53 protein-coding genes, 1 other RNA gene and 1 pseudogene (2 of these 55 running past the window's edge) are annotated in these 56967 nt (G+C 62.1%); 25 read left to right on the forward strand and 30 right to left on the reverse strand.

Going from position 1 to position 56967, the window contains the following annotated elements; genetic code table 11:
* Positions 1–1198: the 3' portion of an MFS transporter gene (locus GR197_RS17115; protein WP_164011549.1), read on the forward strand. 11 nt of this gene lie to the left of the window's left edge; 1198 of the gene's 1209 nt are visible here — the last part of the coding sequence; its start codon lies off the left edge, out of view; its stop codon occupies positions 1196–1198.
* Between the two features lie 6 nt (positions 1199–1204).
* On the opposite strand, the gene GR197_RS17120 is transcribed toward GR197_RS17115, so the two are convergent.
* Positions 1205–1621 (reverse strand): winged helix-turn-helix transcriptional regulator, encoded by a 417-nt coding sequence (locus tag GR197_RS17120; RefSeq protein WP_164011551.1) that lies wholly within the window; start codon positions 1619–1621, stop codon positions 1205–1207.
* A 123-nt stretch (positions 1622–1744) separates the two neighbouring features.
* Between GR197_RS17120 and GR197_RS17125 the strand changes: the two genes are divergently transcribed.
* Complete coding sequence (locus GR197_RS17125) at positions 1745–2650, forward strand: SDR family oxidoreductase (RefSeq protein ID WP_164011553.1); 906 nt, start codon at positions 1745–1747, stop codon at positions 2648–2650.
* 228 nt (positions 2651–2878) lie between these two features.
* Here GR197_RS17125 and GR197_RS17130 read toward each other — a convergent pair whose 3' ends face one another.
* Positions 2879–3631 carry a pyridoxine 5'-phosphate synthase gene (locus GR197_RS17130; protein ID WP_164011555.1) on the reverse strand — a complete coding sequence of 251 codons (753 nt, stop codon included), beginning with the start codon at positions 3629–3631 and terminating at the stop codon, positions 2879–2881.
* Positions 3632–4074: 443 nt separating this feature from the next.
* Between GR197_RS17130 and GR197_RS17135 the strand changes: the two genes are divergently transcribed.
* Positions 4075–4767 (forward strand): MerR family transcriptional regulator, encoded by a 693-nt coding sequence (locus GR197_RS17135; RefSeq protein WP_164011558.1) that lies wholly within the window; start codon positions 4075–4077, stop codon positions 4765–4767.
* 124 nt (positions 4768–4891) lie between these two features.
* Here GR197_RS17135 and GR197_RS17140 read toward each other — a convergent pair whose 3' ends face one another.
* Positions 4892–6019 carry an ATP-dependent DNA helicase gene (locus GR197_RS17140; protein WP_164011560.1) on the reverse strand — a complete coding sequence of 376 codons (1128 nt, stop codon included), beginning with the start codon at positions 6017–6019 and terminating at the stop codon, positions 4892–4894.
* A 70-nt stretch (positions 6020–6089) separates the two neighbouring features.
* Positions 6090–7016: a LysR family transcriptional regulator gene (locus GR197_RS17145; protein WP_164011562.1), complete on the reverse strand. Its 927-nt coding sequence runs from the start codon at positions 7014–7016 to the stop codon at positions 6090–6092.
* A gap of 131 nt (positions 7017–7147) precedes the next feature.
* Here GR197_RS17145 and GR197_RS17150 point away from each other — a divergent pair, with 131 nt between their 5' ends.
* The 4 genes from GR197_RS17150 (at position 7148) to GR197_RS17165 (ending at position 10621) form a co-directional block, all read left to right on the forward strand.
* Positions 7148–7627, forward strand: a complete 480-nt coding sequence (locus GR197_RS17150; protein WP_003593481.1) for a carboxymuconolactone decarboxylase family protein — start codon at positions 7148–7150, stop codon at positions 7625–7627.
* A gap of 68 nt (positions 7628–7695) precedes the next feature.
* Positions 7696–8451: an SDR family oxidoreductase gene (locus tag GR197_RS17155; protein ID WP_164011564.1), complete on the forward strand. Its 756-nt coding sequence runs from the start codon at positions 7696–7698 to the stop codon at positions 8449–8451.
* Positions 8452–8512: 61 nt separating this feature from the next.
* Positions 8513–8932, forward strand: a complete 420-nt coding sequence (locus GR197_RS17160) for a cupin domain-containing protein (RefSeq protein WP_164011566.1) — start codon at positions 8513–8515, stop codon at positions 8930–8932.
* A gap of 207 nt (positions 8933–9139) precedes the next feature.
* Entirely contained in the window at positions 9140–10621 is a 1482-nt protein-coding gene (locus GR197_RS17165; RefSeq protein WP_164011569.1) for a mechanosensitive ion channel family protein, read from the forward strand.
* Positions 10622–10727: 106 nt separating this feature from the next.
* Here GR197_RS17165 and GR197_RS17170 read toward each other — a convergent pair whose 3' ends face one another.
* Complete coding sequence (locus GR197_RS17170; protein ID WP_164011571.1) at positions 10728–11216, reverse strand: RrF2 family transcriptional regulator; 489 nt, start codon at positions 11214–11216, stop codon at positions 10728–10730.
* Positions 11217–11330: 114 nt separating this feature from the next.
* Positions 11331–11909: a MarR family winged helix-turn-helix transcriptional regulator gene (locus GR197_RS17175; RefSeq protein ID WP_164011573.1), complete on the reverse strand. Its 579-nt coding sequence runs from the start codon at positions 11907–11909 to the stop codon at positions 11331–11333.
* A 136-nt stretch (positions 11910–12045) separates the two neighbouring features.
* On the opposite strand from GR197_RS17175, the gene GR197_RS17180 reads away from it, so the two are divergent.
* From GR197_RS17180 to GR197_RS17200, 5 genes are all read left to right on the forward strand, one after another.
* Positions 12046–12381, forward strand: a complete 336-nt coding sequence (locus tag GR197_RS17180; protein ID WP_164011575.1) for a cupin domain-containing protein — start codon at positions 12046–12048, stop codon at positions 12379–12381.
* A 48-nt stretch (positions 12382–12429) separates the two neighbouring features.
* The gene (locus GR197_RS17185; RefSeq protein ID WP_164011577.1) at positions 12430–12846 is read left to right on the forward strand and encodes a VOC family protein; all 417 of its coding nucleotides are present in this window, start codon (positions 12430–12432) and stop codon (positions 12844–12846) included.
* A gap of 156 nt (positions 12847–13002) precedes the next feature.
* Positions 13003–13383 carry a COG4315 family predicted lipoprotein gene (locus GR197_RS17190; protein ID WP_164011579.1) on the forward strand — a complete coding sequence of 127 codons (381 nt, stop codon included), beginning with the start codon at positions 13003–13005 and terminating at the stop codon, positions 13381–13383.
* Between the two features lie 19 nt (positions 13384–13402).
* Positions 13403–13918, forward strand: coding sequence for a sigma-70 family RNA polymerase sigma factor (locus GR197_RS17195; protein WP_164011581.1), 516 nt, complete (start codon positions 13403–13405; stop codon positions 13916–13918).
* Positions 13915–14697: an anti-sigma factor family protein gene (locus GR197_RS17200; RefSeq protein WP_164011583.1), complete on the forward strand. Its 783-nt coding sequence runs from the start codon at positions 13915–13917 to the stop codon at positions 14695–14697. Before GR197_RS17195 ends, GR197_RS17200 begins: the two co-directional genes overlap by 4 nt.
* A gap of 3 nt (positions 14698–14700) precedes the next feature.
* Here the strand turns inward: GR197_RS17200 and GR197_RS17205 are convergent, their stop codons facing one another.
* Genes GR197_RS17205 through nthA form a run of 3 tightly spaced genes read right to left on the reverse strand, consistent with a single transcriptional unit; the run spans position 14701 to position 16413 of the window.
* The gene (locus GR197_RS17205; protein ID WP_164011585.1) at positions 14701–15072 is read right to left on the reverse strand and encodes a nitrile hydratase accessory protein; all 372 of its coding nucleotides are present in this window, start codon (positions 15070–15072) and stop codon (positions 14701–14703) included.
* Positions 15059–15718, reverse strand: a complete 660-nt coding sequence (gene nthB, locus GR197_RS17210) for a nitrile hydratase subunit beta (protein WP_164011588.1) — start codon at positions 15716–15718, stop codon at positions 15059–15061. The genes GR197_RS17205 and nthB overlap by 14 nt, the downstream gene beginning before the upstream one ends.
* Entirely contained in the window at positions 15715–16413 is a 699-nt protein-coding gene (gene nthA, locus GR197_RS17215; RefSeq protein WP_164011590.1) for a nitrile hydratase subunit alpha, read from the reverse strand. Before nthA ends, nthB begins: the two co-directional genes overlap by 4 nt.
* Before the next feature lie 349 nt (positions 16414–16762).
* Between nthA and GR197_RS17220 the strand changes: the two genes are divergently transcribed.
* Complete coding sequence (locus tag GR197_RS17220) at positions 16763–18037, forward strand: SDR family oxidoreductase (RefSeq protein WP_164011592.1); 1275 nt, start codon at positions 16763–16765, stop codon at positions 18035–18037.
* Positions 18037–18513: a DUF2269 family protein gene (locus GR197_RS17225; RefSeq protein WP_164011594.1), complete on the forward strand. Its 477-nt coding sequence runs from the start codon at positions 18037–18039 to the stop codon at positions 18511–18513. The genes GR197_RS17220 and GR197_RS17225 overlap by 1 nt, the downstream gene beginning before the upstream one ends.
* Here GR197_RS17225 and GR197_RS17230 read toward each other — a convergent pair.
* Positions 18505–19098 carry a LysE family translocator gene (locus GR197_RS17230; protein WP_164011596.1) on the reverse strand — a complete coding sequence of 198 codons (594 nt, stop codon included), beginning with the start codon at positions 19096–19098 and terminating at the stop codon, positions 18505–18507. The two genes, GR197_RS17225 and GR197_RS17230, sit on opposite strands and share 9 nt — an antisense overlap.
* A gap of 147 nt (positions 19099–19245) precedes the next feature.
* Between GR197_RS17230 and GR197_RS17235 the strand changes: the two genes are divergently transcribed.
* A complete protein-coding gene (locus GR197_RS17235) occupies positions 19246–20094 on the forward strand; it encodes an aldo/keto reductase (protein ID WP_164011598.1) in 849 nt (282 codons plus the stop codon).
* A 35-nt stretch (positions 20095–20129) separates the two neighbouring features.
* On the opposite strand, the gene ilvN is transcribed toward GR197_RS17235, so the two are convergent.
* Together ilvN and GR197_RS17245 are read right to left on the reverse strand one after the other, a co-directional pair.
* Positions 20130–20702 carry an acetolactate synthase small subunit gene (ilvN, locus tag GR197_RS17240; RefSeq protein ID WP_164011607.1) on the reverse strand — a complete coding sequence of 191 codons (573 nt, stop codon included), beginning with the start codon at positions 20700–20702 and terminating at the stop codon, positions 20130–20132.
* 69 nt (positions 20703–20771) lie between these two features.
* Entirely contained in the window at positions 20772–22562 is a 1791-nt protein-coding gene (locus GR197_RS17245; protein WP_164011609.1) for an acetolactate synthase 3 large subunit, read from the reverse strand.
* 323 nt (positions 22563–22885) lie between these two features.
* Here GR197_RS17245 and GR197_RS17250 point away from each other — a divergent pair, with 323 nt between their 5' ends.
* Positions 22886–24910: an ATP-binding protein gene (locus GR197_RS17250; RefSeq protein WP_164011611.1), complete on the forward strand. Its 2025-nt coding sequence runs from the start codon at positions 22886–22888 to the stop codon at positions 24908–24910.
* On the opposite strand, the gene GR197_RS17255 is transcribed toward GR197_RS17250, so the two are convergent.
* Entirely contained in the window at positions 24895–25821 is a 927-nt protein-coding gene (locus GR197_RS17255; RefSeq protein ID WP_164011856.1) for a dihydrodipicolinate synthase family protein, read from the reverse strand. The two genes, GR197_RS17250 and GR197_RS17255, sit on opposite strands and share 16 nt — an antisense overlap.
* 227 nt (positions 25822–26048) lie before the next feature.
* Here GR197_RS17255 and GR197_RS17260 point away from each other — a divergent pair, with 227 nt between their 5' ends.
* A complete protein-coding gene (locus GR197_RS17260) occupies positions 26049–26744 on the forward strand; it encodes a hypothetical protein (RefSeq protein WP_164011613.1) in 696 nt (231 codons plus the stop codon).
* Positions 26745–26758: 14 nt separating this feature from the next.
* Here GR197_RS17260 and miaA read toward each other — a convergent pair whose 3' ends face one another.
* Complete coding sequence (miaA, locus tag GR197_RS17265; RefSeq protein WP_164011858.1) at positions 26759–27655, reverse strand: tRNA (adenosine(37)-N6)-dimethylallyltransferase MiaA; 897 nt, start codon at positions 27653–27655, stop codon at positions 26759–26761.
* On the opposite strand from miaA, the gene serB reads away from it, so the two are divergent.
* Positions 27654–28544: a phosphoserine phosphatase SerB gene (gene serB, locus GR197_RS17270; RefSeq protein ID WP_164011615.1), complete on the forward strand. Its 891-nt coding sequence runs from the start codon at positions 27654–27656 to the stop codon at positions 28542–28544. The genes miaA and serB overlap by 2 nt on opposite strands.
* 274 nt (positions 28545–28818) lie before the next feature.
* On the opposite strand, the gene GR197_RS17275 is transcribed toward serB, so the two are convergent.
* From GR197_RS17275 to GR197_RS17295, 5 genes are all read right to left on the reverse strand, one after another.
* On the reverse strand, positions 28819–30579 hold the full coding sequence (locus tag GR197_RS17275; RefSeq protein ID WP_164011617.1) for a Do family serine endopeptidase: 1761 nt from the start codon (positions 30577–30579) through the stop codon (positions 28819–28821).
* A 207-nt stretch (positions 30580–30786) separates the two neighbouring features.
* On the reverse strand, positions 30787–31746 hold the full coding sequence (gene hflC / locus GR197_RS17280; RefSeq protein WP_164011619.1) for a protease modulator HflC: 960 nt from the start codon (positions 31744–31746) through the stop codon (positions 30787–30789).
* A gap of 3 nt (positions 31747–31749) precedes the next feature.
* Positions 31750–32838, reverse strand: a complete 1089-nt coding sequence (hflK, locus tag GR197_RS17285) for an FtsH protease activity modulator HflK (RefSeq protein WP_164011621.1) — start codon at positions 32836–32838, stop codon at positions 31750–31752.
* Between the two features lie 149 nt (positions 32839–32987).
* Positions 32988–33506 (reverse strand): dihydrofolate reductase, encoded by a 519-nt coding sequence (locus GR197_RS17290; protein WP_164011623.1) that lies wholly within the window; start codon positions 33504–33506, stop codon positions 32988–32990.
* Positions 33507–33520: 14 nt separating this feature from the next.
* Positions 33521–34315, reverse strand: a complete 795-nt coding sequence (locus tag GR197_RS17295; protein WP_164011625.1) for a thymidylate synthase — start codon at positions 34313–34315, stop codon at positions 33521–33523.
* Between the two features lie 111 nt (positions 34316–34426).
* Between GR197_RS17295 and ssrA the strand changes: the two genes are divergently transcribed.
* The 4 genes from ssrA to GR197_RS17315 all read left to right on the forward strand — a co-directional run bounded on the left by ssrA (position 34427) and on the right by GR197_RS17315 (position 36065).
* Positions 34427–34789, forward strand: a transfer-messenger RNA (tmRNA) gene (gene ssrA, locus GR197_RS17300).
* 128 nt (positions 34790–34917) lie between these two features.
* Positions 34918–35433, forward strand: a complete 516-nt coding sequence (locus GR197_RS17305; protein ID WP_164011627.1) for an SspB family protein — start codon at positions 34918–34920, stop codon at positions 35431–35433.
* A gap of 49 nt (positions 35434–35482) precedes the next feature.
* Positions 35483–35677, forward strand: coding sequence for a DUF4169 family protein (locus tag GR197_RS17310; protein WP_164011629.1), 195 nt, complete (start codon positions 35483–35485; stop codon positions 35675–35677).
* A gap of 169 nt (positions 35678–35846) precedes the next feature.
* Complete coding sequence (locus tag GR197_RS17315) at positions 35847–36065, forward strand: ribbon-helix-helix domain-containing protein (protein WP_164011631.1); 219 nt, start codon at positions 35847–35849, stop codon at positions 36063–36065.
* 45 nt (positions 36066–36110) lie between these two features.
* Here the strand turns inward: GR197_RS17315 and GR197_RS17320 are convergent, their stop codons facing one another.
* The 3 genes from GR197_RS17320 to GR197_RS17330 form a co-directional block, all read right to left on the reverse strand.
* Positions 36111–39818 (reverse strand): AsmA family protein, encoded by a 3708-nt coding sequence (locus GR197_RS17320; protein WP_164011860.1) that lies wholly within the window; start codon positions 39816–39818, stop codon positions 36111–36113.
* Positions 39819–40028: 210 nt separating this feature from the next.
* Positions 40029–41441: an FAD-binding oxidoreductase gene (locus GR197_RS17325; protein WP_164011633.1), complete on the reverse strand. Its 1413-nt coding sequence runs from the start codon at positions 41439–41441 to the stop codon at positions 40029–40031.
* A 267-nt stretch (positions 41442–41708) separates the two neighbouring features.
* Positions 41709–42743, reverse strand: a complete 1035-nt coding sequence (locus GR197_RS17330; protein ID WP_164011635.1) for an aldo/keto reductase — start codon at positions 42741–42743, stop codon at positions 41709–41711.
* A gap of 92 nt (positions 42744–42835) precedes the next feature.
* Between GR197_RS17330 and GR197_RS17335 the strand changes: the two genes are divergently transcribed.
* A complete protein-coding gene (locus tag GR197_RS17335; protein ID WP_164011637.1) occupies positions 42836–43738 on the forward strand; it encodes a LysR substrate-binding domain-containing protein in 903 nt (300 codons plus the stop codon).
* 254 nt (positions 43739–43992) lie between these two features.
* A pseudogene (locus tag GR197_RS17340) lies at positions 43993–45086 on the forward strand (AbrB family transcriptional regulator).
* On the opposite strand, the gene GR197_RS17345 reads toward GR197_RS17340, so the two are convergent.
* Positions 45046–45957 carry an AraC family transcriptional regulator gene (locus GR197_RS17345; protein ID WP_164011639.1) on the reverse strand — a complete coding sequence of 304 codons (912 nt, stop codon included), beginning with the start codon at positions 45955–45957 and terminating at the stop codon, positions 45046–45048. The pseudogene GR197_RS17340 and the gene GR197_RS17345 sit on opposite strands and share 41 nt — an antisense overlap.
* 40 nt (positions 45958–45997) lie before the next feature.
* Between GR197_RS17345 and GR197_RS17350 the strand changes: the two genes are divergently transcribed.
* Positions 45998–46405, forward strand: coding sequence for a DUF2000 family protein (locus tag GR197_RS17350; protein ID WP_164011641.1), 408 nt, complete (start codon positions 45998–46000; stop codon positions 46403–46405).
* Positions 46406–46456: 51 nt separating this feature from the next.
* Here the strand turns inward: GR197_RS17350 and GR197_RS17355 are convergent, their stop codons facing one another.
* The 7 genes from GR197_RS17355 to GR197_RS17385 form a co-directional block, all read right to left on the reverse strand.
* Positions 46457–47122, reverse strand: a complete 666-nt coding sequence (locus tag GR197_RS17355) for an OmpA family protein (RefSeq protein ID WP_003564977.1) — start codon at positions 47120–47122, stop codon at positions 46457–46459.
* Between the two features lie 253 nt (positions 47123–47375).
* Positions 47376–48374 (reverse strand): flagellin, encoded by a 999-nt coding sequence (locus GR197_RS17360; protein ID WP_164011643.1) that lies wholly within the window; start codon positions 48372–48374, stop codon positions 47376–47378.
* A gap of 270 nt (positions 48375–48644) precedes the next feature.
* Complete coding sequence (locus GR197_RS17365) at positions 48645–51800, reverse strand: efflux RND transporter permease subunit (protein WP_164011645.1); 3156 nt, start codon at positions 51798–51800, stop codon at positions 48645–48647.
* Positions 51797–52996, reverse strand: coding sequence for an efflux RND transporter periplasmic adaptor subunit (locus tag GR197_RS17370; protein ID WP_164011647.1), 1200 nt, complete (start codon positions 52994–52996; stop codon positions 51797–51799). The genes GR197_RS17365 and GR197_RS17370 overlap by 4 nt, the downstream gene beginning before the upstream one ends.
* Positions 52997–53291: 295 nt before the next feature.
* The gene (locus tag GR197_RS17375) at positions 53292–54200 is read right to left on the reverse strand and encodes an adenylate/guanylate cyclase domain-containing protein (protein WP_164011650.1); all 909 of its coding nucleotides are present in this window, start codon (positions 54198–54200) and stop codon (positions 53292–53294) included.
* A 163-nt stretch (positions 54201–54363) separates the two neighbouring features.
* Positions 54364–55914 (reverse strand): SpoVR family protein, encoded by a 1551-nt coding sequence (locus tag GR197_RS17380; RefSeq protein WP_164011652.1) that lies wholly within the window; start codon positions 55912–55914, stop codon positions 54364–54366.
* Positions 55911–56967 carry the 3' portion of a YeaH/YhbH family protein gene (locus GR197_RS17385; RefSeq protein WP_164011654.1) on the reverse strand. The gene runs 218 nt beyond the window's last position, so only the last 1057 of its 1275 coding nucleotides appear in the window; the start codon falls outside the window, past its right edge — the gene reads right to left on this strand; its stop codon occupies positions 55911–55913. The genes GR197_RS17380 and GR197_RS17385 overlap by 4 nt, the downstream gene beginning before the upstream one ends.

Below are 56967 nucleotides of genomic sequence, written 5' to 3' on the forward strand. Positions count from 1 at the left end.
AGCCACCGCGCCTGATAAGGCCATTCCACGGACGCTGTCCCCTTGGCTCACCTTCCTTTTCGCCGCCGCCTGCGGGCTGGTGGCCGCCAATCTCTATTACGGCCAGCCTCTCGCCGGCCCGATCAGCGCCGAACTCGGCTTCACCCCGGCCGCCACCGGCCTGATCGTCACGCTGACGCAGATCGGCTACGGCCTCGGCCTGCTGTTGATCGTGCCGCTCGGCGACCTCACCGAAAACCGCCGGCTGGTGCTGCTGCTGGTTGCCGTCTCCGCTGTTGCGCTGGTCGGCGCGGCGCTGTCTTCGACGCCCACGACTTTCCTCGCCGCCTCGCTCTGCATCGGCCTGTCATCGGTCGCAGTTCAGGTTCTGGTTCCCTTCGCCGCCAACATGGCACCCGATGCGACGCGCGGACAGGTCGTCGGCAATGTCATGAGCGGCCTGCTCTGCGGCATCATGCTGGCCCGCCCCTTCGCAAGCTTCGTCGCCGAAGCCTCTTCCTGGCACGTGGTCTATTACGTCACCGCAGCCCTGATGCTCGTGCTTGCCATCGTGCTGCGCGCCAACCTGCCGGTCCGCCGGCCGAAGACGAAGCTGCGCTATGGCGAGTTGCTCGCTTCCATGGGGCAGCTGGCGCTGACTTCGCGCGTGCTGCAGCGCCGGGCGCTTTATCAGGCCGGTATGTTCGGCGCTTTCAGCCTGTTCTGGACGACGACACCGCTGCTGCTCGCAAGCCCGGCCTTCGGCCTGACGCAAAACGGCATCGCTCTCTTCGCCCTCGCCGGCGCCGCCGGCGCCATCGCCTCGCCGATCGCCGGCCGGCTTGCCGATCGCGGCATGACGAAGATCGCCTCGACGCTTGCCATGCTCCTCGGCATGGCTTCCTTCCTGATCAGCCATTTCGCCGCGGACGGCTCGCTTACCGCGCTGATCCTGCTGACGACGGCGGCGATCATGCTCGATTTCGGCGTCACCACCAATCTCGTCTGCGGCCAGCGCGCCATCTATGGCTTGAACCCGGAACATCGCAGCCGGCTCAACGGCCTGTTCATGGCGACATTCTTTGCCGGCGGGGCCCTCGGCTCGGCGGTCGGCGGCTGGGCCTATGCGACCGGCGGCTGGACGATGACCGCCTGGATCGGTTTTGCCTTCCCGGCGCTCGCCTTCCTGCTGTTTCTGACGGAGGGGCGTGGCAAGTAAGACACTCTAGCGATCGGGAGAATCGAAACGCGAACGGGCGGCGCGGACGGCATGATGGTTGGCTTCCGCCCAGTTCAACAGTTGCGACAGCGGCAGGTAGAGCGATCGGCCGAGTTCGGTCATCGAATATTCGACACTCGGAGGCTTGGTCGGGAAGACCTCGCGAGCGATATAACCGTCTCTTTGCAGATCACGCAGCGTCTGTGTCAGCATGCGCTGTGAAATATCGGGGATCATCCGCCGCAGTTCGCCGAACCGACGGGGCTCCGCCGCCAGCACTTCGAGTAGCAGCGTCGACCATTTTCCGCCGATCTGCTGCATCATGTCCCTGACCGGGCAATTGCCAAAATCGAGGCCGGCAAGATCGATCTCGCGCCGTGCCCCCGGCATCCTGTTTTTCAGACTGACGACCGCACCGCTCACACGCTGGTTCCCTTTTGGTAACGTAGGGCCGAAAAACTGCCTCCTTTACATCGCCAAGTCAATTCCTATTCTAGTGTAACTCTCTTTTCGAGACCATCACTGCAACGCAGAAGGAAACGACCTATGAGCGAAACCATCCTGGTCACCGGCGCTGCCGGTCAGCTCGGCCAGCGTGTCATCCATCACCTGATCGAGACCCACAAGGTCGCCCCCGGCAGCATCGTCGCGGCAACCCGCAGCCCCGAAAAGCTCGCCGAACTCGCAAACAAGGGCGTCGTCACCCGCAAGGCCGATTTCGATCACGCCGCCGGCCTGGAGAAGGCTTTCGCCGGGGTCGACCGCCTGCTGATTATCAGCACCGATGCGCTGGATACTCCCGGCAAGCGTCTCGCCCAGCACAAGGCTGCCGTCGCTGCGGCCGTCAAGGCTGGTGTCAAGCACATCGCCTATACTTCGATGCCGGCACCGGACGATTCGCTCGTCACCTTCGCGCCGGATCATCTCGGCAGCGAAAACGCCATCAAGGCAAGCGGCATCGCCCATACGATCATCCGCGACGCCTGGTATCACGACAATTATCTGCACGGCATGCCGCACAGCCTGCAGGGCGGCAAATGGTACAGCGCTACCGGCGACGGCAAGGTCTCCACCATCTCGCGTGACGACTGCGCCCTGGCGATCGCCGCAGCCCTTGCTTCCGGCACGTCAGAAAGCGCCACCTATACGCTGACGGGCGCGGCATCGCTGAACAACAAGCAGATCGCCGCCATCGTCTCCGAAGTCGCCGGCAAGCCGCTCGACGTGGTCGACGTCAATGATGAGCAGCTCGGCCAGGGCATGCGCGGCGCCGGCCTTCCCGGTTTCGTCGCCGACATGCTGGTGTCGGCCGACGCCAACATCCGCGCCGGCAAGTTCGACATCCTCACCGAAGACTTCAACAAGCTGACCGGAAAACAGCCGCAGTCGCTGAAGGATTTCTTCGTCGAGCATAAGGCTGCTTTGACGGCGGCTGGAGGTGGCGCGCACTGACACCTTCGCGGGCATCGGCATGCGTCACCCCCCTCTGCCCTGCCGGGCATCTCCCCCACAAGGGGGAGATTGGATGGGAGCGACGGCTTCTCCCACACAACTAACGCACGTCTACTCCGATACGGTGGAGAGAGAGCGATGATCCAGCCTCCTGCCGATCTCCCTCCTTGTGGGGGATATGCCCGGCAGGGCCGAGGGGGGTGGCCACCCTGAGGGCAAATTGCTTCCTTAAACCGCCTGCCCACACGCCCGACAGAACCGTCGCACCGTCTCGGCCATGCCATATTCCAGCGCATCGGCAGTCAGACCGTGGCCGATCGAGACCTCGGCAAGCTGGGGAATGCGCTTCACAAGCGCCGGCAGGTTTTCGACGGTCAGGTCGTGGCCGGCATTGACGGCAAGGCCGATCGCCAGCGCCGCATCCGCCGTCCGTCCGAGTGCTTCGAGGATCGGGGCCGCTCGCTCCGGCGCGTCGTAACAGCCGCCATAAGGGCCGGTATAAAGTTCGATCCGGTCGGCGCCGACGGCCTTGGCGATCTCGACGGCTTCGGCATCCCCGTCTCCGTCGGCAAACAGCGAGACCCGGCATCCCATCGTCTTCAGCCGCGCGACGGCATCGGTCAGAAATGTCCGATGCTTGCGGAAATCCCAGCCGTGATCCGAGGTCGCCTGGGCGGGATCGTCGGGCACCAGCGTCACCTGCTCCGGTGCCGCCCCGGCGCAGAGTTCGAAGAACTCCTGCGTGGGATAACCTTCGATATTAAACTCGGCCTTCGGGAATTCGTCGTCGATCAGGTTGCGAATGACAGGCAGGTCGGAAAAGCGGATGTGCCGCTGGTCGGGGCGCGGATGCACCGTCAGGCCGCTGGCGCCGGAGGCAAGCGCTAAGCGCCCGAGCGCTTCGACGCTCGGCCAGGGCAAGTCGCGCCGGTTGCGCAGCATGGCAACGGCGTTGAGGTTTACGGAGAGCTTGGCGGGCATGGCTGATATCCATCGGTGCTGAAACAGAGGCCCTGCTTCTAAGCCAAGTGCCGTGAGATGACCAACGAGATTCGCAAATGGATGTGATGCCGATTGCTGATAGGCATCACTGTCGGTGGGTCATTTCCTCCACCCGCGTACCGCAAACAGTAATTCCCGTCACCCCTGAAGACGGTGGGCAGATGCTGCAATGCAGCGCATGTTTTGCTGCAGCACACCCAGAAATCACGTCGTCGCGTTGCTATCCCATTTAAAAGAGATTACTTTTAGCACTTATAAAAAAGATCGTTCACGCATAACGTGGACATTGTATCGCGTAAACGTAAGCCGCTTACTGCTTCTTTCCCAATGACAAGAACGCCCAGAGGAAAACCCCACTCACCGCGCCTGGGAAGCAACTGGCAAATCCGCATGAGGTGCAACACTATGCCCTAGGAGGGTTCATGCCAGACGGTTCCAAACGCCTGTTTGCTGCCGCCGGTATCGCTTCGGAGGCCCGGTCCAAATACCGGTTCCTGCCTTCGGCCGCGCTGCCGCCGGATCTACCGGATGGTCCGGTGCCTATTGCCGACATGGCCAACGCATTCGGCGTTACGCACAGGACACTGCATTTCTACGAAGAGAAGGGGTTGATTTCGGCCAATCGCATCGGTCTGATGCGGGTCTACGGACAAGACGATGTGATGCGCATGGCGGTCATCACCGTCTGCCGTGAGACCGGAATGCCGATCGCCGTCATCCAGGAGTTGATGGACGAGCTTCGCAAGGCCGAGTCGCAGGAAAGAGCCGAGGCGATGTTCCGCGAAGCACTGCAAGTGCGCAAACGCGAGCTGACGGCTGAGATGTCGACGCTGCATCGCCAGCTCCAGCAGGTCGGCGACCTCCTGGATTACGACGCCAGTGTCGAAGAGCCGCCATTGAACGATAACCAGGACAGCGCAAGCCTGACCCCGCAGGAGCGGCAGTGCTTGGAGCTGATGGCGGAGGGTTATTCCACCCAGCGAATCGCCCGGGCGCTCGACCTGAAACATGACGAAACCAGGGATCTCGAAGCCGCAATCATCCTGAAATTCCGCGCCAACAACCGCTTCCAGGCGATCGCCAAAGCTGTTCTGCTCGGCATCGTCCAAGCATAACCCGCGTGCAAGCCTGACGCACGCCACGTGCAAGCCCGACGCACGCCGCGTGCAAGCTTGCACGCATCATTCCCGACGGCCGCCACCGTCGACTCCTCGCCCAATATCCGAGGCGCGATCGAGGTCAGCGCACGATCGTCAGCGTCTCCGCTGCGCGCGTGATCGCGGTATAAAGCCAGCGTTCGCGCGTATCGCGAAAGGCCCAGCTCTCGTCGAAGAGCACGACGTCGTTCCATTGCGAGCCCTGCGCCTTGTGAACGGTCAGCGCATAGCCATAGTCGAACTCGTCGTAGCGCTTGCGGGTGTTCCAGGGAATCTCGCCTTCGACATCCTCGAAGGCCTGTTTCAAGAGCTTGATCTTGGCAGCCCCCCGATCCATGTCGTCATCCTCAGGCCGGACCAGCAGATTGATGCCGGGCTTCGTCGTTTCCTTGGACGAGGTCATCACCTGCCAGAGCGAGCCGTTGAGCAGGCCCTTGGCCGGATCGTTGCGGAGACAGACGAGCTTGTCGCCGGTCTGCGGATATTCGGCATTGAAGCCTTTCAGCTCGCGCAGGCGCTGATTGTAGCGCCGCCGAGTCTTGTTGGTGCCGACGAGCACCTGGTCGGCATCGAGCACCAGTTGCTGCGTCACCTCGTTTTTCGAGATCACCTTGGCCGTGCCGTAATCGCCGTACATCACCTCCTTGCCCTCACGCACCTGCATGGCGAGCTTGATGATCGGATTATCGCGCGCCTGGCGATGGATATCGGTCAGCAGGTAATCCGGATCCTGATTGGTGAAGTAACCGCCGCCGGTCACCGGCGGCAGCTGGCCGGGATCGCCGAGCACCAGGATCGGCGTGCCGAAGCTCATCAGATCCTTGCCGAGCGCCTCGTCGACCATCGAGCATTCGTCGACGATGATCAGCGCCGCCTTGGCGACCGGGCTTTGCCGGTTGATCGAAAACATCGGTGCGATCGAGGTCTTGCCGGTTTCTTCGTCCTCCACCGCTTCCTCACCGCGCGGTCGGTAGATCAGCGAATGGATCGTCCGGGCGTTGGAGGCGCCGCGCGAACGCAGCACTTGCGCGGCCTTGCCGGTAAAGGCGGCAAACAGTACGTCGCCGTCGACATTCTCGGCGAAATGCTTGGCGAGCGTCGTCTTGCCCGTTCCGGCATAGCCGAACAGGCGAAAGAGCGGCGAGCGCCCTTCATTCAGCCATTTCGAAACAGCCTTGAGGGCTTCGTCTTGTTGCGGCGCAAATTGCATGATCGGACGACTTGGCAGGATTCGCAGGCGTTAGGCAAGGCGGAAAACCGCAAATCGCCCGGTGAGACAATCATCCGTTCTGTTGCCAGCCCATGCCGCTCGCGCACATCGACGGATCCCGCCCGATGGCATCGGTCAGAAAATCCAGAACCGTCTTGACGCGCAGCGGCATGTTGCGCCTCGAGGGATAGACGACCGTGATCGGCAGCCGGCTCGGCTGAAAATCCTCCATCACGGGGATCAGGCGGCCTGCGGCGATATCGGGCACGGCAATGATATGGGAGAGCACCGCCAGGCCCGCGCCGGCAAGGGCGGCTCGGTGAATGGCGACGGCACTGCAGGCGGTCAGCCGCGGCGAGATCCGAACCGAAATGTCTTCGGAACCGTTGGAGAACGACCATGTCGCGGCATCGCCCGCCCTGTTGTAACACAGGCATTCATGGTCCTTGATGTCCTTCGGCGTGCGCGGCGCCGCCTTGCGCGCGAGATAGGCGGGCGATGCGACGAGGAAGGCCGTCGTCCAGCCGATCCGGCGGCAGACGAGACTGCTGTCGGCGACGGAGCCGAGCCGCACTTCGAGGTCGAGGCGCTCCTCGATCATATCGGAGCTTTGCTCCCTGAAGAGCAGTTCGACCGAAAGTTTGGGATGGGCAGCAAGAAGATCGCCCAGCCGTTCGCTGAGATAGAGGCCGAGCGGCGCCGGAACGCTGAGCCTGACCTTGCCGGAAGCCATAGCTCCGTCCGGTCCAGTGGCATCGCCGAGCTCCTCCACCGCTTCGAGAATCCTCAGCGCCATCGGCAGCATCCGCTCCCCCTCCGCCGTCAGCGACAGCCCGCTCGTCGTTCGGTGCAGGAGGCGGGTGTTGAAATGGCCTTCAAGGGCTGCGACCTGCCGCGAGACCGCCGGCTGCGTCACGTCGAGATCGTGTGCCGCCGCCGAAAACGAGCCCGTCTCCACGACGCGCTGGAAGGTCCGTAATGCCGAAACGATATCCATCCCCGCCCCTCATACTTTTGCGCATAGGCTTTATGCAGCCAAACTAGGCTGGAATGGCTTTACAGTCCAGAAATTACGGATATTTTTTATCCATAAGGATACTAAATATCCTTAATTAAAGGAGAGACGACATGACCCAGCGATTGAACTACGCCCAGCAGTCCCCAGAGCTTTTCAAGAAGTTCATGGAATTCAGCATGGCATTGCGCAGCAGCGTGATCGACGAGAAGCTTCAGGCCCTCATCGAGATCCGCGCTTCGCAGATCAATGGATGCGGCTTCTGCCTCGACATGCATGTGAAGCAGGCGAAGATCCACGGCGAGACCGAACTGCGGCTTCATCACGTCGCCATCTGGCGGGAATCGAACCTGTTCGTCCCGCGCGAGCGCGCCGCTCTTGCCTGGACTGAAGCGCTGACGAAGCTTCCCGAGGGAGGCATTCCCGACGAGATTTACGAACGGGTTCGCGGCCAGCTTTCCGAAAAGGAAATCTCCGACCTGACCTTCGTCGTCATGGCCATCAATGCCTGGAACCGCGTCAATGTCGGCTTCAAGACGGTCCCCGGCTCGGCCGACAAAGCCTATGGCCTCGACAAGGCTGGCCTGAACTAAACCTCACAATTCATTGAGAAGATTCACCTTTGACGCTGCCGCATGCCGGCAGCGAACGGAGAACTGTTATGAAAATCGTTGTCATCGGCGGAACCGGCCTCATCGGTTCAAAAACTGTCGAACGCCTGCGCCAGAAGGGACATGAGGTGATTGCCGCCTCGCCGAACTCCGGCGTCAATACGATCACGGGAGAAGGACTGGCAGCGGCGCTCGAGGGCGCGGAAGTCGTGCTCGATCTTGCCAATTCGCCCTCCTTCGAGGACAAGGCGGTGCTCGAATTCTTCGAAACCTCGGGGCGCAATCTTCTCGCCGCCGAGAAAGTCGCCGGCGTGAAGCACCATATCGCGCTCTCCGTCGTGGGCACCGAGCGGCTGCAGGATAGCGGCTATTTCCGAGGCAAGCTTGCCCAGGAAAAGCTGATCAAAGCGTCGGGCATTCCCTATACGATCGTGCATTCGACGCAGTTCATGGAATTCCTCGGCGGCATCGCCCAATCCGGCACCGTCGGCCAGACGGTCCACCTGTCGCCGGCCTATGTGCAGCCGATCGCCTCCGACGATGTCGCCGACGCCATGGCTGAGGTGGCGCTTTCTCCGGCCGTCAACGCCACGATCGAGATATCAGGGCCGGAACGGGCGCGGCTCAGCGAACTCGTCGGCCGATATCTGAAGGCGATGAAGGACCCAAGAACCGTCGAAGCCGACCCGGAAGCCAAATATTTCGGCGTCCGACTCAACGACCAGTCGCTGGTTTCCGACGACAACCCGCGGCTCGGCTCGATCACCTTCGAACAATGGTTCGCAAAATCCGCCCAGCCTAAGTGATCTGCGCCAAGACGCGACCGTTCAGGCGCGTCCTGCTCATCCAAGCAACATGGAGATTCCAATGATCAGAGCATCAGTCCTCGCCGCCGTGGCCCTCGGCTTTCTGACGGCCACCGGCGCCACCGCCCACGACAACAGCAAGTCTGCGAAGGTCACCCTCGTCTATGAGCACGAACTTCCGAACGTGCCGGGCAAGAGCATCAAGGGCGTGCTGGTCGAATATGGCCCGGGCGGCTTCTCCGAAGGCCACACCCATCCCGACTCGGCCTTCATCTACGCCACCGTGCTCGAAGGCGCGATCCGCAGTCAGGTCAATGACGGTCCGGTCAAGGTCTATCATGCCGGCGAGAGTTTCTCCGAAATGCCGGGCGACCGCCACGGCGTCAGCGCCAACGGCAGCGATACGAAGCCCGCCCGCCTGCTCGCCGTCTTCGTCGTCGACACCAAGCAGAAAGAGTTGACCTTCCCGCTGAACAAGTGACGGTCTGTTCACACCGTCCGCGCAAGAACAGGATGATTTTAGGCCGACTCGGCCTAAAATCTGAATCCTGTTCTAAATTAAAGAGTTAGAGCATGATGCCGCCCGAAAACCGTTCACACTTTTCGGCATCATGCTCTGGGCTTCGATGCTTGCGCGGGCGGCCAACATGCTGAATCATGTGCCGCCCGCCATTCCGGAGATTGATAGATGATTCACGACGCGCTCTTCGGCAAGCCTTTGATATCCCTCGTTACAGTCGGCCTTGCCGGTATGGTCGTCTGGTACCTCCTGTCCCGCCAACGGCCGACGATGCGGCTGGTGGTGCAGATCCTCTTCTTTGGCCTGATGACGCTGATCGTCGTCGGCAGCGGCATCGAACCCCACCGGTTTTTGGGGTATCAGTCCGAGGACCCGCAGGCGCTGCTCGTCGTCCTGGCGAAATCGCTCTGGTGGGTCCATCTGGCATGGGCCGTCATCGGTTTCATCAGGCTCTATCTGGTGCTGGAGGGCAGCCCGCGGGAGGCCCGCCTGCTCCAGGATCTCGTCATCGGCGTCGTCTATATCGGCATGGCGCTGTCGATCCTGGCCTTTGTCTTCGGCGTGCCGATCGGAACGCTGGTCGCCACTTCGGGCGTCGTCGCGATCATTCTCGGCCTCGCGCTTCAGAGTACGCTGGCCGACGTCTTCTCCGGCATCGCGCTGACCCTCGGCCGGCCATACATCATCGGCGACTGGATTCTTTTGAGCGACGGCACGGAGGGACGCGTCGTCGAAAGCAACTGGCGCGCCACCCATATCCTGACCGGCGCAAACAACGTCGTCGTTCTGCCGAACAGCTTTCTGGCGAAGCTCGCCCTGACGAATGTCAGCCGTCCGGACGAGAGCCATTTGCTGATCCTGCCCATCCGCATCGCCCCGACCCGGATGCCGGCATCGGTCCGGCAGGTCATGTTGTCGGCACTCGGGAGCTGCAATTCGATCGTGCGCGAACCGCCGCCGGTCGTGGCGCTGAAAGGGCTGGATGCAACGGCCGTCGAAATCGAGCTGCAGTTCCGGGTATCGAGCCCGAGCCAACGCATCCCCGCAAGGAACGAGGTGCTCGATCTCGTCTATCGCCACTGCAAATCGGCCGGCCTGCTGCTCGCCATCCCGGCGGCGGCGGCGGTCCTGACATCGGAACTGCCGAGCGAGGAAACCGCGCGGCCGCCTCGTGTGACCCCACTCGAACTGATCGAGGCCATCCCGATCTTTGCGGCGCTGACATCGGATGAAAAGCGCAAGCTCGCCGAAACGACAGCCGTGCGCGAATTCCGCAAGGGCGACGTGATCGTGCAGGAGGGCGAAATGCTGCCGTCGCTGATGATGGTGCGGGCAGGCATTATCGCAGCGCGGCACGGAGATGACGAACGCGGGCGGCTCGCGCCAGGTGATTTTTTCGGAGAGACCGGACTGCTTGCGGCCATGCAGGAAGTCTGCACCCTGGAGGCTCTGACCGCCGTGACTGTCTATGAAATCGATCAGCAGGCCTTCGCACCGCTGCTGAATGAGCGTCCGGCGCTGGCGGAAGAAATTGCCGAAGACCTCGCTCTCCGCGCGGCGCGATTCCGTGACGATGCCACCTTGCCCGCGGAACCCGCCCACAGCGCGCGCGCCATCCTGAAAACCATCAGGACCATCTTCAGGGCCTAGCGCATCGTGCTTTCGAAAATCGGAATCGATTTTCGGAAAGCACGATGCGCGGATTGAAAGCGTTACAGCGTCCTTTGCGCGACTCACAAGACGCGCAGCGCTGTATTCAGCCGGCGCGCTTGAGAACCCATTCGAAGGTACTCCGCCAAAGCTCGGCCGGCACTTCCTCGGACAAAGTGCCGACCAGATCGGAAAGCCGGACGCGTCGCAGCGTATCCCGCCAGGCCTCGTCGGCTTCCCACATGACGCGGGCGACCGCGCATGGTTTGCTGTCGCAATACCCTTCGGCCCGACAAGGATTGTTCGCCCGGATGTTCGTGCAGGTGAAGCTCAGCGCCTTGCCCTCGACCGCCTCGACGATCTCGAGAAAATTGATCTCAGACGGCGCCCTCGCAAGTCTGTAACCGCCGCTCGGCCCAAGCGTGGTCTCGACGAGCGACGCCTGGGAAAGGCTCTGCAGCGCCTTGGAGAGATATTCCTTCGGCAGACCGTGAAGCTCTGCGAGCGCCTTGGTGGAAAGGTACCTGCCCTCGGGCAGGCCTGCGAGAATGGCGCAGCAATGAAGCGCCCACTCGACCTGGCTTTTCAGGATCATTCAGCAACTCGCATGATGGCTGTTTCAGGATGCGAAATTAAGGATATAAACTATCCGAAAATCGACGCGATGTAAACGACCGGCAAAGCAGCGTGTTGCTGCTTGAGCGGCGATTTAGCTGTCTTCGTCTTCTTTCCCACTGAGCGCCTGGTCATTTTCAATTCCGGCAAGCAGCTTGCGCAGCAGCGCCGCCAACGCGTTGCGCTCGTTCGCATCAAGTGCTTGCAAAAACGCGGATTCGCTCGCCATGTCGGTGCGGAAAGCCTTTTCGGCGAGTGCGGCGCCGGCCTCGGTCAATGCCACCAGCACGCTGCGCCCGTCACGTTGCGATTTTTCGCGGCGGATCAGCCCCGCTCTCTCCAGCCGGTCGAGCCTATGGGTCAGGCCCCCTGAGGAAATCATCAGCGCCGCATACATGTCGGTCGGGGTCAGCCGGTAAGGCGGTCCGGACCGGCGAAGCGTTGCGATCACGTCGAACTCGCCGCGGTCGAGGCCGAAATCGGCAAAGGTCGCCTCGATGCTGGGGCGCACCAGGTTAGACAGCCGAAACGCCCGCCCGAGAATCGCCATCGGCTCCGTATCCAGGTCGGGCAGCTCCAGCCCCCATTGCCGGCGCAGACGGTCGACATGGTCTTCTGCGGACCGAGCCTTGTCCGCGGGGCGATGGTCGTCCCCCTCAATTCCATTCGTCATCTCTGCCTCTTATCACGACAGGCAAAACATACACCTTCCATTCCGGGCGAGGAAGATATCTTGACAAGAAGACAGTTTTCACAATATATCTTCTCGAGAAGATAGTTTAGCAGGCTGCGCAAGCGGGAGGCACGTGATGTTCAGTATTCTTCGCCACCAGGAACCGCGTCCCGATCAGAGCCGGACCATCCGCTTCGAAGGCCGCGATCACGGCGGCGCGGTATCGCTTTTTATCGTCGACAACGAGCCGGGCCAGGGGCCCGACCTGCATGTCCATCCCTATTCCGAGACATGGGCGGTCAGAAAGGGCGAAGCCGAGTTCACCCTGGGTGACACCAAGATCCGCGCCTTTCCCGGCGATATCGTTGTCGCCGACGCCAATATTCCGCATCGTTTCGAGAATATCGGCACCGGACGGCTCGAAGTCGTCTGCATCCATGCGAGCGACACGATCCTGCAGGAGTTTGTCTGAGGCGAGTCGCCCTGAGATAACGGACGACAAGAAAGAGGAGTGACCGCAATGCCCAAGATGATCTTCGTGAACCTGCCGGTAAAAGACATTGCGGCCGCGACCCGCTTTTACCAAGCGATCGGCTGCAGCAAGAACGAACAGTTCAGCGACCACCAGGCATCGAACATGGTCTGGTCCGAGGCCATTATCTTCCACCTGCTGACGCGCGATTACTTCGCCACCTTCACGCCGAAGCCCGTCGCCGAAGCGCAGAAGGCGAGCGAAGTGCTGATCGCCCTGACGATGGACAGCCGCAAAGAGGTGGACGCCATCGTCGAAGCGGCAGCCGGCGCCGGCGGCAGAGCCGATCCGCGCGCGCCGACGGACATGGGCTGGCTCTACAACCGCGCCTTCGAGGATACCGACGGTCATATTTTCGAAGCCGTGTGGGTCGATATGGCGGCGGCATCCATTTCCGGGCAATAGCGCGTTAGGCGCCCGGTGCGACCGGGTTGTACGGCCTGCGCGGGCCAGGCCGTCGCACCGCTACAAAACTTTTCCCCGTTGGAATAAAACCGCCTCGTCTGGTGTCTCATCTCAGGCATCGCAAAATTGCGTGCCCAATTCTCAAGGAGAGACATCATGAGATCCGTGAAATTCCTGTCCGTCGTGGCGGCTGCCGCCCTTGCCGCGACCGCTGCTTTCGCCGCCACTCCTGTCAAGGAAGTCGAATCCACCAAGGGCAAGGTTCTTGCCGGCGACAACGGCATGACCCTCTACACCTTCAAAAAGGACGCCAAGGGCGTTTCCAACTGCAACGACGATTGTGCCAAGAACTGGCCGCCGCTGATGGCCGCTTCCGATGCCAAGGCCGATGGTGCATATTCGATCATCGACCGTAAGGATGGCAAAAAGCAATGGGCCAAGGACGGCATGCCGCTTTATTACTGGGTCAAGGACAAGAAGGCGGGCGACATCACCGGCGATGGCGTCGGCGGCAACTGGGAACTTGCCAAGCCTTGATCATCAGAAAGCGGCTGGCGTGAAAACACCCGCACCCGAAAGTTTCGAGGGCCAGGTCCTGGCCCTCCTGCCCTCGCTCCGGCGCTATTCGCGCAGCCTCGCGCGTTCGGATGCCGATGGCGAGGATTTGCTCCAGGATTGCGTCGAAAAGGTGCTGGCGCGCCGTGGCCAATGGCGCGGGCTTAACCTGCGCGGCTGGGTCCTGACCATCATGACCAATCTCTACCGCAACGGCCGACGCGGCAGGGCGCGCGACGCCCTGGTCGAACTCGACGCAGCAGGGGACATCGCCGCTCCAGAACCGCCGGCCGATCCACTGGAGCGCGCCCGGCTCGACAACGCGCTGAACAGCCTTTCGGAGGAGCACCGCGCCGTGCTGATGCTCGTGGTCATCGAAGGGTACACGTACAGCGAGGTTGCCGCTTCCCTCGACATTCCTATCGGCACCGTCATGTCCCGGCTGTCGCGCGCCCGCCAGCGCGTCGCCGAGAGGCTGAAGGCCGATAACGTCATTACGCTTCGGAGACCGAAATGAACGAAACCAACCCGATCGTCACCGAAGCCGATCTCCACGCCTATGCCGACGGCCAGCTGCCGGAAACCGCGCGTGCCCGCGTCGAGGCCTTCCTTGCCGATAATGCCAACGAGGCGGCGATGGTCGCCGAATGGCAGGTGCAGAATAGCGGCATCCGATCTCTGTTTTCAGGATATGAGCAGGCGAAAGACACCGACCCACTGCTGGTCGCCCCCACACGCGCGGTCTCCTCTACGCCGAAACGCTGGGCGATCGTCGCCGCGGCCGTCGTCGTGTTCGCGCTCGGCGCCGCCAGCGGCCATTATGGCCCGGCACTGCTGGAAAGGCCGGAGTTGCAGCTTACCGGCTCAGAAACCCTGCCGAAACAGGCGGAGACCGCCTTCATGGTCTACGCCGCCGAGGTTCGCCACCCGGTCGAGGTCTTCGCCGACGAGGAGGTTCATCTCGCCACCTGGCTCGGCAAGCGTCTGGCCATCCAGAACCTGAAGATCCCCAATCTTCAGCCGCTCGGTTTCAAGCTGGTCGGCGGCCGCCTGCTGCCGGTCGATGACAGGCCGGGCGCCATGTTCATGTACGAGAACCAGGCCGGCGAACGCCTGACCGTCATCGTCGGCCGCAACACGCAAAACCGCACGACCAGCTTCCGCTTCGCCTCCTCGGGCAACCTCGAAACCTTCTACTGGATCGACGGCGAACTCGGTTATGCCGTCACCGGCGAAATCTCCAGGCAGACGCTGCGTGATGTTGCCGAGGAATGCTACAGGCAGTTTCCGTCGTGAAGATCAGCGTAGCGGATCGTTGGCAAGTTCGATCGGCTGCCCATGCGGCGTGGCTTCGGCGGCCCGCTTCCAGCTCTGCTGCAGGTCGAGAATAACGGATGCATCCGCTATGCCGCGGCTGACGAGCAGTTCGGAAAGGGCCGCCACCCAGCAGTCAAAATAATCGCTGCCATCGCCAGCGCGGCCGGGCTTATGCAACTCCTTGGACAGGGCCTCGGCCCATTCGCCCCAGGCGAACAGCCCCTTCTCATGCAGATGCACCGTCATGGCGAACGCGTCCGCCGCCCAAGGCTCGGGAAAAACCGGATCACCTTCAGGCGACCTCGGCAACCCAAGCGATTGCGCCAGTTGAGACGGCGTCTCACAAACGCTCAAGATAACTCTCCCATGCATCGATGGAGACCGTCAGGGACGGATCCGCTCCCTCGCCCCAGATCTCACCGCCGCCGAAGACGACGGTATAGAGCCATTGCGGATTCTCGCCTCCGCCATGCGCATTGTCGTCGGGAAAGACGAAAGCCCCTTGCACCGCCTCGACGACACCCGTCTTGGCGCGCGCATAACGCGGCAGCCGCGTATGGGTGGTCGGATTGAAATTCTTCGTCCTCACCGTCTCGCCGACCGCAAAGCGCGGTGCGGTTTCGACAGGACGATCGCAAGGCCCGCCTTTTGCCAGCGCCCCCGGCACCATCTCCGCCTTCAGCACCCGCTTTGGCACAGCGCCGTCCTGCAGCTTGCGGCCCGACAACAACTCCTCGCGCTTCGCAAAACCGTGGCGCGCGAGCAACGTCTCGACGCCGCGAATCCAGATCTCGTAGTAGCTGGCGGCGAGATAATCGGCCGGCGGAATGTTTTCGCGTGCATGCCGGCTTTCATCGATCGTCCATGCGCCGAAAGCTCCGCAGGAAAGCGTGATGCCGAGCGCCCGCTTTTCCCATTCGGCATGAAAATAAGGCTCGTCCTTTTCGGGCGCGACAGGCCCGAAGCCCATCTGCCCACCAAGATCGTGCGGTCCGTTCATGGCAGAGCCTCCGGGCTGCCGGCAGCTGAAATCTTCGAACTGCCGGCAGCTGAGACCTTCCAGCTGCCTGCGATTGCCGTGCCGATCATCGCATCGCGGCTGACCAGGCCGGCAAGTGCTGCCTCGTCCATTCCGTCCGTGCCTTCCGGCCGCTCGGGGATAACGAGATAACGCAGCTCCGCCGTCGAATCCCAGACGCGGATCTTCTTCTCCTCAGGCAGTGTCAGCCCGAATTCGGCAAGCACGCCGCGCGGATCGATGACAGCGCGCGAGCGATAGGCCGGCGCCTTGTACCACACCGGCGGCAGGCCGAGCACCGACCAGGGATAACAGGAGCAGAGCGTGCAGACGACAAGGTTATGGGTCTCGGCCGTGTTGAAGACGGCGCGCATATGCTCGCCCTGCCGGCCGGTATAACCGAGGCTCGCAATCGCTGCCGTCGCATCGCGCTTCAGCCAGTCGGCGAAATCGGCATCGCTCCAAGCCTTGGCGACGACATGCGCACCGTTCCTCGGCCCCACCTTCGTCTCATAGGTCTCGACAATCGCATCGATCGCTGCCGGGTCGATCAGCCCCTTCTCCGTCAGCAGCGTTTCCAGCGCTTTCACGCGGGCCTGCATGTCGGAATAGTGGTTGTCGTGGTCATGATTGGGGTGGTGGCCGTGGTCGTCATTTTGGTCATGGTCGTCGTGCATCGCGATATCCTCCCGGAACGCGGATAGGCGTCCCGTTTCCTTAAAGCTCGCAGCTCGCTCCTCCTCTTCTCCCCAGCGGGGAGAAGGTGGCCCGAAGGGTCGGATGAGGGGCCACGCGGCACACCCACCATGATTGCCCTTCGCTTGCGCTCCGTGCATTCGCGGCTCTGCCGCTCGCCCCCTTATCTGCCTTCCGGCATCTTCTCCCCGTTGGGGGAGAAGCGGAATCGTGGCAACGGCCCGCAAAACCTAAAGCATCCTCGTAAAGCCGTCTTCCTTCCTTCTATCATACGCCACAAGCCCGCCAAGCCCTTCTATCCGCCTTAAACTTTTCCGCTAATCTCCTGCCATGAACATTCTGATTCTCGGTGCAACCGGCTTCATAGGCTCCGTCGTCGCGGCCCGGCTCGTCGCCGATGGCCATGCCGTGACCGGGCTCGGCCGCAATCCCATGCGTGCCCGCCTGAAACAGCCGGCGATCGACTGGCGCCGTGCCGATCTCTCTCGCATGACGAAAGCGGACGACTGGGACGAGATCCTCAAAGACCAGCAAGTCGTCGTCAATTGCGCCGGCGCGCTCCAGGACGGGCCGGCGGACGATCTGGCCGCTACGCAAGCCGAGGCAATGCTGGCGCTCTACCTCGCCGCCAAACGCGGGTCTCAGCCTATGATCGTGCAGATATCGGCACGGACCACCGGCGCAGCGGGCGACCTGCCCTTCCTGGCCACCAAGCGTCGGGCCGACGAGGCGCTGGCGGCAAGCGGCCTGCCTTGCCTCATCCTGCGCCCTGCCCTCGTTCTCGGCCGCAATGCCTATGGCGGTTCATCGCTGCTCAGGGCGCTTGCCGCCCTCCCCCTGGCGCTGCCGCTCGTCCATGCCGAAAGCCCGGTCGAAACCCTGTCTGTGGACGATGTGGCGGAAGCCGTGTCGCGGGCGGTCGTAGGCGGCCTCCGGGGTGATATCGATCTCGCCGCCGACGAAGTCCTGACGCTCGCCGATCTCGTCAGCCTTCACCGGCAATGGCTGGGCTTGCCGCCCGCCCGCGTCCTGTCCCTTGCCACGTGGCTTGCAAGGCCGGTGACATGGCTTGCCGATATATCAGGGCTGCTCGGCTGGCGTTCGCCGCTACGCTCGACGGCGATGACTGTCATGTCGGAAGGCATACGAAGCGCGAAAGGAGAGAGCAGCATCGTCGCGACATCCGCTGCGGCAACCCTTTCGGCCAATCCCTCCGGCGTGCAGGATCTCTGGTTTGCCCGGCTCTATCTCCTGAAGCCGCTCGTCATATCGGGCTTCTCCGCCTTCTGGCTGCTCTCCGGCCTGATCCCGCTGCTTGCGATCGAGAAAACATCCGCCCACTTCCTGCCATTCATGCCGGAGGTCGCGGCAACGGCTCTGACGCTTGCGACCTGCCTGATCGACGTCGCACTCGGCGCTGCCGTCCTCGTGCGTCCGCTCGCCAAACGCGCTCTTCTCGGCATGCTTGCCGTGTCCTTCGCCTATCTGACCGGCGCCAGCCTGCTCGAACCCGCGCTCTGGCTCGATCCGCTCGGCGTCCTCGTCAAGGTGATGCCGTCGATTCTGCTGACGCTGACAGCCCTCGCCACCCTGGTTGATCGCTGATGCTTGAGCAATGGCTGCTCCTTGCCCATGTCATCGGCGCGACCGTGCTCTTCGGCACCGGCGCCGGCATCGCCTTCTTCATGGTGATGGCGCATCGCACGCGGGAGCCCGTCCTGATCGCCCATGTCGCCGGAACCGTCGTCATTGCCGATACGATCTTCACCGCCACCGCCGCCATTTTCCAGCCCGTAACCGGATATCTGCTGGCGCGGGCGATCGGCTGGGAGCTGTCGGAAGGTTGGATTGCGCTGTCGCTGCTGCTTTATATCTTCACCGGCCTGTTCTGGCTGCCGGTCGTCTGGATCCAGATCCGGCTGCGCGATCTCACCCGTGTCGCAGCAAAATCCGGAAGCGCATTGCCGCCAGCCTATTTCAGCCTCTACCGCATCTGGTTCGCCTGTGGCTTTCCGGCCTTCTTTGCTGTCATCGGCATTCTCTGGCTGATGCTGACGAAACCGTCGATCGCCCTATTTTAGCATCGGCCAGAGGCTCGCCACCAGAAGCACCGCCATGCTGATGTTGAACCATTTCAGCCGTACCGGATCGGAAAGCCATTCCCTCAGCGCCGAGCCGAAACCCGCCCATGTCGAAACGCTCGGCACATTGACCGCCGCAAAGGCCAGGCCGACGAGGAGCACGCTGACGAGATAGAGCTCCGGATTGGTATAGGTCGCCATCGCAGTGACCGCCATTACCCAGGCTTTCGGATTGACCCACTGGAAGGCCGCCGCCGAGAAGAAGGACATCGGCTCGACGCCGCTCCTGCCTTCGGCGAGCGACCGCGAAGAGGCGATCTTCCAGGCGATCCAGACGAGATAGACGCCGCCGGCAAATTTCAGCGCCGTATAGACGACCGGCACCGTATGCAGCACTGCGCCGAGCCCGAGGCCGACACCAATCAGCAGCGAGAAGAAGCCGACACCGATGCCGAACATATGCGGGATCGTTCTGCGGAAGCCGAAATTCACGCCCGATGCGAAGAGCATCATATTGTTCGGCCCCGGCGTGATCGACGTCGTGAAGGCGAAGAGAATGAGGGCGAAAAACGTATCCAGCGGCATGCGGCCTCCCGAACCGACCCCTTTCGGCCGGTTCATTTAGGTCAGCATAACTGTCCAAAACCACCCATACCATTGCATCATTGTCATGGTGACAGGATTACTTGAAAGATGGCGACACGGCCCAATCTTTTGCCGAGGAAGAAAACCATGCAGGACGACCCGATTCCATCGATCAAATTCCCGAACGGCGCGGAAGTGCCGGCGCTCGGCCAGGGAAGCTGGGCCATGGGCGAGGATGCCGGCCACGCCCGAGCCGAGATCGAAAGCCTCAAGGCCGGCATCGATCTCGGCATGACGCTGATCGACACCGCCGAAATGTACGGCGACGGCGGCGCCGAGGAAATCGTCGGCCAGGCGGTCAGCGGACGCCGCGACGAGGTCTTCATCGTCAGCAAGGTCTATCCCTGGAATGCCAGCCTGAAAGGCACGATCGAAGCCTGCGATCGCAGCCTCGAACGGCTCCGCACTGACCGCATCGATCTCTATCTTCTGCACTGGCGCGGCAGCCATCCGCTGGCCGAGACCGTCGCGGCCTTCGAAATGTTGAAGCTATCCGGCAAGATCGGCGCCTGGGGCGTCTCCAACTTCGACACCGACGACATGGAGGAACTGCTCGGAGTACCCGACGGCGCCAATGTCGCCGCCAATCAGGTCCTCTACAATCTCTCCCGCCGCGGCATCGAATTCGATCTATTGCCCTGGTGTCAGAGCCACAAGATTCCAGTCATGGCCTATTCGCCGATCGAGCAGGGACATATCCTGCACCACCCCGAACTGATCCGTATCGCCAAGGCCTATCAGGCAACGCCCGCCCAGCTGGCGCTCGCCTTCCTGCTCGAACGCGACGGCGTCATCGTCATCCCGAAGACATCGAATGCCGAACGCGCGGCGGAAAACCGCGGCTGCGTCTCACTCGACATCACCGACGAGGACTGGCAGGCGCTCGACGCCGCCTTCCCGCCGCCGGCAAAGAAAAAGCCGCTGGAGATGCTCTGACCCCCAGCGGCTTTCAGCATTGTTGTGGTGCCGGCTCACATCCCCTGCGCGCCGCGGTTCATCGCCGCGATGCCGGTGCGGCAGACCTCGATGAGGCCGAGCGGCTTCATGATCGCCACAAATTGGTCGATCTTCGAGGACTTGCCGGTGATCTCCAGAATGAAGTGATCAATCGTCGCATCCACCACCTTGGCATGGAAGGCGTCGGCAAGGCGCAGCGTCTCGGCGCGCATCTCGCCCTCGCCGACCACCTTGACCAGCGCCACCTCACGCTCGATCGGCCGCTCCTGGCCGAGTTCGCGGGCGCGCACCGTCAGGTCGACGACGCGGTGCACCGGCACGATGCGCTCGAGCTGCGCCTTGATCTGCTCCAGCACCTGCGGTGTGCCGCGCGTGACGATGGTGATGCGCGATAGATGCGCCTGATGCTCGGTCTCGGAGACCGTCAGACTCTCGATATTGTAGCCGCGGCCGGAAAACAGGCCGATGACCCGGGCAAGAACGCCCGGCTCGTTATCGACGAGAATGGAAAGCGTGTGGCTTTCGATCGCCGCCGTTTCCGGCGAGATGAAGTAGGCGGAGCCCGTGGGCTGTAGGTGTGCGTTCATGGTCTTGAGTTTCCTCTTCCCTGCCGCATAACCCCGAAAATCGGAGACGATTATGCGCAAATTAAAATGTCAAACGAGGGCGCGGCCCTTGGCATCGATTGCATTGGCGACCGCTTCGTCGGTGGCCTCGTCAGGCAGCAGCATTTCGTTGTGGGCCTTGCCCGAGGGAATCATCGGGAAACAATTGGCGAGATTGGCAACGCGGCAATCGAAAATGACCGGCTTTCTAACCTCGATCATCTCCATAATAGTGTCGTCGAGATGCTCCGGCTTTTCGCAGCGCAGGCCGACGGCGCCATAGGCTTCCGCCAGCTTGACGAAATCAGGCATCGCCTCGGTATAGGAGTTCGACAGCCGGTTGCCGTGCAGCAGCTGCTGCCACTGGCGCACCATGCCCATGTACTGGTTGTTCATGATGAAGATCTTGATGGGTGCATCGTGCTGGATCGCCGCCGACATTTCCTGGATACACATCTGGATCGAGGCATCGCCGGCAATGTCGATGACGAGGCTGTCGGGATGGGCGATCTGCACGCCGAGCGCTGCCGGCAGACCATATCCCATCGTGCCGAGGCCGCCCGAGGTCATCCAGCGATTCGGCTGCTCGAAGCCGAAGAACTGTGCCGCCCACATCTGGTGCTGGCCAACCTCGGTGGTGATGTAGGTGTCGCGGTCCTTGGTATGCGCGTAGAGCCGCTCCAGCGCATATTGCGGCATGATGACGTCGTTGCTCCTGGTATATGCGAAGGAGTTACGCGCCCGCCAGCGACCGATATCTGACCACCAGTCCTCGAGGCGACCCTTTTCCGGCTTCTTCGGCAGCGCCCGCCACAGGCGGACCATGTCTTCGAGGACATGGCCGACATCGCCGCGGATGCCGATATCGACACGGACGTTCTTGTTGATCGAAGATGGATCGATATCGATGTGGATCTTCTTCGAGTTCGGCGAAAAGGCATTGAGACGGCCGGTGATGCGGTCGTCGAAACGGGCGCCGATGCAGACCATGACGTCGCAGTCGTGCATCGCCATGTTGGCCTCGTAGGAGCCGTGCATGCCGAGCATCTTCAGCCAGTTCTTGCCCGAAGCAGGATAGGCGCCGAGACCCATCAGCGTCGAGGTGATCGGGAAATCGGTGAGCTCGACCAGTTCGCGCAGCAGCTTGGAAGCCTCAGGCCCGGAATTGACGACGCCGCCGCCGGAATAGATCACGGGACGACGCGCATTCGCCATCAGCTCGATCGCCGCATGGATCTGGTTGAGGTCACCCTGGATCTTCGGCTGGTAGCTCTTCTGGATCGCGTAATCGGCGGGCGGCGTGTAGGTGCCGGTCGCAAACTGCACGTCTTTCGGAATATCGACGACGACAGGGCCTGGACGGCCGGACTGGGCGATGCGGAAAGCTTCGTGAATGACTGCAGCGAGCTGGTTGACGTCCTTGACCAGCCAATTGTGCTTGGTGCACGGCCGGGTGATGCCGACCGTATCGCATTCCTGGAAGGCGTCGGAGCCGATCAGCGGCGTCGGGACCTGACCGGTCAGGCAGACGAGGGGGATCGAATCCATCAGCGCGTCCTGCAGCGGCGTGACCGCATTGGTAGCGCCCGGGCCCGAGGTCACCAGCATGACGCCGACCTTTCCGGTGGAGCGCGCGTACCCTTCGGCCGCATGACCTGCCCCCTGCTCATGGCGGACGAGGATGTGCTTGACGTCTTCCTGCTGGAAAATCTCGTCATAGATCGGCAGGACCGCGCCGCCGGGATAGCCGAAGATATGTTCGACGCCGTTGTCCTTCAGCGCTTTGAGAACGATCTCCGCTCCCGTCATCCGATTGCCTGCCGCCTGATTGTCCGTGCTCATCTGTCTGTTCCGTTGATGCTGGGATTGCGTTTGTGGCCGGAAGCCCGAATTTCGGGCATAAAAAAAGGCTCCGGAGGAGCCTGTCATCTAGCGCATGGGTGGCTACCGCCGGATGGTTACACCATCCTGCCCATGCGCTTTCCCACCACGATAAGAGCCGTTGCGATTTTCATGGTCGGAAGTGATAGACAGAAAATTTCGCAGCGTCAACGCATGCCGCAATAAAAATCCATCCTCGCTCCTTTACCCTCTAAAAACCATGGTTTGAAGGATTTGTTAAAGGATGGACTTTATTCTTATGTCCCATTGCAGGGAGTAGCCCTTTGCTCAACAACGACTTGCGCGTGTCTGGCAAGGCAGGCGAGCACGATCGCCGCGACGGCCATGCGCCGGGAAATCGTTTTCTCGGCCGCGTCGTTGCGTGCAGCGGCTCGCGGGCGACGATTGCCGCCGTCGCCGAAGAAGGCGGCACCGACCTAACCGAACTCTGGTCCGTCGGCCGGCTGATTTCGATCAGTGTCGGCCGCAACCGCGTCGTCGCCCTCGTCTATCAGATGAACACCGGAAGCCATGCCTGGGGCGAAGGCGAGGACAATAATTTCAGGATCGAGACCGAGTTGCTCGGCGAAGTCCGTGTCGACGAGGACGGGCGCGAGGAATTCTCGACCGGCATCTCCTCATACCCTTATCTCGGCGCCATCGCCCACCGCATCCGCGCTGCCGACCTGATACGCATCTATGATGCCGGCCAGGGTACGACCGCCGTCATCGGCAAGCTGACGCAGGACGAAAGCATCGACGCGGCGATCCACATTCCGTCGATGCTTTCGAAGCATTTCGCCGTCGTCGGCTCCACCGGCGTCGGCAAGTCGACGGCCGTGTCACTGCTCTTGCACAAAGCGATCGCGGCGGATCCGAAACTGCGTGTGCTGATCCTCGATCCGCATAACGAATTCGCCGCTGCCTTTCCCAACCATGCCGTCACAATCGATACCGATACGCTCGATCTGCCCTTCTGGCTGATGCGATTGGAGGAGTTTGCCGAAGTCGTCTTTCGCGGCCGCCCGCCAGTGCCCGAAGAACTCGACATGCTGCGCGATATCCTGCCGGAAGCCAAGCGCGCCTTCCGCGGCAGCGACAACTCGCTGGTTCGGCGCACGACGGAAAAGAGTTCCATCACCGCCGACACGCCGGTGCCCTACCGCATGGCCGATCTGCTGGCGCTGATCGACGAGCGCATCGGTCGCCTGGAAGGCCGTACGGAAAAGCCCTTCCTGCGGTCACTGAAGATGCGCCTGATCGCCGCGATCAACGATCCCCGCTACCACTTCATGTTCTCCAACAATACGATCACCGACACGATCACCGAGACCATTGCGCAGATCTTCCGCGTTCCGGGCGAAAACCGGCCGATCTGCACCTTCCAGCTCGCCGGCATTCCTTCCGAGGTGGTCAATTCGGTCGCCTCCGTGCTCTGCCGCATGGCCTTCGAGGTGGCGCTGTGGAGCGAAGGCGCCATCCACATGCTGGTTGTTTGCGAAGAAGCCCACCGCTACATCCCCTCCGATCCGAGCCTCGGCTTCGTGCCGACGCGCCAGGCGATCGCCCGCATCGCCAAGGAGGGACGCAAATACGGCGTCTCGCTCGGCATCATCACCCAGCGGCCGGGCGAGCTCGACCAGACGATCCTCTCGCAGTGCTCGACGCTCTTTGCCATGCGCCTTGCCAATGACCGAGACCAGGAAATCATCCGCTCGGCCATCCCGAACTCGTCGATCTCGACGACGAGTTTCATCTCCTCGATCGGCAACGGTGAGGCGATTGCCTTCGGCGAGGCGATCAGCGTGCCGATGCGCATGCGCTTTTCCCGCGTCGACGAGAGCCTGCTGCCGAAGGCAAACAGCGCCAGCAACAAACACAGTGAGGAAGATCCGGATACGGTCGATCTGCGCAAGATCGTCACCCGCATGCGGGCGGTCACTGTCGGACCCGACATCTCGAATTTCCAGGTGAGCTATGCTGCGTCCGCCGCAGGCCTCGACGAGGCCGATGCAGCCGACGAGGATATCGACGCAATGCCCTACGCGCCGCCTTCGCCGTCATCCGCTCCGCTCGAATCCTACCGGCGCGAACTGCTGCCGCAGACGCCGCGACTGGACCCGGCCGCGCCGCCGGCGATCGACCCCCGGCTGGACGCGCTCCGCCGCGAGATGCGCCGCGAGGAGCCGGTCTTTCCCCGGCCCGCACCGCCGACGGACCAGCCCGCGATCACCCGCCGGGAACCCGGCACGTCGCTGCGCGAAAGCATCCTGAAGAAACCGCTGAGCAGCCTCTACAACAAGGATTGACTCTGGCGCCCCGTCTCCTGGGTGATCAGCGGCCGGGCAGCGTCGAGCACCCGTTGTCGGTCCGCCGATCCTAGCGGCAAGAGTGGCCGCGGAAGCTCCGCCCGGCCGAGTGAGAGATGCTCGACCAGCATATAGATCACGCGGATGCTTCCGAATGCCTTGAACGTTTCCCAGAGCGGCTGGAAAAGCCTATCAAGCCGATGCGTCTCCTCGCCGTTGCCGGCCATGGCAGCCTTGGTCAGGGCGAGGGCTATGCGCGGCAGCAGGCCGCCGATGACGCTATACCAGGCGTCGGCGCCCGAAAGCAGCGCTTGGCCTGCACCCCAGTCGCCGCTGTAGCCGATCGCGAGATTGGTCTCTTCCCGCAAAGCCGCGAGTTCCCCCTGCAGATCGCCATCGGCCGGCAGCGGCATCTTCACCGCCCTGATCGTCTCGATGGCGGACAGGCGCTGCAAAAGGTCTCGGCTGAAGGTGAAATGGGTCGTGCCCGGATTATTATAGATGCAGAGCGGCAGCTTCGCTGCCTTCGTGACCGCCAGGAAATGTTCGTAGGCTTCGTCCTGGGTCAACGGCGAATAGGAGACGGGGGCAAGCAGAAGAGCATCGACGCCGGCAGCCTCCGCATCGCTCGCTAAATCCTGCGCGTGGTCGGTTCTCAGAGCGCCGACGCCGACGAGGATGGGAACACGGCCGTTGACACATTCGACCGCCGCCTCGACGGCCCGCCGCCGCTCCTCGCGGGTGAGGTAGGCGTAGATCCCGGTGCTGCCGAGAAGGCCGATGGAGGCGACGCCCGCTTCACACAAAGGTTCCAGCAGACGGCAGAGGGATTCGGTGTCCACGCGGCCATCTATATCGGCGGGGGTCGGCGGAAACGCCGAAAGGCCATGAAACGGAGAGGCAAGAGACATGATGCGATCCTGAAAACGATCAGTGGAAAACAGCAGGCGCGATCCCGCACCGGCAAAGAAGATGTCGAGACTTCCCTCGATCAGCGGCGCGCCCTGGCATAACCGCGCACCATCGGCGCCGTCGAGAAAAAGCATGGCATACTGACGGCTGCGCGTTGATGAGTCCACACCGTGGTGCGAATGTCCGTTGCGCCGTCGGAGACGGCAGCTTTTCAGAGAGAGCGATCGTGAAATCCATCTTGAACTTCATCATTGTCTTCAGTGTTGGCGTTCCTCTCGCGACGGCAGCGGAGGCTGCCGGCTTCGACTGTTCCAAGGCGGGCAGCGCCGATGAAAAGATCGTCTGCGACGACAGCCGGCTCTCCCGGCTCGACGAGCTTTTCAACCGACGCTACGTCGCTCAGAAAAAAGCAGCACCCGACGAGGATACCGTCCATACCACCCGCAATTTCCTGGCGGATCGGCGCGATTGCGGTGACGACAGGTCGTGCATTTTGAGCGCCTATCTCGCCGTCCTCTGGAATATCTCGCCCGACAAAAACGATTTCATGCAGGGGATTTCAGCCCAGTCTCTCGCGGGCAGCCAATTGCCCAAGGCAACCGCGATTCCCGCGAAAGCCGGACGCTGTGCGACCACATCGGTTCTTGAGGTCCATCCCCGCCTCGGCAATGGCGGCGCGGCTGACGATGCGGACTTCGACAGCGGCACGGGTATCGATTATGCCAATGACGGCTACCAGGTCTCTTATAACAGGGAGGAAGCGCTGCTCAGATCGAAGCCCGGCGATCCGGTCACCATGTGCCTGGTCGAGATCGACCGCGATTGCAGCCCCGACGAGGGCGGGAGGCTGTTCCTCGTCACCAACGGCCGCACCCATGAAAGCTGGATTCTCCCCGATGCCCAGCACAAGTGCGGCGGCTGACGGTCCACCATCGGCTAAACCGTCAGCCGCTCCCAGCTCTCGTCCATCTGGTTGCGGAACCATGTCATCTGCCGCTTGGCATATTGCCGCGTCGCCGCGGCCCCCTTCTCCAGCACCTCGTCGCGGGTCATCTCGCCGTTCAGCATCGCCGCGATCTGCGAGACGCCGATCGCCTTCATCACAGGCGCCTCGGCGGGCAGGCCGAGCGCAAGCAGCGTCTTCACCTCGTCTTCCGCGCCTTGGCGCAGCATCTTTTCGAAACGACCGTTGATGCGCTGATGCAGCACCGCCCTGTCCGGCAGCACGACAATCTTGCGGGCCTGGGCAGCGTCGATCACCATCGGTCCCGAGCGGCCCTGGAATTCGGCGATCGACCGTCCTGTCGCCTTCACCACTTCAAGCGCCCGGACGATGCGCTGCCCATCCTGGCGGTTGAGACTTGTCGCCATGGCGGGATCGGCCTCGGCGAGTTCGGCATGGAGCCCCTCCGGCCCCTCCTCCAGCAGCCGCGCCCTGAATTCCTCCCGCAACGCCTCGGGTATCTCAGGCATATCGGAGAGGCCCCCGGTCAGCGCCTTGAAATAAAGCCCGGTGCCGCCGACGAAGACCGGCAGCCGGCCGGCGGCCTTGAGCGCCGGCAGCAGCGCCGAAACATCGCGCAGCCAGGCGCCAGTGGAATAGCCGGCACCTGCCGGCACGTGGCCGTAGAGATGATGCGGCACACCCTGCATTTCTTCTGCCGAGGGGCGCGCGGTCAGCAACCGCAGCGTGTCGTAGACCTGCATGCTGTCGGCGTTGACGACCGCGCCGTCATGGCGCTTGGCCAATTCGACGGCCAGCGCGGACTTGCCGCTGGCCGTCGGCCCGGTTATCAGGATCGCGTTCACTGTGCTCAGAAGGTTTTCCATCATGGCTCTCGTTGCCACGCTTGTTGCCAATCCGTCAAATCCCGTGCTGACACCCGCAATCGCCGAACGGGCGGCCGAAGCGGTGAACGCTGCCGGCCTCTACTGGCTGGCCGACGGCATCGCCTGCGACATCGCGCTGCGTGACGGCATCGATGCGCAAGCGGCCGAGGCCCACATTCTTATCGTCATAGCAGGTGCACCGATCGACCTTGTCATCCAGGAGCAGGATAGCCGCCGCAAGAAGCTGCTGATCGCCGACATGGATTCGACGATGATCGGCCAGGAGTGCATCGACGAACTTGCCGCCGAAGTCGGCCTGAAAGAGAAGGTCGCGACCATTACAGCCCGCGCCATGAACGGCGAAATCGCCTTCGAGCCCGCTTTGCGCGAACGCGTCGCCCTGTTGAAGGGCCTGCCGATATCGGTCGTCGACGATGTGATCGCCAAGCGCATCACGCTGACATCAGGCGGACTGGAACTGATCGCCACCATGAAGTCCAAAGGTCACTACACCGCCCTCGTCTCCGGCGGCTTCACCGTCTTCACCAGCCGCATCGCCGCTACTCTCGGCTTTGATGAGAACCGCGCCAACACGCTGCTCGAAAACGGCGGCATCCTCTCCGGCTTTGTCGCCGAACCGATCCTCGGCAAGCAGGCGAAGGTCGATGCACTGAACGAGATTTCGGCAAGCCTCGGCATTTCGCCGGAAGAAGCAATCGCCGTCGGCGACGGCGCCAACGACCTCGGCATGCTGCACCTTGCCGGCGCCGGCGTCGCCCTCCACGCCAAGCCGGCTGTTGCCGCCGAAGCGCAGATGCGCATCAACCACGGCGACCTGACGGCGCTGCTTTATATCCAGGGTTACCGGAAGACGGATTTCGTGAGGGGTTGAATGTTTCAGCTCACAGTCTGTGGACGTTTACTAAACCAAACCCAGTCACTGTCCGACGCGTCTGCATAAAATTTGGCGCGAACGCTTACCCCAATCTCCTCATCCCTGTGCTCGTCAAAGGGATCCAACGCGCCCAAGTCCTTGGGCGCGGGAGCCCCCTTACCTTTAGACCCATTCACCGCGCAGACGCGCGCTGAATGGATTCCTGTAACAAGCACAGGAATGACGGAGGAGAGGTTAGGCGAGAACAGGAACGCAGCGGCTAGTCGCCGCCCTACTCCATCGGCACTGCCACAAACCGCAGATCGCCATTCGCCGATGCGATCATCAGTTGGGCGTTGCGGCGGCCTTCCTGCTTCAGCGACTTCACCTTGGCAGCGACCGCATCCGGCGACTTCATGAACTCCTGCGCCACCTCGACGATCACATCGCCGGCCTTCAGCCCTTTTTCGGCCGAAGCGGAGCCGGGTGTCACCTCGGTCACGACGACACCGTCGACGCTCTCGGCAATGCCGAAAGCCTTGCGCGTCTCGGCGCTCAAAAGCGACAGCGACAGGCCGAGCACGTTCTTCGGCGTGGCCGCATCCGGCGAAACCTGGCCCTGGTGCTGGTCTGGCTTGCCCGGTGCGGGCTGGGCCTGATCGCCGGAATCCGGCTGGTCCATATCGTTGTTCTCGCCGGGATCAGGCGTAATCACGCCGTCGTCCTGCGAGCCATCGGGCGCCGCATCGTCGGATGCTGCCGCCTGATCGCTATCCTCGAGCCGGCCAAGTTTGACCTTGACGGTCTGTTCCTTGCCGTCGCGCAGCACCACCACGTCGACTTCCTTGCCGACCGTGCTCTCCGCCACAACGCGCGGCAGATCGCGCATTTCGCTGACGGTCTTGCCGTCGAATTTCAAGATGACATCGCCAGCCTTGATCGAACCATCGTCGACGGGGCCGCCCTTGATGACGCCGGCGACCAGCGCGCCCTTGGCGGTGTCGAGGCCGAGGCTGTCGGCGATATCGTCGGTCACCGGCTGGATGCGCACGCCGAGCCAGCCGCGCCGCGTCTCACCATATTCGCGTAATTGGTCGACGACGCCCGAGGCAAGCTCGGAGGGTACCGAGAAACCGATGCCGATCGAGCCGCCGCTCGGCGAAATGATCGCGGTGTTGATGCCGATCACCTCACCCTTCATGTTGAAGAGCGGCCCTCCGGAATTGCCTTTGTTGATCGCGGCATCCGTCTGGATGAAGTTATCGTAGGGGCCGGCATTGATGTTGCGGCCGCGCCCGGAAATGATGCCCACCGTCACCGAGCCGCCGAAGCCGAACGGATTGCCGATCGCCATCACCCAGTCGCCGATGCGCATCGTGCTGGAATCGCCGAATTTCACCGATTTCAGCGGTGCCTTCGGCTCGACCTTCAGCACCGAAAGATCGGTCTTCGTATCCGTGCCGATCAGCTTCGCCTTGAGCTTCGAACCATTGGCAAAATTGATCTCGATGTCGTCGGCGCCCTCGATCACGTGGTTGTTGGTAACGATATAGCCGGCCGGATCGATGACGAAGCCGGAGCCGAGCGAGCTGACATTATGGTTCGGGCCTTTGTTGCCCTGCTGCTTGTTGAAGAAATCGTTGAAGAATTCCTGGAAGGGCGAGCCGTCGGGCGCCCGCGGCGCCGGGCCTGCGCCCTCGTCGTCCTTCACATTCTGCGAGGTCGAGATGTTGACCACTGCGTCGAGCAGCCCCTCGGCGAGATCAGCGACCGAAGCCGGACCATTGTTGGGCACTCCGGCCTGAATTGCTGGGACCTGAATTGGTGAGGCCTGCATCGGCGCGGTCTGCTGCGGTGCGGCGGGTGCAGGCGGCGTAGGTGCAGGAGCGGCCGTTTCCGGAGTAGAAGGAGCGGGTGCAACAACTCCGGGCGCTGTCGTCTCAGGCGCGGTTTGCGCATAGGCGACCCCGTTCATGCAAGCATGCGCAAGAATTGCAGCGCTGGCCATAAGCGCGAGCGTTCGTCTGAAGGGCGAGCGAGTCGTGGGGGCCATCAAGCATCCTCATAAGCGGTAAATGCGCACATTGAGCACCAGCATAAGGCGGAATGATGGAGGGCGAAATCACCTTTTCGCGAAATCCCCGAGCAATATGACGTGCCCTTGCAAAAGCCTGATTATCGCGACCTTTCCACGAAAAAAGGGCCGGCACTCGGGCCGGCCCTTCCAGGATTGTCAGGATGCGAATGGCATCCCTTGGCGTCAGTTCGCCGGTTGCGCGGGTGCTGCGGGAGCAGCCGCGCCGGGAATTGCCGCGGCCGGATTTGTCGGCGTTCGCAGGGCGCCGGCGGCATTGTCGAAATAGCGGAAGAATTCCGAATTCGGCGACAGTACCAGCGTCGTGTCCTGCGAAGAAAGCGCCGAGGAATAGGCCGCCATCGAGCGATAGAACTCGAAGAAAGCCGGATCCTTGTTGAAGGCGTCGGCGAAGACGCGGTTGCGTTCCGCGTCGCCCTGACCGCGCAGGATTTCCGCATCGCGCTGGGCGCCCGCGGTGAACTCGACAACCTGACGATCGGCGATGGCTCGGCGCCGCTGGCCTTCTTCATTACCCTCGGCACGGATACGCTCGGCCTCGGCCAGGCGTTCCGAGCGCATGGCGTTATAGGTGTTGGGCGCAACCTCAGGCGAAAGGTCGGTGCGGCGGATGCGAACGTCGTCGATATGCAGGCCGAGATTTTCGGCATCGGTTCGCAGGTCGTCGCGAATCTCCAGCATCATCGCGACACGCTCTTCCGAGAGCGCGGCATTATAATCGCGCAGACCGTAAACGCGGCGAAGCGATGAATCGAGCTGCGCCCTCAACCGCGCTTCCGCGGCCTCGCGATCGCCCGAGACCGTTTCGCGGAAGCGGCGAACATCCGAGATGTTGTAGATCACGAAGGCATCGACGTCGAAGGTCTGACCGTCCTGAACCTGAACGCGGATATTGTCGAGATCGAGCCTCAGTGCCTGCTTTTCCACAAGCTGAACGCGGTCGGCATCCATGAAGCCGAAGGGCAGCTTGAAATAGATGCCGGGCTCGGTCTTGACCGACTGAATCTGGCCGAAGCGGACGACGATCGCCTGCTCGCGTGCATTCACCACGAAGATGGACGAATACAGCCCGACCAGTACGATCGCGAGGATGAGGAGAATGATGGGAAGTCTGTTCGATGTCATGGCTCAACCTCCCTGCTGCGCCGGCTTGCCGAGCTCGTTGAGCGGCAGATAGGGCAGCACGCCCTGCTTCTCGTCGATAATGACCTTCTTCGAATTCTTCAGTACCTGCTCCATCGTTTCGATGAACAGCCGCTTGCGGGTCACTTCGGGAGCCTTCGCATATTCGTCGTTGATCGCAGTGAAGCGTTGCGCCTCACCTTCCGCCTCCTTCACGACACGGTCCTTGTAGGCGGCTGCATCTTCACGGATTCGCGCCGCATCGCCGCGCGCCTGGCCGAGCTTCTGGTTCGTGTAGCGGTTGGCATCTTCGATCGTGCTGTCGCGGTCGCGACCGGCACGCTGCACTTCTTCGAAGGCATCGGCGACTTCCCGCGGCGGCGCCACGTTCTGGATCGTCACCCCGGTCACAGTCACGCCCGCGCCATAACGGTTCATCGTATCCTGCACGATATTGAGCACATCCACTTCGATCGGCTGTCGATTACTGCGGAAGGCGTCCTGCGCCGGACGCCGTCCGACGATTTCGCGCATGGCGCTGTCGGAGACCTGCTGCAGGGTCTCTGCCGGATTTTCGACGTTGAAGAGATAGGCCTTCGGATCACTGACCGTGTAGAATACGGCGAACTGCACGTTGATGACGCTCTTGTCGCTGGACAGCATCAGGCCGTTCGAAGACGATGCCGAGGTCGCCCCGATATTGAGCTGTTGCACGGTCACCTTGACCGTCTCGACGGATTCCATCGGCCAAAGATGGAAATGCAGGCCGGGCATCGAGATCTCTTCTTTCGGCTTGCCGAACCGCAGTTCGACGCCGCGTTCGTCCGGCTGCACCACGTAGACGCACTGGATCAGCCAGAAGACAGCGACGACTGCCGCGACGATCACCGCCACGCCGCCGTTGAAACCGCCGGGAATGATGTTGCGCAGCTGGTCCTGGCCACGCCGGATGATATCTTCCAGATCGGGCGGTCCGCCCTTGCCGCTGCCACCGCCGCGCGGGCGGTTCGGCCCCTGGCCCCATGGTCCCTGATTATTATTACCGCCGCCGCCGCCCCAAGGGCCGCCGCCGCCATTCTGATTGCTCCAGGGCATCAAAACCTCGTTGTTCGTTAAGTCTTCCACGCATCCGGAACCGTGGGGGCTGACCGGTGGATGCGTTGCTGACCGTTATAGGTATCGCCGCATCGGCTTTCAACGCAACGTGAGGAACTTGGTCAATTTAATTGGAAAATAGTTCATTTTCAGCCGTGTCGGCGGTCATAGACGAGGAAGCGCGTGGAGTGACTGTCCTTCTCGCCGGCTGGAACCGCAATAGACTCCCCTGCCCGCCAGATGGCGGGATCGATCGCGGGGAAGGACGCGTCCCCATCGAGGTCGGCCTCGACATGGGTGATGCACATCCGGTCTGCAAGGCCGATCGCCTGAGCGTAAATCTGCCCACCGCCGATAATGCAGATCTCGTCGACGCCCGTTTCAATGGCCAGCCTTTCGGCCGCCCTCATCGCCTCCGCCAGCGAATGCGCCATGGAGACATCAGCGTGGCCGACCGCCGCCTGCCTGGAGATGACGACGTTCGGCCGCCCCGGCAGCGGCTTGCCGATCGAATCATAGGTCTTGCGGCCCATCACGACAGGCTTGCCCAATGTCAGCGCCTTGAAGCGCTTGAGATCGCTCGACAGCCGCCAGGGCATGTCGCCATCGCGGCCGATAATACCGTTGCGCGCAACGGCGGCGATAATGGTCCTGCGGATATCGGCCATGGAATGTCTCGGGGTCAGACGGCGATCGGCGCCTTGATGCTGGCATCGGCCTCGTAGCCGATCAGCTCGAAATCATCGAAGGTGAAGCTGAAGATGTCCTTCACATCCGGATTGATGCGCATGAAGGGCAGCGGCTTCGGCCGGCGCGCCAGCTGCAGCTTCGCCTGGTCGAAATGGTTGTGGTAGAGATGGGCGTCACCCAGAGTATGGACGAAATCGCCGGGCTTCAACCCGGTCACCTGAGCCACCATCATCGTCAAAAGCGCATAGGAGGCGATGTTGAACGGCACGCCGAGGAAGATGTCGGCCGAGCGCTGATAGAGCTGGCAGGAGAGCTTGCCATCGGCGACAAAGAACTGGAACAGGCAATGGCAGGGCGGCAGCGCCATCTGGTCGACCTCGGCCGGATTCCAGGCCGAGACGATATGGCGGCGTGAATTCGGGTTGTTGACGATACCTTTGACCAGATTGGCGATCTGGTCGATATGGCCGCCATCTGCCGCCGGCCAGGAGCGCCACTGGGCGCCGTAGACCGGCCCGAGATCGCCGTTTTCGTCCGCCCACTCGTCCCAGATCGAAACGCCGTTCTCCTTGAGATAGCGGATGTTCGTCTCGCCCCTCAGGAACCAGAGCAGCTCGTGAATGATCGAGCGCAGATGCAACTTTTTCGTCGTGAGGACGGGAAAGCCCTCTTCGAGATCGAAGCGCATCTGGTAGCCGAAGACCGAGCGCGTGCCCGTGCCGGTTCGGTCGCCCCGGTCGGAGCCCTTTTCCACCACATGGTTCAGAAGATCGAGATATTGCTTCATGTCGCGCTGATTCCGTTTGCGTTAATTTAAGCCTCTCGCAGCGGGAAACCAATCACCGGCCGGCATTTTTCCAATATTTCTGATGGATCGCATAACGCTTTTATGACGTTTGCCCTTTCCATCGGCTGAGGAAACCACTATATCACCCGTGCCGGCTTTCGGGTCGGCTATGGCGATAAATGAGCGGTGTAATAAGCCTATTGGACCCGGGGGCGGTACCCGGCGCCTCCACCAAAAACCGGCGGCCACGAAGGCCGGCTTTTGATGGGGGCGAAACAGGATCGACAAGGGTGTAAAGATCGTCTTTTTGCTCGGCATTGTACCGCCGTTATCGGGCTAAAATTGTAGTTGCAAACGACAACTATGCGGAAGCTCGTCTCGCTGCTTAATCGCGGTGTGACACTTCAATCAAAGTCCTAGTGGTTCGCACCTCTAGGCGGGGTCCGAAGGCACCTGGCAACAGAAGCCTTCACCTTCTCCCTGCCGCCGAAATCATGTATGCTGCTTAAAAACGTGACTCGGCTCCGGTCTTTCCCAAGGCGCCTGGACGTGGCATATAACCTTGTGAAAAGACTTCCGAACCGACGAAAGACAGGAAAAGCATGGGGCAGGATCATATCCGCTACGACATTCTGGCACAGGATGCACTTCGCGGCGTCATCCGCAAGGTTTTGGCGGAAGTCGGAGCGACAGGCCGCCTGCCGGGCGACCATCACTTCTTCATCACCTTCCTCACCGGTGCCACCGGCGTACGCATTTCCCAGCACCTGAAGTCGAAATATCCCGAGCAGATGACCATCGTCATCCAGCATCAGTTTTGGGAGTTGAAGATCACCGAGACGCATTTCGAGATCGGCCTTTCCTTCTCCGACGTTCCCGAAAAGCTGGTCATCCCGTTCAATGCGATCCGCGGCTTTTACGATCCCTCCGTCAATTTCGAGCTCGAATTCGACGTGCCGCTCGCCGATGGCGAGGAATTGCCGTCCGGTGAAATCACCGCCTATCCAGTCGACGCGGCAGGAAAGCCCGATGAGGCCGCGGGAGCAAAGCCTGCCGATGGCGAAGAGAAGAAACCGGGTTCGGTCGTCTCGCTCGACTCCTTCCGCAAAAAGCAATGATTTGAAGGGAGGCCAAGCCTCCCTTTTTCATTAAGGATTAAGGCCCCGCATGAGTGCCGAAATCGTCAATCTGCGCCAATTCCGCAAGAAGCAGGCCCGCTCCGAAAAGGAGATGCAGGCCGAACAGAACCGTATTTCCTTCGGCCGCACCAAGGGCGAAAAGCAGCTCACCCGCAGCCTGAACGAAAAGGCTGACAGGGCGCATCGAGACGGCCGGATCGAGACGGATGACGACGGCGCGTGACGGTTTCATACAAAGCTTGAACAGCCGAAATGGCCTCTGAACGTTTTGTTTTGTGCATGTCATTGTTCCGCAACCGCTGCACGCTTCCGGGCGACCTGCATTGAGATCAGCCACTTATGCGGTTTGCTTGAATCGATCTGCCAATCCCATCAAGATGTAAAGCCGCTTCATGATCCGCAAGCATTCGGCGACATTGCACGGCCACCGCACCAGTTTCTCGCTGGAGGATGAATTCTGGGCTGAGTTGAAGACGATCGCCGCAAGCCGCTCTATACCGCTCGCCGCGCTGATTTCGGAGATCGATGATCATCGGCTGCCGGATAGCAACCTGTCCTCGGCGCTCCGGCTGCATGTACTCGCTTGGGCAAAAGCCGGCACTACTGCATAACTCAAAGTGATACAGCCGCGAGCTGCAATCAAATCCGACGCATTTTCATTGCGCCTGAACGCCTGGCACCTGGTCGAAATTGAGCGAACCGGGCAGCGGCCCGCTGCGTCGCGCCGCTTCCGCTTCGGCGGCAGCCCTCGCTTGAGCATCCGCCTTGGCTTTGGCTTCCGCCGTGCGTGCAGCCTCCGCCTCGGCAGCAGCCTTTTGCGCCGCCGCTGCCTGCGCCAATGCACGCAGCCGCTCTTCCTCCGCCTGCCGTTGCTGCTCGATTTCAGCCGCCTTGACGCGCTCGGCGGCGTTGAACCGGTAGAGTGCCGCTTCGCGCCGCAGCCGCTGCTTTTCGAGCACGATCGCTTGTAGCCGCTCGACGCGCCGGCGCTCGCGTTCAAAGGCGCGCAGCGACAGATAGCTGGTGATATCGGTCACATCCATCGTCTTGCCGGGCGACGGCAGCATGCCGGAAAAATTCAGCCTGAGCGCCGGCTCGGCGCCGGACAGCGCTTCCGTGCCCGGATTGAGCCCGACACCCAACGTCGCGGTGATCCGCTCCTCCGGCAGCGCAATCTGTGCATCGGCGGTGATGCGGGCCAGATCGTTGGCGACGGTGACGTTCTGCACGCGCAGTGTCCCATCGGTGATATTAAAGGGGATGCCGAGCGGCGGCAGCTTTGCCTCTCCGTTGCTGAGCAGCGTCTCGACGATCGGATGCACCTTGCCGGCGTTGATCTGCTCTTGCATCGTGTCGGTCGCGGCAAGCAGCGGTGGAAGGATGGCAAGGTTCAGCCCCCGTATGCTGGTTTCGCCGAGCCTCAGTTCGCCCGAACCGTTGAGCGAACTGGCAATCTCGCCGATCGTCTTGCCCGAGGCTTCCATCGACAGCGACAATCCGAATTTGCCGTTGGCGATCGGCGCGCCGTCGCGCAGCCAAACGACGCCGGCAAGATCGGAATCGGCAAGTGCAAGCTTCGTCTGCAGGAACCCGGTACCGTCGGCATTGGTGAACAGCAGATTGCCGGAGAGCTTTCCGCCATCCCAGTTGCCGGCCATGTCGTTGAGCTGCAGCTCGTCTCCCTTGTAGGCGACATTGCTGGCGAAGTCGGTGACCTCCGTTTCCGGCAGGCCGGGCCAGAACTGCTTGGCCGTCAGCTTCACATTGACGTCGAGATCCTTGAAGACGGGCAGCCCGAGCGGCGCCGTCGTCAGCGCGCCATTGGCTGGATCGACGATCTGGCCGAACACCGCCTCGCCGAGCCAGCCGGCATCAGCCTTGGAGAGCGTCACCTCGCCGGACGCGGTCGTCTTCGCAGCCTTCCTGTCGAAGCTCAGCGCGCCTGAAAACTCGTTGTCGGCCGCATGGCCCTTGAGATCGGAAAAGACGATCTTGTCGCTATCGACGGCAGCATTGACCTGCAGGCCGAATGGCAGCCCGGTTCCCGTCTGCGGCAGGGCGATCCCGTTCATGATGAGGTAGGGGTCGATATCGGCGCTGTCGAGCGAAAGCGCGATCTGGCCGTTCATGAAAGTCTCCGGCCGGACATCGACCTTGCCATTGGCGGTGAACGAGGTCCGGTCGGTCGCAAAGGTCAGCGCCGCATCTGCAGGATCGTTGCCCGATGCCTTCACCTTCAGTGTCAGGCGGCCATTGGCGCCGACATCGACCGGCAGCGGGTCGAGCCCGGCCTGGCCGAACAAGACGGACGGCACGGCGTTTTCGAGCGTCGTCTCGAGGCTCGTGGTGCCGTTGCCGGTCAGCGCCAGGAGATCGGACATGCGGTAGTCGAGATTGACACGGCTGCCGTTCGAGACGCCGGCCAGCGTTACCGTCAGGGCGTTGCCCTCATCACCGCCGAGCGTCAGCGCGCCGCGCAGCGCCGTATTGCCATACCAACCGGCATTGCGCACCAGCCGGTCGAGCACCGGGTGATGCGGCAGGTGCTCGCGCAGCATGGTGAAGAAGCCGCCGGGATCGGCCGATTTGAAGGTGATCTCGCCCGCGCCCTTGTAGTCGAGCAGCGAGCCTTCCGCCCTGCCCGTCGCCGTCAGCTCGGCGCCTGCGATGTTCTTGATCGACAGCCGGTCGACGGCAAGCTCGCCGTCGGCGATCGTGAAGGTGGTCTCGACATTTTCGGCATCGACGCCGAAGGCAGTGAACTTATCGGCCTTGAGCTGAGCGGCAATCTTGTGGTCGAGCACGTTGTCGCCGGCATCCTGACCGGTCATCAGCCCGCTCAGCGCCTGCAGCGCATCGAGATCGAGCGTATCGCCGTTCAGCGCCACCGACAGCGTCGGCGTCTGGCCGGAAACCGCCTGGCGCTCCAGCCGGCCCTTCAGCGTCGCCGGCCCGATGGCGATTTCAAGATTTTCGAACCGCTGCAATTCATGTGTCAGGCTGACATTGGCGGAAAAGCCCGCCTGCCGCAATTGCCGGATGGCCGGATCGACCGAGCCGGCAAGCCAGGAGGCAAGTCCCGTCGGCTGGCTGGAGGCCACCACGATCTGGCCGTTGAACGAGGGGTCGCCCTGAAGCAGCAGCTTGCCCTTGCCTTCCACCTGCGTCCGCCCCGGCAGCGTACCGCTGGCGCTGTCGATCATCCAGCCGGTACCGGCCGGCTCTAATTCCAGTTGCACGTCGCGCAGCGTCGTATCGCCGGCGACGATCGCCGGCAGCTTGACGCTCGCCTTGCCCGGCACCTGCGGGATCGGCACCTGCCCGATGACATCGATCAGCGAATTGAGGCGCTGGCGTGCCGAAACCGCCGCATCGCGCGTCGTCTTGCCGGCCTCACCCTGATTGCCGATACGATTGACATCGATCTGCTGCCCGTCGGCGGTCAACAGGAATTCCGGCGCATTGCCGGTATCCAGCGTCGCCTCGCCGGTTATGACATAGGGATCGTCGGTCGGGCCGATCTCCATCCGATATTCGGGAATTCGGATGCGTTCGTTGGTGAGCTCGAAGCGGCCCTTGACGCGCGGCGGCTGCTCTTTCTTGTTTGCCGGCTTGGCACTGTTGCGGTTTTCAATCGCTGCCGAAAGCTGGCCCTGATAGTTCGGCTTGCTGTCGACCAGCTTGAGTTCACCGTCGAGATCGATGCTGACGGGGTGCTTGTCCGGCGAAAGCTTTGTGCGCATGCGCAGCACGCCCTTCTCGTCCGGCTGGCTGCTCGAGATCGAAAAGCTGCCGTGCTCGCCGTCAAGGGCCGCATCGCCCTCGATGCGCCAGGGGCCGGCCAGCGACTTGGCCGACATTTCCGCATTGAAGCCGGTGATGCGGCGCGAACGGCCCGACTGATCGTCGATGAACTCGACTTCGCCGCCACTGACATGCACGTTTTCGAGAACGACGGTTTTCGCCGGTATTTCGGCGCGGCTGCCGCGCATCCAGTCGAGCGTGCCGTCCTTGAGCAATCTCAGGCGCACCTTCGGATTGACGACGCGCATGTCGAAGATCAGCGCCTCTCCCGACAGGAAAGGCGCGAGTTCCGCATCCATGGAGAACTGCTCGACCTGGACGATCGGCGTGCCATCCGCTTCCTGGCCGACGCGCACATCATGCAGCGTGACCGACGGAAACGGCAGGAGCCGCGCATCCACCGTCCCATAGACAGTGACTTTCTTGCCGATGATGCGGCTCGCCTGGTCCTCGAAATTCTTGCGGAAATCCGTCCAGTCGATGAATAGCGGCGCAAGCAGCGCCACAAACAGCGCTACGACGATCACTCCCCCCAGAAAGACGAGGAACCGGCCTACCAATTCAAGCATTCTCCATTCGGGATTCCGGTATCGACACTAGAGCACTTCCAGCAAAAGTGCACAGCGGTTTTGCCGGGAAAAGCGCGAAGTGATGTTCTCAGGCAATTGCGGAAAAACAAAAAGACAGAGCAATTCCGAAGTGCAGAGAACGGAAATGCCCGAGTGCTGTCGATGCCGGGGCGAAGGCCCAAGTTCATGAGAATATTCCGGTCAGCCATGGTGGAAAATCTTGCCGGGATTGAAGATATCGTCCGGATCGAGCGCCTGTTTCACCTGTCGCATCAGATCCACCGCGCCTCCGAGTTCCTGTTTCAGAAACGCCATCTTGCCTTGGCCGATCCCGTGTTCGCCGGTGCAGGTCCCATCCATGTCCAGCGCCCGCCGGTTGAGCCGCTGCACGAAACTCTCGGCCATGGCGATGTCTTCGGCGCGTCTGTCGTCGAACAACAACAGCACATGGAAGTTTCCGTCGCCGGCATGGCCGACGATCGGTCCGAGCAACCCGTGTTCCTCGATATCCGCCTGCGTTTCTGAAACGCAATCGGCGAGCCTCGATATCGGAACACAAACATCGGTCGAAAGTGCGGCAAGCCCAGGCGCCAGCGCCCTTGCAGCCCAATAGGCATCGTGGCGGGCCTTCCAGAGTTTCGTCCGCTCCTCGGCATTGGCGGTCCACAGGAATTCAGCCCCGCCGCATTCTGCCGCGATCTCCGCGAAAGCTGCCGATTGCAGCGGCACCGTCTCGTCGGTGCCGTGGAATTCGAGGAAAAGCGTTGGGCTTTCGGCATAGGAAAGCTGGGAATAGGCATTGCAGGCCCGCATCTGCACGGTATCGAGCAGCTCGATGCGCGCCACCGGAATGCCCATCTGGATCGTCATGATGACGGCATCGCATGCGGCCTTGACGCTCGGAAAGGCGCAGGCGCCGCCGGCGATCTTCTGCGGGATCGCCTGCAGGCGCAGCGTCACCGAGGTCAGGATGCCAAGCGTGCCCTCGGCACCGACGAAGAGCCGCGTCAGATCGTAGCCGGCGGAAGATTTGCGGGCGCGCCGCGCCGTGCGGATTTCCTCGCCATTGGCAGTGACGGCGGTGACGGCAAGCACATTGTCCTTCATCGTTCCGTAGCGCACGGCATTGGTGCCGGAGGCCCGCGTCGATGCCATGCCGCCGATCGAGGCATTGGCGCCGGGATCGATCGGGAAGAACAGGCCGGTATCGCGCAGATGGATATTCAGCGCTTCGCGCGTCACACCCGGCTCGACGGTGCAGTCGAGGTCCTCCGGATTGACCTCGAGCACACGGTTCATGCGGCTGAAATCGATGGAAATACCGCCATTGGCGGCATTGACCTGCCCCTCCAGCGAGGTACCGACGCCGAAGCCGATCACCGGCACCTTGTGGGCCGCACACGCTTTGACCGCCGCCTTCACATCCTCGGCGCTCTCGGCAAAGAGCACGCCGTCCGGCAACTGCGACGGGATGTAGGTGGTCGTATGGGCATGCTGTTCGCGGAAGGACTGGCCGGTCTGGAAGCGCTCGCCGAAGCTCTGCTTGAGAATGCCGAGCACGACAGCGATGCCCGCCTCGTTGTGTGTGCCCGCCTTCGCGTCCTTCAGCGCCATCCCTTTGATCTCCCTGCCATTCCGCCGAAACCGTATCGTGTCCCGCAGGCCACAGCGCCGCGCGTCTTTTCAGATGTGCAAAGGACACTGTAGAACTTTAAAATTGCTGCATAATTTCATCCTTAAATCGATTCCGATTTAAGGAATTATGCAGCAGGCTGGGTATGCGGCAAGTCAAAGCGGCTGTCCAGTTAAGATTGGCAGAAGATTTCATTCCCCCTTTGTTATAGGCCGGTAGCCATACACAAAGTCCGCCGTCCCGGCACCTCAGACGATCGGTGGGTTGAGCCGCGCAAAACCCTCTTGCCGCCGATAGGGGAAATAGGGATAGGGCACTGTTGCGGCGCTGACGGCGTCGAGCCTTTCGATCTGATCCTTCGACAGGCTCCAGCCGACCGAACCGAGGTTTTGCCTGAGTTGCTCTTCGTTGCGGGCGCCAATGATGACGCTCGATACCGTCGGCCGGCTGAGCAGCCAGTTGATGGCGATCTGCGGCACTGTCCTGCCGGTTTCGGCTGCGATGGCGTCCAGCACATCGACGATGTCGAACAGCTTCTCGTCGTCGACCGGCGGGCCATACTGCGCTGTCTCGTGCAGTCGGCTTGACGCCGGCAGCGGTTGGCCGCGGCGGATCTTGCCGGTCAACCGTCCCCAGGCAAGCGGGCTCCAGACGAGGGCTCCAACGCCCTGGTCGGCGCCGAGCGGCATCAGCTCCCATTCGTAATCGCGGCCCGCCAGCGAATAATAGACCTGATGGGCGACATAACGCGGATGGCCGTGGCGTTCGGCGGCGGCAAGCGATTTCATCAGCTCCCAGCCGGAAAAATTCGAAACCCCGACATAGCGGATCTTGCCCGATGCCACGAGCCCGTCGAGCGTCGACAACACCTCCTCGACCGGCGTCGAGGCATCGAAGGCGTGAAGCTGCAGGAGGTCGATATAGTCGGTCCCGAGCCGGCGCAGCGCATCTTCCGTCGCACGGATCAGCCGCGCCCGCGACGTTCCCCAGTCCTGCGGCCCCTCGCCCGTCGGCAGCGCCGTCTTCGTCGAGATCAGCACAGCGTCGCGCCGGCCGCGGATCGCCTGGCCGAGCACCTCTTCCGAGGCGCCGGCCGAATAGACATCGGCCGTGTCGAAGAGATTAACGCCGGCTTCGAGGCAGATATCGACGAGCCTTCGCGCCTCCTCCGCATCGGTATTGCCCCAGGCACCGAACAGCGGCCCGCTGCCGCCGAATGTGCCCGCGCCAAAGCTCAACACCGACACTCTGAGACCGGATGCGCCGAGATTTCTGTAGTCCATGGATCTGTCTCCTTGGTTTCCCATGAGATAGACCTTGTCCGCTTGGTGATATAGATTGCATTCCAGCAAATCATCTGTGACTTGAATTCATCATGAGTCGTCAGGACATCAACCGCTCCGGCGAAATGGAAGTCTTCGTCAGTGTCGTCGAGCGCGGCGGCTTTTCCGCGGCCGCCACCGCCCGGCGCATGACGCCGTCGGCCGTCAGCAAGCTCGTCGCCCGGCTGGAGGCACGCCTCGGCGCCCGCCTCGTCAACCGCTCGACCCGCAAGCTGCAACTGACGCCGGAGGGCTGCGCCTTCTACGAGCGCAGCATCGCCATCCTTGCCGATATCGGCGAGGCGGAACGCCATGCTTCGACCGGCGAGGAGGCCTCGGGCCGCATCCGCATCAATACCAGCGGCTCCTTCGGCAATCATGTGCTGGCGCCACTGGTGCCGGCCTTCATGGCGCTTCATCCCGCCGTGACGCTGGATATTTCCCATACCGACAGGATTGTCGACCTGATGGAGGAACGCGCCGACGTCGCGATCCGCGCCGGCCCCTTGAAGAATTCCAGCCTGATCGCCCGCAAGCTCGGCGCCACCGGCAAGATCATCGTCGCGTCGCCGGATTATCTCAGGCAACACGGCGAGCCACGCTCTGTCGCCGAGCTCAGCCGCCGTTGCCGCATCGGCTTTTCCTACGCCCGCGCCGTCGAGGGCTGGCCGATACGCGAGGATGGCGAGACGGTGACGTTGCCGATCACCCCGGGCGTGCAGGTGGGAGACGGCGAAGCCATGCGGCATCTGGCGCTATCCGGCGCCGGCCTCGCCCGCCTTGCCGCCTTCACCGTGCGCGCCGATATCGACGCAGGCCGCTTGTTGCCGGTGCTCGAAGAGCTCAATCCCGGCGATCGCGAGGAATTCCACGCCCTCTATATCGGTCAAGGCGGCCCGCTGCCGGCACGCGTGCGCGCGCTGCTCGATTTCCTCGCCAGCCACGTGCGTCTGTGATGTATCTCGGTCAAACCAGCAGGATCCGCGACCAACGACGCGCATGAAAACAATGACTTGAAGCGGCCGGATGAATCAATTTCGCAGTTCAGGACGCCGATAAAGCCCGATTTCGCGATTGACCGTCCGCCTCGCACCCGCCTATACCGGACCCGCGCCAGGCGGTTTTTGCCACCGGCCGCTCTTTGTCATGCCGGGGCATCCTCCCACCTTCAGCCTCAGAGCTTGGCGCCGGCCAGGAAAGATACGGGGACATGTCACCGAGCGACGCAAGCCGCCTGCTGCACGATACCGGCCTGCCGAAATGGGCGCTGCTGCTGGCGCTTTCGCTCGCTTTCACCGTCTTCCTCGAACTCTTCGCTCTGCCGGCCTCGCTGCTGATCGGGCCGATGGTCGCAGCGATCTTGCTGGCGCTCACCGTCGGCAAGGGAAAGCTTGATGTGCCCTTGTGGCCGCTGCAGCTCGGTCAGGTTCTCGTCGGCCTCATGATGGCGCGCACCATTACGCCAGATATTCTCGGCACCATGGCAAAGGACGCACCGCTCTTTCTGCTGTTCATCTTCTCGGTCATCGCCATCGCCACCGGCCTCGGCTGGCTGCTGACACACTGGCAGGTGCTGCCGGGAACGACTGCCGTCTGGGGCTCCTCGCCGGGCGGCGCGTCCGCCATGGTCATCATGTCGGAGGCCTATGGCGCCGACGCCCGCCTCGTCGCCTTCATGCAATATCTGCGCGTGGTCTTCGTCGCCGTCGGCGCCTCTGTGATCTCGCGCCTGTGGGTGGCGGCCGACGGCGCCGAGCCGCCGCCGCTCGTCCTCTTCCCCGAGGTCGACTGGCCGGCCTTTGCGACGACGTTAGTTTTTGCGGCCTCTTGTACCTACGGCGTAAAACGTCTGCACATCCAGGGCGGCACGATCATCGTCCCGCTCTTTCTCGGCGCCTTTCTGCAGGGCTCGGGCCTCCTGAAGATCGAGCTGCCGATGTGGCTGCTTGCCATCGCCTATGCGCTCGTCGGCTGGAGCATCGGCCTGCGTTTCACCCGCTCGATCCTTGAACACGTGGCGCGCGCCCTGCCGCGGGTGCGGCCTGCATCGTGCTGTTGATGGCGCTCTGCGGCTGCATGGCGGCGGCCCTCCATATCTTCGCCGGCATCGACCCGCTGACGGCCTATCTCGCCACCAGCCCCGGCGGCGCCGATTCCGTCGCCATCATCGCTGCCTCCAGCGATGTCGACGTGCCCTTCGTCATGGCGATGCAGACCGGCCGTTTCATGGTGATCCTGATGATAGGCCCGATGCTCGCCCGCTTCATCGCCCGCCGTTCCGGCCTTGCGGAAAATCCCGTATAAAGCGCCGCGCAGAGTTGTGGGCGAGCGTCGCCCACTGACCGGGCGTCATGCCATAGGCCTTCTTGAAATGCCGGTTGAGATGGCTCTGGTCGGCAAAGCCCGTTGCCGCTGCCGTATCCGAAATCCCCTCGCCTGCGCCGATCATCGCCCGCGCCTGCTGCAGCCGCCGCATCAGCAGATAGCGATGCGGGCTGGTGGCGAAGGCCGCCCGGAAATGCCGCGACAGCGCGAAACGGTCGAGCCCGGTCACCGCCTCGAGCTCACCGGAGCGTACCGGCCGCGTTGTATGCGCCTCGAGATAATCCCGCGCCGCCCGCGCCTGCCGCCAGGCAACTCCGCCGAACGGCCGGCGCGGCATCGACGCATGCCGGGACAGCCCGCCCGCCACCTGCGACAGGAAATCGTCGACGAAAAGCTCGTCCAGTTCGCGGTCGAGTTCGCCGAGTGCAGCGAGCAGCACACCCGCCAGCGCCGGATCGCCGATGACCGGTTCGCCGACAAAAGGCAGGCCGACCCCATCCGCCTCCAGGCATTCGAGAAGCAACGACGGTTCGAGGTAAAGCATGCGATAGTGCAGCCCGTCCTCGGTCCCCGCCCCGCCGTCATGCTCCTCATCGGGATGCAGCACGATCACCTGGCCCGGCAGGCTGAAACGTTGCTCACCGCGATAGCGGAAGGTCTGCACCCCCTTCAGCGTCACGCCGAGCGCATAGGTGTCGTGACGGTGCGGCTCGAAGGCATTGCCTGAAAACTGCGCCTCGATGCGCTCGATGCCGGGAAAAGCCGGCGCCGCCAGGATGGCGTTGCCGGATGGTCCCGCGCACAAACGTTCAAGACCTTCGAAGGCCTGCGGATGTAGATCCTGGCTCAACACGCCCGATACTCCATAGCCCGAGATGAAAGACCGTCCGATGTTTGATACCAAAATTGCCGTCGTCCTGCGAAACAATCTTGCCGGCTGGCAGAAGCTGAACGTCACCGCCTTCCTGATGACCGGCATCGCCGGTGGGCATCCCGAGATCATTGGCGAGCCCTACAAGGACCGTGTCGGCAATCTCTACAATCCGCTATCGATCCAGCCGATCATCGTTCTCTCCGCTGACGAGGCGACGATGTCAGCCGTCCACCGCCGTGCGCTGGAGCGCGATATCACTTCCTCTCTCTTCATCGAGGAAATGTTTGCGACCGGCCACGACGCGGCCAACCGCGCCGTCTTCGCCGAGTTTGCGCCCGACGATGCCAAGGTGGTCGGCATAGCACTGCGCGCTGAAAAGAAGGTCGTCGACAAGATCACCAAAGGCGCGACGATGCAGCAGTAATAAAAACGGCCGGGCATGGCCCGGCCGCTTCGAAGACTAAAAAAATCCGGCTCAGCCCTGGGTGATCGGCGCGATCTGAATTTCGACGCGGCGGTTCTGGGCGCGGCCGGCCTCGCTCGCATTGGAAGCGACCGGCTGCGAAGGGCCGAAGCCGACGGCTGACACGCGGCGCTGGTCGATGCCTTGGCCGCCGAGGTAATCAGCAACCGAAAGCGCGCGGCGCTGCGACAGGTCCTGATTGTGTTGCAGGCTGCCGGTCGAATCCGTGTGACCGTTGACGTCGATCAGCGTGCGATTGAATTTGCGCAGCACGATCGCCACCGAATTCAGCGTCGGATAGAAGCCCGGCTTCACCGCGTCCTGGTCGACGTCGAAAGTGATGTTCGACGGCATGTTGAGGATGATGTTGTCGCCGTTGCGGGTCACCGAAATGCCGGTGCCTTCGAGCTGGGCGCGAAGCTCTGATTCCTGCTGGTCCATGTAATTGCCGATCGCGCCGCCGGCGAGTGCGCCGACGCCGGCGCCGATCAACGCCGCGTTGCGCTTGCCGTGGCCGCCGCCACCGACAGCTACGCCGACGAGAGCGCCGCCGAGAGCGCCAAGCGCCGCGCCGCCCGCCGTATTGGAAACCTTCTGTTCACCGGTATAGGGATCGGTCGTCGTGCAAGCGCTGAGATAGCTTGCGGCAACAGCCAGAAGTAGGAATTTCTTGATCATGGACAGGACGGTCTCCGTTCAAAGCTGATGCGAGCAAATGGCAAGGATTGCGGCAAGAAAATGAAGATGTCCTCTTGATAGGGAAATTTCAGTCGCCGAAACAGCAGCCATGTTGCGGGAATGCGCTGATATCACCAGTTTTAGTGGATCGACCACGCCGACACCGCTGAAGCAAGGCACAACAATCAACCCTCATGGTGAGGAGGCCCGCAAGGCCGTCTCGAACCACGAGGGCGGGTGGCGGCTCACAACCTTAGAAATTCTGGAACAACTGCCTGACCGTATCATAAGTGGCATTAGCGATATTCAGCGATTGCAGGCCGAGCTGCTGCTGCGTCTGTAGCGCCTTGAGCTTGCTGGACTCCTCCTCCATATCGGCATCGACGAGCCGGCCGATCCCGGCGGCGTTGTTGTCGTGCAGTTTGGTGGCGAAGTCGTTCTGCAGGTTGATGCGCTTTTCCAGCGCGCCGAAGGCCGAACCGACCGTCGTCAGTTGCATCAGCGCGGCATCGACGACGCTGATCATCTGCCCGATCTGGCCTGTCGTCATACCTGTTGCCACCGAAATCACCACCTGGCCGGCGGTGGTGCCGTTCTTGCTCGTCATCAACACGTAGTTCTGTGCGGCGCCGAGTTCGGTCGCGAAATTGGACGAGGTCAGCACGCCGTATTCACCAGAACCGGTGGCACGGTCGTCGATCAAGTAGCGCGCATCCTTGGAGGTCGTGGCTCCGACCGGCGTCGTGTCGATATGATAACTCAGCATGCCGACGGAGACCGTCCCGTCGGCATTGCGGATGAAGGAAGCCGGGATCTGGCGCGGCTGCGTCGGCGTCGCGTCGTTGTTGAGGATCACCCAATTGTCGCTGTTGAAGGTTGCCGATTCCGAAACACTGCGCAGTTGCTCCTGCAACTGCTTGATCTCTTCGTCGACCTTGTTCTTGTCGATGCCGTCTTCGGTTGCGGTGACCAGCTTGGCCTTGATCTCGGAGACGACGTCGATGACGTTCTGGACGCCGGTATAGGCTGTGCCCATCGTCGCAGCCGCCATGCCGAGCGCATCCTGGACGGCCGAAACTGCCTTGTTGTCAGTGCGCGCGGTGGTGGCGACCGACCAGTAGACGCCATTGTCGGCGGCTTTTGCGACACGCATACCGGTCGTGATATGGTTCTGCGTGACCGTCATATTCCGGTTGATATCGCGCAGCACATGAAGCGCCGCGTCTACGGAGACGCGCTGATAAATACTCACGGGAACTAAACTCCAAAACACAAACAGACGCAAACGACACAAGAAATGAACCGTTGCCGCGCGGACATTCATGTCCGGGGTCGCTGGAACTCCAGCGAATTGCAGCCCTCAAGAAATGAAGAAGACCGGCCGGTTACTGGTAACGATCATTGCCGTTTATGCTTAACAAACGGCTAAACTTGGGAAGTAATTTATCTTATTTCGTAAGGTTCATAACGCATAAAAACGCCGCCAGACGGGATCCGGCGGCGCTTAAATCGGATGTGAACTCTATTCGGCGGCCTGAAGCTGCTCCTCGGCGGATGCTGCGCGCGGCCGCGTGGCAACCGCCATCTCCTCGTGCAGGCGCGCTTCTTCATGAGCGTGCGGCTTGGCGAAGCGGGCAAGCAGCAGATAGGCGACCGGCGTGATGAACAACGTCACCAGCGTCGCAAAGCCGAGACCACCGACGATCACCCAGCCGAGCGCGACGCGCGCTTCGGCGCCCGCACCATGGGCAAAGACCAACGGCACGCCGCCGAGGATGGTGGCGATCATGGTCATCATGACAGGGCGAAGGCGCAACGCGCAGGCCTTCTCAATCGACGAGCGCACGTCCTCGCCCCGGTCGCGCAGCTGATTGGCGAATTCGACGATCAGAATGCCGTTCTTCGCCATGACGCCGACCAGCAGCACCAGGCCGATCTGACTGTAGATGTTGAGGCTGGAGCCGGTGATAACAAGCGCGAAGACGGCACAGGCAAGGCCGAGCGGTACCGTCGACATGATGATCAGCGAGGAGAGCACGCTCTCGAACTGCGCCGCCAGCACCAGGAAGATGATGACGATGGCAAAGCCGAAGGTCAGCGCCATGCCGCTCGAATTCTCTTCCAGCGTCGCCGCTTCGGCAAGCGGCAGCAGGCGCGCGCCAGCCGGCAGCAACGGCTGCGCAAGCTGCGTCACCTGCTTGACCGCATCGCCGAGCGACATGCCGTCCTTCAGGCCGGCGGTGATCGCGACCGAGGCGAGCTGCTGCTCGCGGTTGAGCTGCGGCGCGACCGAACCTTCCTTCATTGTAGCGATCACCGACATCGGCACGATCTTGCCGTCGCCGGTTTTCAGGAACACGTTCTCGAGGTCGGTCGGATCGTCGATCGGCCGCGTCGTCGAAGTCAGAAGCACGGGATAGGATTCGCCGTCGACGAAGACGTCGACCACGGAGCGCCCCTCCAGCAGCGACTGGATCGCCGTCGAAAGCCCGGTTATGTCGATGCCGAGATCGGAAGCGCGCTCGCGGTCAATCGCCACCGACACCTGCGCCTGGCTGGGCTCGTTGGTCAGGCGCGGCGTATCGTACTGGCCGGTGGCGTCGAGTGCCTGGACCAGCTTGGCGGCCGCCGCCGTCAGCGCCTCGTGATCATTACCGATCAACGCCATCTGCACGCCGCTGCCGGCGCCGCGGATGCGCAGGCTGTTGGAGGAGATGGCGTTCCCGCGCAGCGCCGGCACGCGTGATGCCGCCTGGTTGATGTCGGCGACGATTTCCGCCTGCGTCCGATGGCGCTCCCCCCAGGGGGCGAGCGTCAACACCATGAAGCCGCTGTTCAGCGAACCGCCCTGGCCGGAGATCGAGAAGACGTTGCGGATGTCGCCGTTGTCGACCAGCGGCTGCAGATATTCCTCGACGAGCTGCATCTTGTCGCGCGTATATTCGAGGCTCGATCCTTGCGGCGTCGTCAGCCGCATCATCACCATCGACCTGTCCTCTTCGGGTGTCAGTTCGCTCTTGACCGTGGAAAAGGCGACGAGCGCCGCGCCGGCGAAGAGTACCGAAAACAGGATGACGACGAAGGGGGCGTTGAGACAGCCGTGCAGCGCCCATTTATAAAGGCGGGCAAGCGCCCCGCCGAAACGGCCGAGCGCGCCGTGATCCTCGATCATCGGCTTGGTCAGCATGCGCGAGGCAAGCATCGGGCAGAGCGTCAGCGCCACCAGCGACGACAGCCCGACGGAGAAGGCGAGCACGAAGCCGAATTCACGAAACAGGCCGCCGACCTGTCCAGGCAAGAAGGAGAGCGGGATGAACACGGCCGCGAGCGTCGCGGTCGTGGCGATAACGGCGAAGAACACCTCGCGTGTTCCAAGCACGGCGGCCGCACGCGGCCCCATGCCTTCAGCGCGCCGCCGCACGATGTTTTCGAGCACAACGATCGCGTCGTCGACGACCAGGCCGGTCGCCAACACGATCGCGAGCAGCGTCAGAATGTTGATCGAGAAGCCGACCATATAGATCGCCGCCAGCGTGCCGATCAGCGCCACCGGCATGCTGACCGCCGGGATCAGCGTCGCGCGCCAGTCGCGCAGGAAGAGATAGATGACGGCGGTGACGATAACGGCGGCGAGCACCAGCGCCAGCACCACCTCATGGATCGCACCCTGGATGAAGACGGCGTCATCGCTGGTGATCGCGATCGTCGTGCCCTCCGGCAGCGTCTTCGACAGTTGCTCGACGGCGGCCTTGACGCCGGTCGAGATGTTCAGCGTGTTCGACTGTGCCTGGCGGATGATGCCGAGGCCGATGCCCGGCTTGCCGTTGGAGCGCAGCGCCGTTTCGCCGTCGCGTGGTCCGAGCGTCACCGTCGCGACATCGCCAAGCCTGACACGGTCCTGCAGCATGACCTTGGAAAAATCTGCCGGCGTCTGCAGGTTCGCGGTGGCGCGCACCACGATATCCTGCGTATTGCTCTTCAGCGATCCCGCCGGCACGTCGAGTGCGGCATTGTCGAGCGACTTCGTCAGATCGCCGATGGTCAGCCCCCGGCTTGCCAGCGCGCCCTGGTCGACATCGACGCGGAAAACCTTCTCCTGGTCGCCATATTCCTCAACGTCAGCGACGCCATCGACGGATGCGAGGCGGTCGATCACCTCGTTTTCGACGAGTTGTGTCAGGTCGTCCATGTTGAGCTTGGTGGAGGTGACGGCAAGACGCATGATCGCCGAGGAATCCGAATCCGCCTTGACGATCTGCGGCGCATCCGCTTCGTCAGGCAGGTTCTGGGTGATGCGGCCAATCGCGTCACGCACATCGTTGGCGGCGACGGCGAGATCGATCGCATCGGAGAATTCGAGCGTCACCCGGCTCTGGCCGAAGGAAGAGGTCGATGAGATCGATTTCAGACCGCTGACGCGCGCTACCGCGCCCTCGATCACCTTGGTCAGTTCCTGGTCGATCGTCTGCGGCGATGCGCCGTCGAAGGTCGTGCGCACGGTGACGACCGGACGGTCGACATCCGGCAGTTCACGCACCTCGACGCCGACGTAGGCGGCAAGGCCGGCGACGACCATCAGCGTGTTGAACACCAGCGCCAGGATTGGCCGGCGAACGAAAAGCGCGGTGAAGCTCTGCTTGCCCGAGGCCCTGTCCTGATGAATCTCGGTCACACTCATTGCGTGGCGACCTCCCCATTCGAGGCCACGTCACCGGAAACACGCACCGCCCCGCCCTCACGCACGCGCTGCAGGCCTTGCGTCACGATCTTGTCACCGTCTTTAAGATCGGCCTTGACGAGCACGAAATCCGGGTTGCGCTGCACGACGCTGACCCGCACCTTGCGCGACTTGTCGTCGTTGACCTGCCACACGAAGGAGCCCTGCGAATCCCACTGCACCGAGACGGGATCGACTGCCGGATATTTGTCGCCGGCAAATTTCATGCTGACGCTGAAGGACATGCCGGCGCGCAGCTCATCCGAACTGTTGCCGATCTTGGCGCGCAGGCGAAGCGTGCGGCTTGCCGCGTCTATGCGGTTGTCGACGGCCTCGACCATACCGGAAAATACCTGTCCGGGTTTTGCCACCGACATCGCCTCGACCGGTTGGCCGACCGATACGGTGTTGGCGAAGCGCTCCGGCACCCAGAAGTCGACGAGAATTTCCGACCGGTCGTCGAGCGTGACGATCGGGATGCTCGTCGTGACGTTGTCGCCGATGTTGACCGGTACGATGCCGACGATGCCGTCGATCGGCGCGATAATGTTGCGGCGGGCGAGATTGAGTTCGGCGGCCTGCAGCTGCAGCCGCGCCCCCTGTTCGGCGATCTCGGAATCGAACACGTCCATGCGCGACACGCTGGACTTGATGTTGTGATAGAGATTGGATTTCTCGACGGCAGCCTTGACTGCCACATCCGCCTGGCCGCGGGCGATCACCTGCTCCTCGCTGTCGAGCGTGGCGAGCACCTGGCCGGCCTTCACCCTGTCGCCCGACTTGATGAGGATTTCGCGGATCGTCCCCGATGCTTGCGGCGTGACCGCGACCGAGCGGATCGCGTCGCCCGTGCCGATGGCGTTCAGGCGGTCGTTGACGACGCCCTGGACGACGGCCTGCGTCGCAACGAGAATGGCGCTGTTGCGCCCGCCGCCATTGCGGCGGTTCTGCCCCTCACCACGTTGCTGCCCTTGCGCCCTCGCGGGAGCGTCGGCATCCGCCGTCCCCTCAGCCTTTGGCGCGATCTTGGAAACGAAGCTGTCTGGAATACCTGCATCGCGCATCGTATCGCCGGCACCGGGCACAAAGAAAACCCATGCGGCGAAGCCGGCAACAATGACGATGAGTGAAAGTACAAACTGCTTCCAAAAAGCCATTCACGTCTCCGGAGGGACTCGAGGTTGGGCCAGGGTCGGTCGAAAGAGGCGCTGCGGGACCAAGATGCCCGTCTGATGCGACAATATCGCGCGTTTACAGCTTACCGGCAAGCATAAGCAGGCGGCATTACCGATTTGTAATATCGGCAAAGAATGGAAATAACCCCGTCGCTCACTTTTGCTTGAACAAGCCCTGCCATCTCTTCGTACCGCCGGCTGTCGGCCGAGGTGCAGCACAGAATCAAGTCGATGTGGTTGGATTTCTAAAGCGCCTCGCACTTTTGCGCGACATGCTTTAGCGGCGCATCGACCACCGCAGGCCCATCACAGCCGCAATCCCCAGTATCGGCCACACGGCCCAAAACTGTCCCGTCCAGGTGAAAAGGTTGATGCCGGCAATGCCGAGCGCCACGATCGCCAGCGAGGCGATCCTGCGGTTGAACCGCGTCTGGTCGCGGTTCCAGGCGAGCGCCGCGACGACGGCGAGCCCAAGCACTGGAAAGCACGCCCAGAAAACGCCCTGCCACGATAAAAGATTGATGCCGATCAAGACAGCGGCGATGACGCCGAGCACACCGAACAGCCTGCGCCTGCCAGGTGCCGGTCTTGCCTCGGCGATCTCAGCCGCCGGCTGCGGCCGCGCGGGGCCGGATCGTTGGGGAGGCGGCGTCTCGTCCTTGGCATTGCCGATCTTCACCGCATAGCTCGGCACGCCTTCATCGACGTTCTTCACCATCAGCGGCCCGAGAAACTCGAAACCGACCGCGACCTTGTTGCGAACCTGATCGTAAACGGTACTGGATATCACGATGCCGCCAGCCGCAGCCGAGGCCTGCAGCCGCGCGGCAATGTTGACGCCGTCCCCGTAAATATCGTCGTTTTCGACGATCACATCGCCGAGATTGATGCCGATGCGAAACAGCATGCGTCCGTCCGTCGGGCGGCGGGCGTTGAAGCCGGCAAGTTCGTTCTGGGTATCGACAGCCGCGCGCACCGCCTCGACCACGCTAGGAAAATCGGCAATCAGCCCATCGCCCCATGTATTGATGACACGGCCGCCATGGCTTTCGATCAGGCGCCCCATCGCTTCCCGGCAACGCTTCAGCGCCGCAAGCGTCCCCTCCTCGTCAGCTCCCATCAGCCGGGTATAATCCTGCACGTCAGCACAGAAGATCGTCGTCAGCTTGCGCCGCGTTTCACTCATGGGTCTCTCGTCTCCGCACTATCCGTCCCCGGAAAGATCGCTGCAAAGGCTGAAACTGGTCGACAGGGGATCAAGTGGGCGATTGCAACGCCGATAACCTACTAAGGCTTTACGTTTGTCGCCACCGATAATTGCTCATGATCGCCCTTCAGCATACCGCTGATTATTGAACGATCTTGCGCGGGCTTGCTGAATGTTCTCTGGCCACGGTATTCGAGCCATCGATTTCCTGAAGCAACACGTCGTAGCCCCAGAGATCGGCGAGATGTTGCAGGACGAGCCTGGTATCGGCTTCCTGAAGATAGCTGCCATTCATCATGATATGTTGCAGCAACAGGCGGCGGTCGCCGGCGAGGTCGACATCGACGATATCGATTGCCGGATCGGTCCAGCCGATATCGTATTCGCGGGAGAGCTGGCGGCGGATGCGCAAGTATCCGCGCTCATTGTGGATCGCCGAAACCAGAACCCCTTCCGTCTGTTCCGGATCATCGTAGAGATGGAACAGACGCAACTGGCGGATCAGGTGCGGGCTCAGGAATTGGCTGATGAAACTCTCGTCCCGGTAATTGGCCCAGATGTCGCGCAGCACCGCCATTGCGTCGCCTCGCCCTGATATATCGGGGAACCAAGCGCGGTCTTCTTCCGTCGGCGTCGTGACGATCCTCTCGATATCCTGCATCATCGCAAAACCGAGCGCATAGGGATTGAAGCCCGAGAACCGGCGGTCGTCGTAGCTCGGCTGGAACACGACGTTGGAGTGGGACTTCAAGAATTCGAGGAAGTTGCCGTCGCTGATCTGCCCCCGTTCGTGAAGCCGGTTCATGATCTGGTAATGGACGAAGGTGGCGGTTCCCTCATTCATCACCTTGGTCTGCCGCTGCGGATGGAAATATTGTGCGACATGCCGGACGATGCGAAGGATCTCCCGCTGCCATGGCTGCAGCCGCGGCGCGGTTTTCTCGAGAAAATAGAGGATGTTGTCCTGCGGAAGGCCAAGCGCGGCGCGGCGCTTTTCCAAACCGCCGTCGCTCGCCTTTTTGGCCTTGCCGACGGGCACCGTTCGCCACAGATCGTTGAACATCTGCTCTTCGTGGGCGCGGCGCTCCTGCTGCCGCTTTTCCTCCTGGCGAAGGTCGATGGTCGTCTTGCCCGCATATCGATGCACCCCATGCGACATCAGCGCATGCGCCGCATCCAACGTCCGCTCGACCGCCGTTTCGCCATAACGTTCTTCGCAGCGGGTGATATAACCCTTGGCGAAGTCGAGGTAGTCGAGGATGCCCTCCGCATCGGTCCAGAGCTTGAAGAGATAATTGTTCTTGAAGAAATGGTTGTGGCCAAAGGCCGCGTGCGCGGTGACGAGCGTCTGCATCGTCGCCGTGTTCTCCTCCATCAGGTAGGAAATGCAGGGAGAGCTGTTGATGACGATCTCGTAGGCGAGGTCGCGCATGCCGCGGCGGTAGAAGGCTTCGTGATGCGCAAAGTGCTTACCGAAGGACCAATGGCGATAAAAGAGCGGCATACCAGTTGAGGAATAGGCATCAAGCATCTGTTCAGAGGTAATGACTTCGATCTGGTTCGGATAGACGTCGAGGCCGAGTTCGCCGAGCGCGATCTCCTCGCAGGCGTCGTGGATACGCTGGAGCGTGGAAAAGTCCCAGTCCGCCCCCTCGAACAACAGCCGCTCCCTTGGCCTCATCGTCATGGTCATGGCGTCACCCTCGACTGTGCATCACGCTTCTGGAAGAGATCGTGGAAAACAGGGAATATCTCGCCTCGCCGGCAGACCTTGCGCATCGAAAGCGGCAGCAGCTCTGAACGGATCCCGTCATAGAGCATCCAAAGCGGTGAACGGGATACGGAAGAATCGCCGCCTTCTTCGCCGACCTCGATATAGGCGAAGTACTGGCACAGTGGTAAAATCTCGCGCAGCAGCTGTCCGCTCAGGTTTCCGTCCGAATGGGCGTTGTCGCCGTCCGAGGCCTGGGCGCCATAGATGTTCCACTCTGCCGGATCGAAACGCGCAGCAATGATCCGACGCATGGCGACAAGCGCGCTGGAGACCAGCGTGCCGCCGGTCGCCGGACCGTAGAAGAAGGTTTCCTCGTCGACTTCCTCGGCCTTGTCGGTATGGCGGATGAAGACGATCTCTACTTTCTTGTAGCGCTTCGACAGGAAAAGATAGAGCAGCAGGTAAAACCGCTTGGCAAGATCCTTCATGTGTTCCGACATGGAGCCGGAGACGTCCATAAGGCAGAACATCACGGCTTTGGCCACAGGCTTCGGCTCGTTGTCGAAACGGCGATATCGCACGTCGAGCGGATCGATATAGGGAATGCGTCGGCTTTTTTCCGTCAGGGATTTGAGTTTTACCTCAAGCGCCAGGCGGCTCCCGTCGTCCTCGCATTCCTCGATCTGCCGCTGCAGGGCTTCGATCTCTTCGCGGCGCGGACGGTGAAGCGCGACGCGGCGCATCATCGCAAGCCTCGTCGTGCGACCGACGGCGATGTTGGACGGCGATCCGGAGACGGAATAGCCGGCCCGAACCGGAGTCTCCTCTTCCGTTTCGGCTAGACGCCGTTTGGCAAGGTCTGGAAGTTCCAGGTCATCGAGAAATACATCAAGGAATTCCTCCCGGGTGAGCACGAAGCGGAAACCGTCCTCACCATCGCCTTCGCCCGCATCTTTTGGCTTTCCGCCCCTCGCGCTCGGCGGCCGCGGAATGATGTCGCCTTCCACGAAAGCTCTGTTTCCCGGCAGGATG

Source organism: Rhizobium phaseoli (assembly GCF_010668805.1).
Classification (GTDB): domain Bacteria; phylum Pseudomonadota; class Alphaproteobacteria; order Rhizobiales; family Rhizobiaceae; genus Rhizobium; species Rhizobium phaseoli_A.

Bases quoted from the DNA above. Each gene is read 5' to 3' on its own strand.
- GR197_RS17125 (WP_164011553.1), top strand. From the start codon at position 1,745: ATGAGCGAAACCATCCTGGTCACCGGCGCTGCCGGTCAGCTCGGCCAG.
- GR197_RS17130 (WP_164011555.1), bottom strand. From the start codon at position 3,631: ATGCCCGCCAAGCTCTCCGTAAACCTCAACGCCGTTGCCATGCTGCGC.
- GR197_RS17135 (WP_164011558.1), top strand. From the start codon at position 4,075: ATGCCAGACGGTTCCAAACGCCTGTTTGCTGCCGCCGGTATCGCTTCG.
- GR197_RS17140 (WP_164011560.1), bottom strand. From the start codon at position 6,019: ATGCAATTTGCGCCGCAACAAGACGAAGCCCTCAAGGCTGTTTCGAAA.
- GR197_RS17145 (WP_164011562.1), bottom strand. From the start codon at position 7,016: ATGGATATCGTTTCGGCATTACGGACCTTCCAGCGCGTCGTGGAGACG.
- GR197_RS17150 (WP_003593481.1), top strand. From the start codon at position 7,148: ATGACCCAGCGATTGAACTACGCCCAGCAGTCCCCAGAGCTTTTCAAG.
- GR197_RS17155 (WP_164011564.1), top strand. From the start codon at position 7,696: ATGAAAATCGTTGTCATCGGCGGAACCGGCCTCATCGGTTCAAAAACT.
- GR197_RS17160 (WP_164011566.1), top strand. From the start codon at position 8,513: ATGATCAGAGCATCAGTCCTCGCCGCCGTGGCCCTCGGCTTTCTGACG.
- GR197_RS17165 (WP_164011569.1), top strand. From the start codon at position 9,140: ATGATTCACGACGCGCTCTTCGGCAAGCCTTTGATATCCCTCGTTACA.
- GR197_RS17170 (WP_164011571.1), bottom strand. From the start codon at position 11,216: ATGATCCTGAAAAGCCAGGTCGAGTGGGCGCTTCATTGCTGCGCCATT.
- GR197_RS17175 (WP_164011573.1), bottom strand. From the start codon at position 11,909: ATGACGAATGGAATTGAGGGGGACGACCATCGCCCCGCGGACAAGGCT.
- GR197_RS17180 (WP_164011575.1), top strand. From the start codon at position 12,046: ATGTTCAGTATTCTTCGCCACCAGGAACCGCGTCCCGATCAGAGCCGG.
- GR197_RS17185 (WP_164011577.1), top strand. From the start codon at position 12,430: ATGCCCAAGATGATCTTCGTGAACCTGCCGGTAAAAGACATTGCGGCC.
- GR197_RS17190 (WP_164011579.1), top strand. From the start codon at position 13,003: ATGAGATCCGTGAAATTCCTGTCCGTCGTGGCGGCTGCCGCCCTTGCC.
- GR197_RS17200 (WP_164011583.1), top strand. From the start codon at position 13,915: ATGAACGAAACCAACCCGATCGTCACCGAAGCCGATCTCCACGCCTAT.
- nthB (WP_164011588.1), bottom strand. From the start codon at position 15,718: ATGAACGGACCGCACGATCTTGGTGGGCAGATGGGCTTCGGGCCTGTC.
- nthA (WP_164011590.1), bottom strand. From the start codon at position 16,413: ATGCACGACGACCATGACCAAAATGACGACCACGGCCACCACCCCAAT.
- GR197_RS17220 (WP_164011592.1), top strand. From the start codon at position 16,763: ATGAACATTCTGATTCTCGGTGCAACCGGCTTCATAGGCTCCGTCGTC.
- GR197_RS17225 (WP_164011594.1), top strand. From the start codon at position 18,037: ATGCTTGAGCAATGGCTGCTCCTTGCCCATGTCATCGGCGCGACCGTG.
- GR197_RS17230 (WP_164011596.1), bottom strand. From the start codon at position 19,098: ATGCCGCTGGATACGTTTTTCGCCCTCATTCTCTTCGCCTTCACGACG.
- GR197_RS17235 (WP_164011598.1), top strand. From the start codon at position 19,246: ATGCAGGACGACCCGATTCCATCGATCAAATTCCCGAACGGCGCGGAA.
- ilvN (WP_164011607.1), bottom strand. From the start codon at position 20,702: ATGAACGCACACCTACAGCCCACGGGCTCCGCCTACTTCATCTCGCCG.
- GR197_RS17245 (WP_164011609.1), bottom strand. From the start codon at position 22,562: ATGAGCACGGACAATCAGGCGGCAGGCAATCGGATGACGGGAGCGGAG.
- GR197_RS17255 (WP_164011856.1), bottom strand. From the start codon at position 25,821: ATGTCTCTTGCCTCTCCGTTTCATGGCCTTTCGGCGTTTCCGCCGACC.
- serB (WP_164011615.1), top strand. From the start codon at position 27,654: ATGGCTCTCGTTGCCACGCTTGTTGCCAATCCGTCAAATCCCGTGCTG.
- miaA (WP_164011858.1), bottom strand. From the start codon at position 27,655: ATGATGGAAAACCTTCTGAGCACAGTGAACGCGATCCTGATAACCGGG.
- GR197_RS17275 (WP_164011617.1), bottom strand. From the start codon at position 30,579: ATGGCCCCCACGACTCGCTCGCCCTTCAGACGAACGCTCGCGCTTATG.
- hflC (WP_164011619.1), bottom strand. From the start codon at position 31,746: ATGACATCGAACAGACTTCCCATCATTCTCCTCATCCTCGCGATCGTA.
- hflK (WP_164011621.1), bottom strand. From the start codon at position 32,838: ATGCCCTGGAGCAATCAGAATGGCGGCGGCGGCCCTTGGGGCGGCGGC.
- GR197_RS17290 (WP_164011623.1), bottom strand. From the start codon at position 33,506: ATGGCCGATATCCGCAGGACCATTATCGCCGCCGTTGCGCGCAACGGT.
- GR197_RS17295 (WP_164011625.1), bottom strand. From the start codon at position 34,315: ATGAAGCAATATCTCGATCTTCTGAACCATGTGGTGGAAAAGGGCTCC.
- GR197_RS17305 (WP_164011627.1), top strand. From the start codon at position 34,918: ATGGGGCAGGATCATATCCGCTACGACATTCTGGCACAGGATGCACTT.
- GR197_RS17310 (WP_164011629.1), top strand. From the start codon at position 35,483: ATGAGTGCCGAAATCGTCAATCTGCGCCAATTCCGCAAGAAGCAGGCC.
- GR197_RS17315 (WP_164011631.1), top strand. From the start codon at position 35,847: ATGATCCGCAAGCATTCGGCGACATTGCACGGCCACCGCACCAGTTTC.
- GR197_RS17325 (WP_164011633.1), bottom strand. From the start codon at position 41,441: ATGGCGCTGAAGGACGCGAAGGCGGGCACACACAACGAGGCGGGCATC.
- GR197_RS17330 (WP_164011635.1), bottom strand. From the start codon at position 42,743: ATGGACTACAGAAATCTCGGCGCATCCGGTCTCAGAGTGTCGGTGTTG.
- GR197_RS17335 (WP_164011637.1), top strand. From the start codon at position 42,836: ATGAGTCGTCAGGACATCAACCGCTCCGGCGAAATGGAAGTCTTCGTC.
- GR197_RS17350 (WP_164011641.1), top strand. From the start codon at position 45,998: ATGTTTGATACCAAAATTGCCGTCGTCCTGCGAAACAATCTTGCCGGC.
- GR197_RS17355 (WP_003564977.1), bottom strand. From the start codon at position 47,122: ATGATCAAGAAATTCCTACTTCTGGCTGTTGCCGCAAGCTATCTCAGC.
- GR197_RS17365 (WP_164011645.1), bottom strand. From the start codon at position 51,800: ATGAGTGTGACCGAGATTCATCAGGACAGGGCCTCGGGCAAGCAGAGC.
- GR197_RS17370 (WP_164011647.1), bottom strand. From the start codon at position 52,996: ATGGCTTTTTGGAAGCAGTTTGTACTTTCACTCATCGTCATTGTTGCC.
- GR197_RS17375 (WP_164011650.1), bottom strand. From the start codon at position 54,200: ATGAGTGAAACGCGGCGCAAGCTGACGACGATCTTCTGTGCTGACGTG.
- GR197_RS17380 (WP_164011652.1), bottom strand. From the start codon at position 55,914: ATGACCATGACGATGAGGCCAAGGGAGCGGCTGTTGTTCGAGGGGGCG.